This window comes from Geodermatophilus sp. DSM 45219 (assembly GCF_900104025.1).
Classification (GTDB): Bacteria; Actinomycetota; Actinomycetes; order Mycobacteriales; family Geodermatophilaceae; genus Geodermatophilus.
The window spans coordinates 449,984-505,078 of record NZ_FNIQ01000002.1; the positions used below are offsets into that span (position 1 = coordinate 449,984).

The following is a 55,095-nucleotide window of genomic DNA, read 5'->3' on the forward strand; positions in this document are numbered from 1 at the left end:
GCCGCTGCAGGCGTGCGCCCCGCGGCTGGCCGTGGACGACGTCGCCGACCCGATCGGGCTGCGGCACGCCGTGGCCGCCGAGCTGTCCGCCGTCCGCGGACCGCGCGAGGTGGTCGAGGACTTCCTGCTCGCGGTGGACGAGATGACCTCCAACGCCATCAGGCACGGCCTCCCGCCGGTGGGCCTGCGGCTGTGGACGTCCGGCGAGCGGCTGGTGTGCACGGTCAGCGACTCCGGGCCGGGGCTGACCGACCCGTTCGCCGGCTACGGCCCCGCCCACGGCGCCGACCTCTCCCGCGGCGGCATGGGCCTGTGGTTGGCCCGGCAGCTGTGCGACCACGTCGACATCACCAGCGGCCCGGGCGGCGTCACGGTGCGGCTGACCACGGACCTCCGCTGAGCCGCCGCTGAGCGGCCGCTGAGCCGCTGCTGCCACAGTGGCGGCGTGCACCTGCTGCTGGAGTACACGCTGGCCGAGGACTACCTGGAGCGCCGCGCGGCGCTGCGCGAGGACCACCTGGCCCTCGCGCGGGCCGCCCACGAGCGCGGCGAGCTGCTGCTGGCCGGGGCGCTGCCCGACCCCTACGACCGCGCCCTGCTGGTGTGGACGGCGCCGCGCGAGGTGGTCGAGCGCTTCGCCGGGTCCGACCCGTACGTCGTCCACGGCCTGGTGACGGCGTGGACCGTCCGGCCGTGGGACGTCGTGATCGGTTAGCCGCGCTGCCGGCCCCGTCCCGGGTCCCGCCCTGAGCGTGCGAAGGGTGGGGAGGACGGGGTCCTTCTTCAGTCGGGCAGCAGCCGCCGCAGGACGCCCTTCGCCGTCGCGCCGACCCGGTAGGACTGCACCAGCCAGGAGTTGCAGACGATGTTGGCGCCGGCCAGGGCCGGGACGACGAACTGGGTGACCCGCTGCCGGCTCTGCCACTTCACGATCTCGGCCGGCGTGCCGGCGGTGGGCAGCGTGGCGTCCTTGACCTCGACGGTCTCCCCTCGCTGCCGGGCCTCCTCGGCCAGCTTGCCGATGCGGCTGCCGCTGTAGGCGGCGTAGGCGGTCGCGCCCGCGCCGGCCACGGCCAGGCCCGCCTTGAGCGCGCCGACCGTCCCGAAGCCCTGCTGCAGCGCGATCCGGCGGCCGCCGACCTGGGTGAGCCGCAGCCCGGCGAGCAGCGTGGCCGCGATGCCCCCGAACTGGGCGGGCTGGAAGCGGCTCCACGCCGAGCTGGCCACCCGGATGCGGTCGATGCCCTGGGACAGGTCGCTGCCGGACTTGTTGACCCCCGCGATGCCCATCACCGCCCCGCCGAACCAGAGCGCCGACCCCAGGTCGTGCACCGCCTGGGCCACGAAGTGGTTGTCACTGCTGGTGGTCATCTGTTCCTCCGCCGCTCGCGTCTCCGTGTGAGTGGCCGCCCCTACCCCGGTCGGCGGGCGGGTAACGGGACACGCCCGTGACACGCCGGGGAGGAACCGCCGGGGAGAGTGGAGCCGACCGCGGCGGGGTACCCCGTCGGACGGCCCGGGCCCGGACGGACGGACCGGCCGGATCCCCGCGGAACGCTCCTCCTGTCGCCCGCCGTCCACCCGCGCGCAGCGTCCGGTGACCGGTGTCCCGCCGGGTGCCCGCCCGCGCCGGCGGCGGATGGAGGAGGCTGGAGGTCGCGGCCGCGCCTCCCGATGGGAGAGCGGGGCCGGTGGACTGCCGGTGGGAGGGACCCGCCGGCGATGATCAGTGCAGGAGCACGTGCATGCCGCAGGGCACCGTGAAGTGGTTCAACGCCGAGAAGGGGTTCGGGTTCATCGCACCCGACGACGGGGGGCAGGACGTCTTCGTCCACTTCTCCGCGATCGCCGACGAGGGCGGGTTCCGCAGCCTCGACGAGGGCCAGCAGGTGGAGTTCGAGGCGAGTGAGGGGCAGCGCGGGCTGCAGGCCGACTCGGTGCGGCCGGTCGGTGGCGCCCCGCGGCGCCAGGACGCCGGGTACGGCCGGGACCGGGGCCGGGACGACCGGGGGCGGGACGACCGGGGGCGGGACGACCGGGGCCGCGACTCCGGTCGGGACCGCGACCGGGACCGCGGCCGGCCGTCGCGCGGCGGTCGGAGCACCGGCACGGTGAGCTGGTTCGACGCCGACAAGGGCTTCGGCTTCATCCAGCCCGACGACGGCGGTGCCGACGTCTTCGTGCACTTCTCGCAGATCGCCGACCGGGGCGGGTTCCGCAGCCTGGACGAGGGTCAGCGGGTCGAGTTCGACGTCACGCAGGGCCAGCGCGGGCCGCAGGCCGAGGACGTGCGGTCCGCCGAGCGCGGCGGCGGCCGGGACGGCGGCCAGCGGGGTGGCGGGTACGGCGACCGGGACCGGGGTGGCTACCCCGACCGCGGCCGCGGGGGCTACGGCGACCGGGACCGGGGCGACCGTGACCGGGGCGGGTACTCCGACCGCGGCGGGTACGCCGACCGCGACTCCGGCGGGTACCGCGACGGCGGCCGGGACGCCGGGCGCAGCGGCGGTGGTGCGGGTCGCCGTCCCGGCGGCGGCGGCGGCAAGGCCGGCGGCACGGTCAAGTGGTTCAACGCGGAGAAGGGCTTCGGGTTCATCGAGGCCGACGACGGCGGACCCGACGTGTTCGTGCACTTCTCGGCCATCGCCGACCGCGGTGGGTACCGCAGCCTGGACGAGGGCCAGCGGGTCCAGTTCGAGGCCAGCGAGGGGCAGCGGGGCCGGCAGGCCGAGCGCGTCGACCCCGAGTGAACACGGGCCCGCCGGCGCCGCGCCTCTCCCGCGCGGCGCCGGCGGGCAGCGGTCACAGCAGCCGGACGTCGGCCTCCACGGCCTCGAACGCCTTGCGCGCGGCGATGAGCACCGGGTCCCACACCGGGGCGAACGGCGGGGCGTAGGAGAGGTCGAGCGAGAGGATCTCGTCGACGCCCATCTCGTTCCAGATGCAGATGGCCAGCGCGTCGACCCGCTTGGCGGCTGCCTCCCGGCCGACCACCTGGGCGCCGAGCAGCCGGCCGCTGCGCCGCTCGGCGATCATCTTGAGCCGGATCGGCTGGGCGCCCGGGAAGTAGCCGGCCTTGGTGGTCGAGTCGACGACGGCCGTGACGAACTCGTACCCGGCCGCCTCCGCCTCGGCGGTGGACAGCCCGGTGCGGGCCGCCTCCAGGTCGCACATCCGGGTGATCGCGGTGCCGATGACGCCGGGGAAGGTGGCGTAGCCGCCGCCGATGTTGATCCCGGCCACCCGCCCCTGCTTGTTGGCGTGCGTGCCGAGCGCGACGACCATCCGCTGGCCGGAGAGCCGGTGCACGGACTCGACGCAGTCCCCCGCCGCCCAGACGCCCTCGGCCTGGGTGCGCATCCGCGCGTCGACGGCGACGCCGCCGGAGGTGCCGAGCGGGATGCCGGCCTCCTCGGCCAGCCGCACGGCCGGCCGCACCCCGAGGCCCAGCACCACCAGGTCGGCGTGCAGCTCCCGGCCGCTGGCGGTGACCACCGCCCGGACCCGGCCGGCGGCGTCGGTCTCGATCGCCGCGACCGCGTCGGAGAGGACCAGATCGATGCCCTCCTTGCGGACCGCGTCGGCGATGAACTCCCCGACGTCGGGGTCGAAGGTGCCGACCGGGGTCGCCGACATGTCCACGACGGTCACGTCGAGCCCGCGGATCCGGCAGGCCTCGGCGATCTCCAGGCCGATGTAGCCGCCGCCGACCACGACCACCCGGCTCACGTCGCCGTCGAGCGCCGCACGCAGCGCCGCGCCGTCGTCCAGCGTCTGGACGCCGTGCACCCCTGTCGCGTCGATGCCCGGCACGGGCGGTCGCATCGGCACGCTCCCGGTGGCGTACACCAGGTCGTCGAACGGCTCGACACCGCTGCCGCCCTCGGCGAGGTCCCGCCAGTGCACGACGCGGCGGTCCAGGTCGATGCCGACCACCTCCGTCCGGATCCGGACGTCGATGCCCATGGCCCGGTGCTGCTCGGGTGTCCGGGCGATCAGGTCGGCCTCGGACTCCACCGCCCCGCTGATCCAGTACGGGATCCCGCACGCCGAGTACGACGTCGCGCGGCCCCGCTCGAACACCACCACGTCGAGGTCGGGGCTCCGCTTCCTCGCCTGCGAGGCGGCACTCCCTCCTGCCGCGTCCCCACCGATCACGACCAGGCGTCTGCTCACGTCCCGGGACGCTAGGCCGTTCCGGAGGCCGCCGCAGGACCGCTGCCGCAGCCGCCCCCCGGGTCTAGCGTCGGTCCATGACCGTGCCTCCTCCTCCCGGCCCGCAGCCACCGTCGCCCACACCCTCGCCCGTGGACCCCGTGCCGCCGCCCGAGCCGGCCCCCTTCCCCGTGCCCGGGCCCACCGACCCGTCCGCTCCGCCACCGTCCGGACCGCAGCCGGTCTGACGAGGGACCACCCTTCCCCCCACGCCTCGCGTGCTCAGGCGGAGGGCCCCTGAGAGGGTGGCCGCGCCGTGGCCCCACGAGGCCCGGCGGACACGGACGGGGAGGACGGCGGCGTGGACGGCTCCGCAGGGCACGGCAGGACCTGGCGGGACGGGGTGCGCGAGGGCTCGCCCTACGGCGCCGCCGCGTTCGTGCTGGCGGTGTCCTTCGGAGTGGTGGCCACCGACGCCGGCATGCCGGCGGTCGCGGCGATCGTGATGTCGGCGCTGGTGTACTCCGGCTCGGGCCAGTTCGCCGCACTCGGCATCGTCGGCTCCGGCGGGGGCGTCGGAGCGGCCGTGGGAGCCGCGTCCCTGGTCAGCTCCCGGTTCCTGCCGATGGGCTTCGCGCTCGGGCCGTCGCTGCGCGGCAGCCGGCTGCGCCGCGCGCTGGAGGGCCAGGCGACCGTGGACGCGTCCTGGGCGATGGCCGCCCGCGGGGACGGCCGGTTCGACCGCGAGTACCTGTTCGGCCACTCCGCGGTGCAGTACGTCCCGTGGGTGCTGGGCACGGTCGTCGGGGTCTTCGTGCCGGCACTGGACACCCGCGCCCTCGGCCTGGACGCCGTCTTCCCCGCGTTCTTCCTCGCGATCCTGTCCGAGGAGGTCCGCGACCGGCTGCGGCTGGGCGTCGCCCTGGCCGGCGCGGGCACCGCGCTCGCCCTCGTGCCGGTCGCCCCACCGGGCCTGCCGGTCCTGGCCGCGAGCGCCGCGGCACTCGTCGGTCTGCGGACCCCCCGGTGAGCCCGGCGACCTGGTGGCTGCTCATCGGCCTGTGCGTGGCGACGACGGCGCTCACCCGCGGGGTGGGGCCGGCCGCGACCGGGGCGCGGGAGCTCCCGGCGCCCGCGGTCCGGGTCGTCGTCCTGCTCTCCTCGGCGCTGCTGGCCGCCCTCGTCGTCACCTCCGCGCTGGCCGACGGGACCGAGCTGCGCATCGGGGCCGACACCGCGGGCGTGGCGACCGCCGGGGTGCTGCTGTGGCGGCGGGCGCACGTGCTCGTCGCCGTCCTGGCTGCAGCGGTGGTCACCGGGGGCCTGCGCGCGCTGGGCGTGGACTGAGCCCACGCCCCGGCTCAGCCGGTGGGGATGCGCGGCACCGGCCGGACGTCGCGGGCTCCGGAGAGCTCGTGGCCGGCCTCGCAGACCAGGGCCAGGTGCACCGGCTCGCCGCAGTCGCGGTGCCGCAGCTCGAGGGGGACCTCGCCGTCCTCGGCCAGGTACCTGTCGCCCCACGCCATCAGGGCGACCAGCGCCGGGTGCAGGTCGATGCCCTTCTGCGTCAGCCGGTACTCGTGCCGCTGCCGCTCCCCCTGCGCCTGGTACGGGACCCGCCGCAGGATGCCCTCCTCCACCAGCGTGTTCAGCCGGTCCGTGAGCACCGCCCGGGGCGCGCCGAGCACCCGCTGGAAGTCGGCGAACCGGCGCACGCCGAGGAACGCCTCGCGCAGCACCAAGAGGCTCCACTTCTCGCCGACCACGGCCAGCGCGCCCGCGACCGAGCACCGCGACCGGTCCCACTGGGCTTCGCTCACGACTCCAGCATAGCGGGCTGAGTTCGCTTGACGAACCACCCTCGACAGGGGCACAGTTCATCTCACGAACCCAGGAGGTCGGGATGGACATCCCCGTGGACACCAGGCCCGTGCGGCCGGACGACGGCCCGCTGTTCTGCCGGCTGTGGGACCGGCTCTCCCCCGAGACGGTCTACCGGCGCTTCCACGCGCCCCTGCACTCACCGCCGGTCGGTGCCCACCGGCTCGTCGAGGTCGACCACGACCTGCGCGAGGCACTGGTGGCCGTCGTCGGCGGAGAGGTGGTGGGGGTCGCCCGCTACGACCGCTCCCCCGCCGACCCCGGCACGGCCGACGTCGCCGTGGTCGTCGAGGACGCCTGGCAGGGGGTCGGGATCGGCCGCCAGCTGCTCGCCGAGCTGACCGGACTGGCTGCCCGCCGCGGCGTCCGGACCCTCACCGCCGACGTCCAGACCGGCAACGACCGCATGGTCGGTCTGGTCCGGCGGCTGCTCCCGGGCGCCCTCCTCACCCCCGCCCACGGCGTCTACGCCGTGCAGAGCCCCCTGACCGGCGCGCCGGCGCCCGCCGCCGCCTGACCCGAGAGGAACCGCCATGTCCCGCCTGCGCACCGCCATCGCCGAGCGCCGCCGGGTCCGTGCCCGCCTGCGCGCGGACCGCGCCTTCGAGCAGGTGCTCGCCGGCGCCCCGACCGTCGAGTCCGCCCACGAGCTGCGGGCCCTCTCCACCCGCCGCTGACGGGGTCAGCCGGCCGGTGGCCGCAGCTGCCCGTAGATGCGCGCGAGGTCGGGCAGCTGGTGGTGGGCGTTCAGGCCGCTGGGGTTGGGCACCACCCAGGTCGCCGCTCCCCCGACCCGTTCCGGCTGCAGGCCGGTCACCGCCCGCGGCCGGTCGAAGCCCACCCGCCAGGCCGTGATGCCCAGGACGGCGAGCACCCGCGGCCGGTAGCGCGCCACCAGCCCGGCCAGCGCCGCGGCGCCGGCGCGCAGCTCCTGGGTGGACAGCTCGGCCGCGGTCCGGGTGGGCCGGTCGACCACGTTGGTGACGCCGAGGCCGTAGCGCAGCAGCTCGGCATCCTCCTCGGGCGCGAGCTGCCGCGGCGTGAGTCCCGCCCGGTGCAGCGCCGGCCAGAACCGGTTGCCCGGGCGGGCGAAGTGGTGCCCGCGCTCGGCGGACGTCAGCGACGGGTTGATGCCGCAGAACAGGACGTCCAGGCCCGGGGCGACGACGTCGCGCAGCGGCTTGCCCGGCACGCTCCCGAGGGTAGCGAGGGCGCGCAGCGCTCCCCGCCGGGACGGCCGTGGGGCGCCGGCCGGGGCCGGCGCCCCACGGTGAGGGCTCACTCCGTGAAGGCGTCCTCCCCGATGCGGACGACCTCGCCCCGTCCCGCCCGGCCCAGGAAGCCGGCGATGCTCCAGGCCGACGCGTACAGGTCGCCGTCCTCGACCAGCAGCCCGGTCGGCAGGGTCACCTGCGCGGTGCTGCGCTCGCCGTCGGGCTCGATCCGCACGACCTCGCCGACCGGCGTCGGGTCGAAGTCCGGACCGGGCTCCTCCTCCGGCGCCCCCGCGAACAGGTCGGAGACATAGACGGTGCCGCGTCGGTCGACCGCGACACCGGTGGCGCTGGTCAGGTCCTCGATGACGCCGACCTCCTCGCCGTGGGCGTCCAGCTCGTACACCCGCGCCGCACCCGGCACCTCCGCGCCGAGCGTGCTCACGTAGACGTGCCCGTGCGGTCCGCGCGCCAGCCCGGTCGGCACCGGGTCGCAGCCCACGGTGTCGGGGTCGTTCGGCGCGTCGGCGCAGGCCGGGACCTCGTCGGGGCCGATCACCGGCGGCACGAAGAAGGTGCTGACCTCGCCGCTGCGGCGGTCCACGGAGAGGACGGCGTTGGCCCCGGCGTCGGCCACCAGCACCCGGTGGCGCAGCACGAGCACCGCGAACGGGTTGGACAGCGCGTCCACCGGCGCACCGTCGACGAACTGCACCTGGCCGTCGGGGTTCTCCGCCAGCTCGTGCTCCAGGGTGTCCACGACGTGCAGCACCTCGCCCTCGAGGTCGGTGACCAGCAGGCCCGGCCCGCCCTGCCCGACCGCCGGCGGCTCCGCGGGCGCCGGCGCCCCCTCCTCCGGCGGGCCGGACTCGCCCACCGCGATGTACAGCCGGTCGCGCCGGGCGTCGACGCCCTGCGGGTTCACCAGCCCGCTGACCAGCGTCTGCACCTCACCGCTGTCCACGTCGACCGAGGAGACCTCCCCGCTGTCGGACTCGGCGACCACCAGGAGGTCGTCGTCCAGCCCGCTGATCTGCCGGGGCCCGTCCAGGCCGCCGGCCACGACGGGAACGGTGTCCTCCCCGTCGTCGTCCCCTCCTCCCGCGGAGGCGGCGGGAACCGGACCGGTCACCAGGGCGAACGCGGCCGCACCGATCGCGGCTCTCCGGACCATCCTCATGGGAACCCCCTCACAGGTGACTTCCAGGCGACGACCGCAGCACGCTAGGGAGGTCGCGCCCCGCGCGGGCCCGTGCCCGTCCCGTCCCCGGGACGCCGGACGCGCGCCGTCGCACGCCGTGAGCGACCGGCACGACGGGCCCCCGGTACCGGATCGGCACCGGCCGCTCCGGGACGGCGCACACTGGCGGGCATGACCGAGGGCGCCGACGCGGCCTTCCGCCGCTTCGTCGCCACGGAGCGCGACGCCCTGCTCGCCGAGGCCCTGCGGCTGACCGGCGACCCCGACCGGGCCGAGGACGCCGTCCAGCGGGCGCTCGCCCGCACGCGGCTGCACTGGGGACGGCGCGGCGGCAATCCGGCCACCACCGCGGGGGACGCGCTGCACCGGGCGGCCCGCGGGAGCAGCGGCGAGCAGGTCGTCGAGTCGCTCGACGACCGCCCGTACCCGGTACCTCCCCCACCCGGGCGCCGGCGGCTGGACACCGACGCCGCGACCACCGACGCCCTCGCCCGGGCCTCCCGGCTCCGGCGCAGGCGGCGGGCGGGGCTCGCCGTCGCGGCGGCCGCGGCCGTGGCCGCCGGCGTGCTCGTCGTCCCGCAGGCCCTGCAGGACCCGGCGCCGCGGGCCGCGCAGGACGCGCCGGGCCGAACCGGGCGGGAGCAGGCCGCCGAGGTCGCCGTCCTCACCGAGCCCACCCGCGGCTCGCTCGCCGCCGACGCCGCCTTCGTCGAGGCCGCCCGGCGGGTCGACTGGGGCCCGCTGACCCCGCCGCCGGTCGAGGACCGCCGCGTCGTCCTCGCCACCGACACCCCCGACGGCCGGGTCGTCCTGCTGGCCGGCACCGTCGACGAGGACGTCCGCGGCGTCTGGCTCACCGGCCCGGCCGGGGCCGCACCCGGGGACCTCACCCTGCACGTGCCGCAGGACCTCGGCCCGTACCGGCCCGCGTCGCTGCTGGTCGGCGGCCCCGGCCCGGCGACCCTCGTCGTCGTCACCGCCCCGGGCGACGAGGTCGAGGTGTCCCCGCGGCTGCAGGTCGGCCCGCGTGGCACGGTCGGCCGCAGCTACGAGCCGGTCGAGACCCGGGACGGCCTCGCGGTCACCACGGTGACGACGACCGCGGCCGGTGCGGGCACCAGCGTCCGCGTGCTGCGCGACGGCCAGCCGGTCCACCGCGCCGGCGTCCCGGCGCCCGCGCTCCCGGCCGGCCCCACCGAGGTCCCGCCGCTGGACCCGGTGCGCCCCGCGGCCACCCGGCCCGCCGAGCGGCTCGTCGGCGAGGCACTCACCCGGATCGCCGTCCCGCTCGGCGTGGAGCCGGCGGTCCTGGAGCCGCAGCTGCTCTGGTCCGGCGCCCTGCCGATCCCCGAGGTGCCCGGCAGCGTCGCCGTCCTGGTGGGCCGCAGCCCCGGCGGCGGGCTGGTCGTCACCACCCGCGCGGGGCAGCTGGGCCCCGGCGGCGCCGGGCGCACCGTCGGGTGCGGCGTCTCCACCCCACCGGGGACGTCCGACCCGGCCGGCCTGGTCGTCGCGCGGGTCTGCGACCTGTCCTCCCCCGAGACCGAGCCGTCGGACCAGGGCCGCTGGCTCGTGGTCACCGCGCCCGCCCCGGCCACGGCCGCCGCGGTCCTCGACGAGCGCGGAGGCGTGGTCGCCACCGTCCCGCTGCCCGACGGCGGCGGCGCCGCGCTGCTCCCGCGCGGGGCGCGCGACGTGCGCACCCTGGACGCGGCCGGCGCGGCGCTCGCCGAGGTGCCGATCAGCGCCGTCGCCACCGAGCCGTTCGGCGACTACGGCTCCGGCGAGTTGCGCTGAGGGTCAGCGACGGCCCGCACCGCCGTGGGGAACGACGTCGACCGCAGGGACGACGACGCGCGCGAGGCCACCCCGGCCCGCCGGCCTGCGCCCCATGGGAGACCGCAGCCGGCCGGGACCGGCCCGCCGAGTGGGCAGTGGCGGTCGCTGACACGCACGGACACGCCGCGGCGGGCACCACCGACTGCTCCCTCGGCCGGGCCCGAGGTGCTGGCAGCGCGGCGTCAGCGAGCGACGGCGGCGATGGTGGCGGTCAACGGCGTACCGACTGCCGGGGTGGCCGACGGGACGAGGTCGAGCGAGGCGAGCACCCGAGCGGTGTCGACGAAGTCCCGGACCGGCTGGGCCTCCATGTCGTTGCGCCAGGCGATCGCGACCGGGGACGGCGGCAGCCCCTCCACCGGGACGAACGCCAGCCCGGGGCGGTCGTAGTAGCGCTGCGTGGAGGCCTGGGTGAAGGCGACACCCCGCCGGGACAGGATCGCCTCGAAGCACTCGTCCACGCTGACGACCTCGGCTCCGAGCCGGACGGTGTGCGGACCCCGGCTGTCGACGGCGAGCCAGAAGTCCCGCCAGTACTCCGGTGCCCGCCGGCCGACGAAGGGCTGGTCGACGACGTCCTCCACGGTGACGCGGTCGCGCGTGGCCAGCGGCGACTCGCTCGAGGTCACCAGCACCCGCGGCTCGACGAACAGGGTCTCCATCGACAGCCAGCCCTGCACCAGAACCGGCGGGCGGACGAACGCCACGTCGACGCTGCCGGTGGAGAGACCGACGTAGGGGTCGGCGAAGTCGTGCGAGCGCATTTCCAGCTGCACGCGGGGACAGCGGGCCTGGAACGCCGCGAGGATCCTGGGGGTGAGCTCCGCCGCGGCGTTGGCCTGGAAGCCGACGACCAGGGTCCCCCCGCCGCCGTTGGCCGCCGCCCTGCGGGTGGCGGCGGTCAGGCGCTCGACGCCGACCAGCAGGCGGTGCGCCTCCTCGAGCAGCACCACGCCGGCCGGGGTCAACTCCACGCGCCGGCTCGTCCGTTCCAGCAGCTGCGCCCCGAGGGTGTGCTCGAGCTTGCGGATCTGCACGCTGAGCGAGGGTTGGCTGATGTGCAGTCGCGCCGCGGCCCGGCCGAAGTGGAGCTCCTCGGCGACGGCGACGAAGTAGCGGAGGACGCGGAGTTCAGGAGCGTCCGTCACGGACCCACCCTAGGAGCGGTGGCAGCCGTTCGACCAATGCCTCTGGCCTATCGATCGGTGGCCGACAGGTATTGGACGTGAGCTGGATCACACGGATCTGATGGCGCCAGCCGCCGGCACGACTCCGCGGCCACGATGTCCGACCTGCTCAGAGAGGAGCACGCCGATGACCGCTGCGACCCGCGCGCCGTCCGCCCAGGCGTGGGCCGACGCGTTCGCCGAGGCCAGCAACACCGACCCGGAGATCCAGGCCCACGGCAAGTACTTCACGTGTTCGTACCTGCTCGACGCCACCGAGCGCAGGTACGTGGTGGAGGTGCAGTCCGGCCGGGTCGTGAACGTCGCGGTGGACCCCGGTCCGCTCGACGTGGCCTACGACTTCGCCATCCGGGCGAGCGCGGAGACGTGGCGCGGGTTCGGCGAGCCCGTGCCGGCCCCCATGTACCACGGGATCTGGGCGGCCACGTTCCAGCGGGACATGCGCCTGGAGGGCAAGGTGCTCGTCCTCATGCAGAACCTGCGGTGCATCACCCGCCAGATCGAGCTGCTGCGCGTCGTCGGCGCCCCCGTCTGAGGAGGAACACAGCCATGAGCAGGATCTCCCCCGTCACCGGCCACTACGTGACGCTCGAGGTCGACGGCCTAGAGTACAAGGTCTTCTACCTTGAGAACGGCACCGGCCAGCCGCTGGTCTGCCAGCACACCGCGGGCTGCCACAACCACCAGTGGCGCGGCCTGCTGGAGGACGACGAGATCACGGCGGACTACCGCGTCATCGCCTACGACCTGCCCCGCCACGGTAAGTCGGACCCGCCGGAGAACGCCGAGTGGTGGAAGGACGAGTACAAGCTCACTGCCGACCACTACGTCAACTTCATCGTCGCCCTCTGCGACGCGCTGGAACTCGAGGACCCGATCTTCATGGGCTCCTCGTTCGGCGGGAACGTCGCGCTGCAGCTGGCTCTCCGCCACCCGGACCGGTTCGCCGGCGTTCTCTCGGTCGAGGGGGCCGACTACTCCCCGGGCTTCTACCTCGACTGGTGGCAGCACCCCCACGCCAACGCCGCACAGGTGTGCGCGAGCGGGGTCTGGGACCTGATGGCGCCGCAGTCCCCCGAGGCCGACCGCTGGAAGACCTGGTTCTACTACTCACAGGGGTCCGAGGCGTTCAAGGGCGACCTGCACTTCTACTCGGTAGACCACGACCTGCGGGGCCGGCTCGGCGAGATCGACGGCGACCGGTGCCCCGTGGTCATGCTCACCGGCGAGTACGACTACCTCACGACGCCCGAGGACAGCGCCCGCACCGCGGGCGAGATCAGGAACGGCGCGTTCATCGCCATGCCCGAGATCGGGCACTTCCCCATGAGCGAGAACCACGCCACCTTCCGCCGCTACCTCCTCCAGGGACTCGAGGCGCTGCAGGACGTGAAGGCAGCGAAGTCCGGCTGATCACCTCTCCTGGGCCGGTGGGCAGGCGCCTCCCGTCCACCGGCCCAGGCGATCCGGCGTCCACCGCACGCCGGCCGCGTCTGCCGCGACGCTCCCAGCCGGCGTCCAGGCGGCTCGCAGGACCGTCCCGGGCGCAGCGGGGACGGTGGACGCATGGACGTCGACCGCCGCACCGGACTGGACGCCGCCCTCGTGCTCGCCGCCCTGGCGGTCGCGTGGCTGACCCTCACCCCGGCCGGGGGCGACGGCTGGGAGTGGGGCGCCCCGCTCACCGAGCTGCGCTGGTACGCGACCGGGCTGGACTCAGAGACCACCGTGCTGCAGCTGGTGGGCAACCTGCTGCTGCTGGCGCCGCTCGCCGTCCTCGCCGTGCTGCGCTTCCCCCGGCTGGGCACCCCGCCGCGGCTGGCCGCGCTCGCGGTCGGCGCCGGCACCGGGATCGAGCTGCTGCAGTGGGCGCTGCCGCTGGGCCGGGTGGTCTCACCGGTCGACGCGGCGCTCAACGCGACCGGCGCGGTCGCGGCCGGGTTGGTGGTCCTGACCGCCGCCCGGCCGGGCCCGCGGGGACTGGCCGGCGTCGGCGGAGGGTGAGCACGGCGGACGAGGTGCCCGGCCCCGTTCAGCCCCAGGTGCGCGTCGACCAGTCGACCGCCGGCCGCCCGCGCCTGACGGCGAAGACCTCGACCTGCGCCGCGTCCAGGCAGCACCCGCCCGGGCAGTCGACCTCCACCGGCCGCCCGTCCACCCAGCCGACGGCGGCCACCCGGCGGCAGTTCGGGCAGTCCTCCCAGGTCAACCGCTCACTCGGTTCCACGGTGTCGCCTCCCGGTCCCGGTGTGCTGGCGGGGACGGGAGGGGTTCCGGCCACGCTGTTCGAGCCAGGGCCCCTCGGACCCGGACGTCCTCTAGCCCGGTGCGGTGGCCGGAAACCCCGGACTCGCGGACGGCTTGTTCCGGTTCGCCGGTGTTCCGGTCCGCTCAGCGCCAGCGGTACTCCAGCTCCGGCCGGCCGGCGCCGCCGTAGCGGGGCGCCCGGTCGACCAGGCCGGCGTCGGCGAGGTACTCGAGGTAGCGGCGGGCGGTGATCCGCGAGGCGCCGATCAGCTCGGCGGTCTCGGCGGCCGACAGCCCCTCTGCCGAGGCGCGGACGGCGGCGACCACGGCGTCCAGGGTCTCCCGGCCCATCCCCTTGGGCAGCGGCGCCGGCCGGCTCGGGCGCACGCCGCCGAGCACGCGGTCGACGTCGTCCTGGCCGGCGGCGTCCCCGCCGCCGTGCAGCCGCTCGCGGTACTCGGCGTAGGCGGCCAGCCGGTCGCGCAGCGCCGGGTAGGTGAACGGCTTGAGCAGGTAGCCGACGACGCCGTGCGCGGCCGCGGCGCGCACCGTGGCCAGCTCGCGCGCCGAGGTGACGGCGAGGACGTCGACCTGCGCCCCGGCCCCGCGGATGCGCCTGCACAGGTCGATGCCGTGGGCGTCGGGCAGGTTCATGTCCAGCAGCACCAGGTCCACCGGCTGCCGCGACAGCGCGTCGAGGGCCGCGGCGCCGGTGCCGGCGACCGCCGCGGTGGTGAAGCCCGGCGTCCGGTCCACGTAGGCGCGGTGCGCCTCGGCGGCGACCGGCTCGTCCTCGACCACCAGCACCCGGATCACGGGGTCGACCCCACGGGCACCCGGACCGGCAGCGTGACGGTGAACAGCGCGCCGGGACCGGGCCGGACGGTGAGCGTGCCGCCGTGCCGGGTCACGGCCTGGCGGACGAGTGCCAGCCCCAGTCCCCGGCCCAGGCCCGACGGCGCGCCGGTCGTGTCCTTGGTGCTCCAGCCGCGCTCGAACAGCCGCGGCAGGTCCTCCTCCCGCACCCCCGGGCCGGTGTCCTCCACCCGGATCTCCAGCCGCCCGCCGTCGACCTCCGCGGCGAACTGCACCTCCCGCGGCGGGTCGCCGGCGAGTGCGGCGTCGATCGCGTTGTCCAGCAGGTTCCCGACGATCGTCACCAGGTCCCCGCCCGGGATGCCGGTCTCCCCCACCGCGGTGGCCGGGTCGACCTCCAGCAGCACGCCGCGCTCGTGCGCCGTGGCCGCCTTGCCGAGCAGCAGCGCGGCCAGCACCGGGTCGCCGACGGCGTCGACCACCCGGTCGGTGAGCCGCTGGGCCGAGGCGAGCTGGGCGGTGGCGAAGTCGATCGCCTCCTGGGTGCGCCCGAGCTCCACCAGGGAGACGGTGGTGTGCAGCCGGTTGGCCGCCTCGTGCGCCTGCGCGCGCAGCGACTCGGCGAAGGCCCGGATGCTGTCCAGCTCGCCGGTCAGCGCCTGCAGCTCGGTGTGGTCCCGCAGCGTCACCACGGTGCCGGCCGAGCGGCCCCCGGCCCGCGGCGGCGCCTGGTTGACCACCAGCACGCGGGTGCCGGTCACGTGCACCTCGTCGACGGCGGTGCGCTGCTGCCCCAGCGCCGCGGCCAGCCCCGCCGGCAGGCCGAGCTCGCCGACGTGCCGGCCGGTGGGGTCGTCGGTCAGCCCGAGCAGCCGTCGCGCCTCGTCGTTGACCAGCTGCACCCGCTGCTCGTCGTCCACCAGCAGCAGCCCCTCGCGGACGGCGTGCAGCACGGCGTGGTGGTAGTCGACCATCCGCGCCAGCTGCGCCGGGGACAGCCCGTGGGTCTGCCGCCGCAGCCGCCGGGACAGCGCCGCGCTGCCCAGCGCGCCGACGGCGAGCGTCGCCGCGCCCGTCCCGACGATCCCGGGGACGGCGGCGGCGAGGTCCTCGCCGATCTCCTCGACCGTGACGCCGGCGGAGACCAGCGCGACGACGTCCCCGTCGTCGTCCAGCACCGGGCCGGTCGCCCGCACCGACGGTCCCAGGGTGCCGGTGTAGGTCTCGGTGAAGGTGTCGCCGGCCAGCGCCGGGGCCACGGTGCCGATGTAGGGCCGGCCGATCTGCGCGGGGTCGGGGTGGGTGAAGCGGGTGCGGTCGGGCGCCAGGACGGTGATGAACGACGTCCCGGTGTCGGCGCGCACCTCCTCCACGTAGGGCTGCAGGACGGCGGTCGGGTCCGGCCCGGTCACCGCGTCGAGGACCAGCGGCGAGTCGGCGAGGGTCTCCACGATGGCCGTGGTCTCCTCCTCGGCCGAGGCCCGGACCGCCTGGCGGGCGTCGAGGTAGGCCACTCCCGTCGCCGTCAGGACGACGACGGCCACGACCAGCGCCTGGAGCAGCAGCAACCGCCGGGCGAGGCTGGCGTCCCCCCGGCGGCGGTGCGCGAGCAGGGCGGCTACCGTCACGCCCGCGAGTGTGCCGCCTGCCGCGACGGCTGCCTCGGGACCGGTGCACGCAATGAACGAATGCGTGACCACCGTCACCGCAGACCGGAACGTGATGTACGCCGCCCCCGCGGACGACACCCACCCCCTCCCCGGATCCCCAGGAGCAGTCATGGCCTCAGGCACAGTCGCCGAACAGCCGCCGCCCGCCAAGCGGCGGGACCGGACCCACTGGCTCTACATCGCGGTGATCGTCGCCGTGCTCGCCGGCATCGCGGTGGGCTTCGCCTTCCCGGAGTTCGCCGTCTCGCTCAAGTGGCTCGGCACCGCGTTCGTCGGGCTCATCAAGATGCTCATCGCGCCGGTCATCTTCTGCACGATCGTGCTGGGCATCGGCGCCATCCGGCAGGCGGCCAAGGTCGGTCGCATCGGCGGACTCGCGCTGGGCTACTTCATCCTGATGTCCACGATCGCCCTGGCCATCGGCCTGGTCGTGGGCAACATCGTCAACCCCGGCGGCGGGCTGGAGCTGTCCGACGAGCTGCGCGGCGAGGGAGAGGCCCTGGCGGGCACGGCCGAGGAGTCCGGCGGGACGGTCGACTTCCTGCTCGGGCTCATCCCCACCACCCTGCTGTCCGCGCTCACCGACGGCTCGGTGCTGCAGGCGCTGCTGGTCGCGCTGCTGGTCGGCTTCGCCATCCAGGCCATGGGCCGGGCCGGGGAGCCGCTGCTGCGCGGCGTCGGCCACCTGCAGAAGCTGGTCTTCCGCGTGCTGTCGATGATCATGTGGGTCGCGCCGATCGGCGCCTTCGGGGCCATCGCCGCCGTCGTCGGCGAGACCGGCATCGACGCCCTGCGGAGCCTCGCGGTGATCATGCTGGCCTTCTACGCCACCTGCGCGATCTTCGTGCTGGTGTTCCTCGGGGCCATCCTGCGGTTCGTGGCGCGCATCAGCGTGTTCAAGCTGCTGAAGTACCTGGGCCGCGAGTTCCTGCTGATCGTCTCCACCTCGTCGTCGGAGACCGCGCTGCCGCGGCTCATCGCCAAGATGGAGCACGCCGGTGTCAGCCAGCCGGTCGCCGGCATCGTCGTCCCGACCGGGTACTCCTTCAACCTCGACGGCACCGCCATCTACCTGACGATGGCCTCGCTGTTCATCGCCGAGGCGCTGGGCGACCCGCTGTCCCTCGGTGAGCAGATCGGCCTGCTGGCCTTCATGATCATCGCTTCGAAGGGTGCCGCCGGTGTGACCGGCGCCGGGCTGGCCACGCTGGCCGGCGGGCTCTCGGCCCACCGTCCCGACCTGCTCGACGGCGTCGGGCTGATCGTCGGCATCGACCGGTTCATGTCCGAGGCGCGGGCGGTGACCAACTTCGCCGGCAACGCCATCGCCACGGTGCTGGTCGCCACCTGGACCAGGGAGCTGGACCGCGAGCAGCTCGACGCCGTCCTGGCCGGTGACCGTCCGTTCGACGAGGCCACCATGCTCGACGACGACGGCCACGGCGGCGGCTCCAGCGACGACAACGTGCCCGTCTCCGAGGAGGAGCAGCGCAGGCTGGCGGCGGCCCCGGTGCGCTGACCCGCGCAGCACCCGGCACCTGGGGGTGTCCGGCCCGTCCGCGGGCCGGGCACCCCCTCGTCGTCAGTGGTGGGCGGCGTGCCCGTGGTGGTGCACGGCGCCGTGGTCCGGCCGGTCGCCGGTCCGCTCCGCCTCGTCCTCGCGCCGGGTGCGGCGCAGGTCGACGACGGCGAGCACGAGGGCCGCGGCGATGCCGGCCAGGGCGACGGCCAGCCCCGCGGCCGCCGCGACCGGGTAGTCCTCCCCGGTCGCGCCGAGGACGACGTAGAACAGGCCGGGCAGCGCCGCCGTCCCGATGACCGCCCCGAAGCGCTGCGCGGTCTGCAGCCCGCCGCCGGCCGCCCCGGCCATCCGCACCGGCACGTCGCGCAGGGTCATCGTGATGTTCGGCGAGATGACGAACCCGCCCCCGAGACCGCCGAGCAGCAGCGCGGGCGCCACCGCCCACGGGACGGCGTCCACCGGCACGACCAGCACGAGGGCGACCGTCGCGCCCAACCCGGTCAGCACGCCGGCCAGGCCGAGCACCGTGAGCAGCCGGCCGTACCGCTCGACCAGCCGCCCGGCCACCACGGCGGCCGCCGCGGAGCCCAGCGCGAACGGCGTCACGGCCAGGCCCGACGCCAGCGGGCTGAGCCCGAGGCCGGTCTGGAAGAACAGCGCGAACACCAGCCAGATGCCGCTGAAGCCGACGAAGTAGACGGTGCCCAGCGCCGCCCCGAGCCCGTAGCCACGGGTCTGCGTCACCAGCCGCGGGTCGAACACCGGCTCGCCGCCGCGCCGCACGACCCGCTGCTCCCAGGCGAGGAACCCGGCCAGCACCAGCGCGCCGACCGGGAACAGCCACCACAGCCGGGACAGGCCGCCGGCCTCGGCCTGCACCAGCGGGAGCAGCAGGGCCAGGGCACCGGCACCGAGCAGCAGCACCCCGCCGACGTCGATGTGCCCGCGCCCGCCGGTCCCGCTCCGGGGCAGCAGCCGCCAGGCCAGCACGAACGCGACCACGCCGATCGGCACGTTGACGTAGAAGATCCACCGCCAGTCGGCCACCTGCAGCAGCAGCCCGCCGACGACCGGGCCGACCGCCGTCGAGACGCCGACGACGGCCCCGAACATGCCGAAGGCCCGGCCGCGCTCGCCGCCGCGGAACAGCTGCTGGATCAGGCCGGAGTTCTGCGGGGCCAGCACGCCGGCGGCCAGCCCCTGCGCCAGCCGGGCCGCGATGAGCAGCGCCACGGACGGCGCCGCCCCGGCCGCCGCGCTGAACAGCACGAAGCCGGCCAGGCCGACCAGGAACATGCGGCGCCGGCCCAGCGCGTCGCCGAGCCGCCCGGCGGGGACCAGCATGAGCGCGAAGGTGAGCGCGTAGCCCGACACCACCCACTGGACGGCGGCCGCCGACGCCCCGAGGTCGCGCTGCAGGGTCGGCAGCGCCACCGACACGATGCTGACGTCGAGCAGGCTCATGAAGCCCGCGACGAGGGTGACCGACAGCGCCCGCCAGCGCCGCGGGTCGGGCTCGTACTCCTCCTCCTGCCCGCCGGCGGGGCTCGGCGCGGTCCGGTCGACGTCGGGCCGGGCCGTCACGGGCGCCTCCGCGGGGGTCGGGGTGGCGGCGCCCGGTGCGCGCCCGCCGTCCCCCGATGGTCCGCCGGGTGCGGCGCGGGCGCAGGACGGGGCCTCCGGCCCTGGCCGCTGCCTGCGGCCCGCTCCTAGCGTGGCCCTCCCCGACGACTGCGGAGGTGCACGATGACCACGTCCCTCGACGAGACCCGGGTGGCCGCCTTCGGCGAGCAGCTGGTCGGCGCCTACGTCGGCGGCATGGTGACGATGATGGTCGACCTGGCCTCGCGCACCGGGCTGCTCGATGCCCTCGCCGGCGGCCCCGGCACCAGCGCGGAGGTGGCCGCGCGGGCCGGGCTGGCCGAGCGCTACGTCCGCGAGTGCCTCGGCGCGCTGGTCACCGCCGGGGTCGTCGCGTACGACCCGGCCACCCGGCAGTACACGCTCCCCGCCGAGCACGCCGTGCTGCTGACCGGTCCCGGGTCGGTGAACATGGCCCCGATCAGCCGGTTCATCGCCCTGCTGGGGGTGCACGTGCCCGCCGTCGCCGACGCGTTCCGCACCGGCGGCGGGGTGCCCTACGAGGCGTACCGGCCCGGGTTCACCGAGGTCATGGACGGCCTGTCCCGCGGGCTGATGGACGGGCAGCTGCTCGACGGCATCCTCCCGCTGACCGGCGAGCTGCCCGCCCGGCTGGCCGACGGCGTGCGGGTCGCCGAGGTCGGCTGCGGCACCGGGCACGCGCTGAACCTGATGGCCCGGGCGTACCCGCGGTCGTCGTTCACCGGCTACGACCTGGCCGAGGACGCCATCGGCCTCGCCCGGGCGGAGGCCGCGGACTGGGGCCTGACCAACGTCTCCTTCGAGGTGCTCGACGTCGCCCGACTGCCGGGCGAGCCACCGTGCACCGCGGTCTTCGCCTTCGACGCGATCCACGACCAGGCCGACCCGGCCGGCGTCCTGGCGCGGGTGCGCGCGGCGCTGGAGCCCGGCGGGTGGTTCGTGATGATGGACATCAAGGCCGCGTCCGCCCTCGAGGACAATGTCGGCAACCCGCTGGCGCCGTGGCTGTACGCCATCAGCACGCTGCACTGCATGACCGTGTCCCTGGCCCAGGGCGGCGCGGGCCTCGGCACCGTGTGGGGCGAGCAGCTGGCGCGGCAGATGCTCGACGAGGCTGGGTTCGTCGACGTGTCGGTGCACGACGTGCCCGACGACCCGTTCGACTCCGTCTACGTGGCCCGCACGCCGACCTGAGAGAGGACCCCTGCCCCCCACCGCTCGCAGGCTCGCGGCGGGACCCTGCATAGGGCCGCGGCTGCCGGGACCACCCCAACCGCGAGTGCGGCTGCCCCCTTGCTGGCTGCCCGCCGGCGACCGACGCCTACAGGCCCACCGCCGCCCAGGACGCGTTCGTCACCACCCGCGACCGCACCTGCCGGTTTCCCAACTGCGGCCAGCGGGTGGGCTGGACCGACCGCGACCACGTCGTCCCGCACGCCGACGGCGGCCCCACCGACTGCGCCAGGCTGCCAAGTGGTCAGGACGTCCGCTCATGCGCGCCGCATCCCCGACCGCCTCGAAGCGACTAGATGGCGATGGAGCAGTCAGGCGACCTGACCCGTCACTAGCGCACCACATGCCAGATTGGCGGCTTGGAGGTCAGAGGCTAGGGTTTGCCTCGGGCGCTGAACGGGGGAAGTATGAACCTAATCGCACGAACGTTGTCGGCGCGCACAGGTCTACTTGAGGTGCTTGGTCTCGCCATCGTCCTTGCGTTTGGAGTTAATCTTTTAGCCGACGGCGTCGGCGCACACATGAGCACGACGCAAAGTCTCGTTGTTGGTGCCGCTGTAATCCTTCTTCTAATTGCACTCGTTGCAATAGTTCAGCTGCGGCGCTTGGAGGAGACGGTCACATTCCGCGGGTTTGTCGCCTTGTACGACAATGAGGTGCTGGACATTTCGCGCTATTCGTTCGCCGAGGACCTGCATCGTGTACTCCGTGCGGTCACGAGCGAGAACGAAGCCCTCAATAGGCAATGGCGCGATGATCCAGTTATGCTTCGCAAGAGCGCCGAGACTGCCGGTCGGGATAGATTTAATCCCGGGGGAGCTGGTGCTCAACTGCTCCGCGAGGCCATCGAGTTCGTGTACTTGGAGCACCTGTCGATGCATCTATCAGAATACTTCGACAAGAGGGGACTGGAAGACCTGTGCCAAGAACATGAGCGCAAGGACCTCCTGCCTCTGCTGCCTGAAAATCGAGTGCTTGACATGCTGTCCCGCCCGCTCGAAGACCGAATCGCCCTGCTAGAGGGGGATTCTGCAACAGACCGCCATTTCGTGCAGATAACCCGGAGGCGTGCGTCCGACACGACCGGACCGGAGGACGTCCTCATTTGGGCGACTGACGGCACGCACATCTTCACTCGGCTCGACCTCATCCTGCCCAGGGATGTGCGAGTCCTACGAGTCGCTCCCGGACGCATCGCCTTAAACGGAAAGGCGCTAAAAACAGAGCTCGGCGTAAGCTTTGAAGGCTTCGGATATAACCTTGATGGCGAGTTTTTGTCCTTCTACGCGAAGCGGCCTGCTCGTGAGTTTTTCGGTCACGGGGAGTCGCTCGGTCAGGTATTTCAGGTGACACTAACCTTTCACGCCAGGATCACCTGGCGTGGGCTATGGACGGCTCGCGGTTGGCGACTGCACAGATGGGCGGAATCTTTCGCGCAGAGTGAAAAAACGAAGGCGGATGCGGCTAGTTTCCTCGAGTCGATCAATTGGGAAACCGCAAGGACCATGATATTGAGCGGATCGCTGGGGAAATGGAGGGCGGAGCCAGGTGAAGCCATAACCCCTGGCACCGGGTCATTTGCCGAGTCTCAGCCCGGCGCACCGGAGGAGTCGCCCCAGCCTCCATCGAGTCAGCGTCTCGGGACAGAGCCCCAGCAAGCTGAGGTGGACTGGCCAGAGGGGGCCGAGGGCAACGGCCGCCTGCCGGGTCTCAACTTGAAGTAGCAACTTAACTCAAAGTAGCAATATAAACTCGAGTCTTCCCTCTGACCCGTTCTGCGGCGGCGCTGCAGGTTCGTGCCCCGCCCAACCCTTCACCAGCTTATCCCGGCTGATGCCGGCGTAGATCGCAGGACGCAGCGGCGTCGACATGCGGGGTCATACTAGAATCAGTGGGCAACCTGTGCTGCCTGTGCAGCTCCCACCACCGGCTCAAGATCTTCGCCCGCGGCTGGCGGTTCGTCATGGACGACGACGGCACGCTGCGCGTGACCACCCCGTCCGGGATCACCCGCACCACCCGGCCACCGGGGATGCGACCACCGGCACCGGAGCCGACAGAGACCACGGGCTCCCCACCGCCGACGCCCACCCCGGACGACGAGCCGCCCCCGTTCTGATCGCGACCACCCGGCACACCGCCGTCCGACCGGCGGCGGCGTCGCCTCGGTCAGCCGGCCGAGGGCTCGGTCAGCGGGAGACGCACCTGGAACCGCGTGTCGCCCGGCCGGGAGGTCACCCGCAGGTCCCCGCCGTGCCGGCCGACGACCACTCGGTAGGAGACGTCGAGGCCGAGCCCCGTGCCCTGGCCGACCGGCTTGGTGGTGAAGAACGGCTCGAACACCCGGTGCCGCAGCTCCTCGGGGATCCCCGGGCCGGTGTCGGCGACCTCCACCAGCGCCCGGTCGCCGTCCCGGGCGGTGCGCAGGGTGAGCGTGCCCTCCCCCGCCATCGCGTCCAGGGCGTTGACGACCAGGTTGGTCCACACCTGGTTGAGCTCGCCGGGGTAGCCCGGCACCGGCGGCAGCGAGCGGTCGTAGTCCTTGACCACCCGCACACCGGGCGGGGTCTTCGCGCCGAGCATCACCAGCGTCGCGTCCAGCCCGGCGTGCAGGTCGGTCGGCTGGTGCGGGGCGCGGTCGAGTTGGGAGTACTGGCGGGCCGCGTCCACCAGGCCGGAGATGCGACCGGTGCTGTCGGCGACCTCGGCCAGCAGCGACTCGGTCTCCACCGCGTAGGCCAGCCAGCGCAGCGCGGGCTCCAGCGCGGCCGGCTCGACGGCGTCGGCGACCCGCTGCAGGTCCGCCGGTCCGAGCCCCGCGCCGACGAAGACCCCGGCCAGCTCGTAGGCCGCGCCGACGCCCCGGTCGTCGAGCCAGTCGCCGAGCTCGTCCTCCCGGTCGGACCGCTCCATCGCCGACAGCTCCGGGGCGGTGCCGACCCGGGCGACCAGCTCCTCCTGCAGCCCGGTCAGGGCGCGCAGCACCGCGCCGTCGAGCCGGCCCTCCGACAGCAGCGCCAGCTTGTGCCGCATCCCGGCGAACCGGTCGCGCAGGGCCGCGGCTGCCCGGGACGCCGCGGCGGCGGGGTTGTTCAGCTCGTGGGTGAGCCCGGCGGTCAGCTTGCCGAGCGCGAGCAGCCGTTCCCGCTGGCCGACCAGCTCCGCGGTGTTGCGCTGGCCGACGAACAGTCCCTCCAGCAGGTGCACCGCCATCGGGTACCAGCGGGCGAAGACCTCGGCGAACTGCGCGGCGGGCAGCTGCAGGAAACGGCAGTCGGTCACCGCGTGCACCGACGTCGGGTAGCGCTGCGGGATCCGGTCGCCCATGTAGAACTGCACCGCGCCGGAGTACACGCCGCGGTCCGCCGTCCGCACGGTCTCGACCTCGCTGCCGCCCACCAGCCGCGACATCCGCATCGTGCCCTCGAGCAGGACGGTGAAGCACTCCGCGGGCTCGCCCTCGACCGAGACCGCCGCGCCGGCCGGGTAGCCGACGACGTCGCCGTGCTCGGCCACCCAGGCCAGCTGGTCGTCGTCGAGGTCGGCGAAGAGGAACAGCTCGCGCAGCTCGGCCGGCGTCAGCCGCTCGGCTGCGGTCGTCACCGTTCCTCCTCGCTGACGCTCGTCGGAACGGCGCCGAGTCGTGCCCTGCCCTCGGATGACCTCGCGAGCTCGGTCATCTCTCCTCCAGGTACCGGTGCACCAGCGTGACCGCCATCGCGCCCTCGCCGACGGCCGAGGCGACCCGCTTCACCGAGTCCGCGCGCACGTCCCCGGCGACGAACACCCCCGGCAGGCTGGTCTCCAGCAGGTACGGGTCGCGGTCGGGCTCCCAGCCCGCGGGACGGCGTCCCTCGCGCAGCAGCGCCGGGCCGGTCGGGATGAACCCGCGCTCGTCGCGGACCACCGCACCGTCCAGCCAGCCGGTGCGCGGCGCCCCGCCGATGAAGACGAACAGGTGGCTGGCCGGCAGCGTCTCCTGCTCGCCGGTCCGGGTGTCCTCGACCGTGAGCGCCTCCAGGTGCCCGTCGCCCTGCGCGTGCACCACGGTCGTGCAGGTGCGCACCCCGATCGCCTCGATGCCGGCGATCTGCTCGATCAGGTAGGCCGACATCGACGCCTCCAGCGAGGACCCGCGGACCAGCAGGCTCACCGAGCGGGCGTACCGGGAGAAGAAGACCGCCGCCTGGCCGGCCGAGTTGGCCCCGCCGACGATGTACACGTCGCTGTCGGCGCACTCGGCGGCCTCGGTCACCGCCGAGCCGTAGTAGACGCCGCGGCCGGTCAGGTCGTCGACGCCGTCCACGCCGAGGCTGCGGTAGGAGACGCCGGTCGCCAGGACGACGGCGTGCGCCGCGATCCGCCGGCCGTCGTCGAGGAGCAGCACCCGCTTGGGCCCGTGCGCCTCCAGCGCCACCACGTCGCGGGCCAGCAGCAGCTCGGCGCCGAACTTCACCGCCTGCCGGCGGGCGCGGTCGGCGAGCTGCCCGCCGGAGACGCCGTCGGGGAAGCCGAGGTAGTTCTCGATCCGGCTGCTCTGCCCGGCCTGCCCGCCGGTGGCCTCGCGCTCGACCAGCACGGTGCGCAGCCCCTCGGACGCGCCGTACACCGCCGCACCCAGCCCGGCCGGCCCGCCGCCGACGACCACCAGGTCGTAGAACTCCTCGCGGGCCTCCACCGCCAGGCCGGCGACGGCGGCGAGCTCGGCCTCCGTCGGGCGGCGCAGCACCTGCGCGTCGGCGGTCACCACCACCGGGACGTCGTCCGGGCCGGCGCCCGCGGCGGCGAGGATCCGCCGCCCGTCGGGCTCGTCGACGTTGAACCACCGGTAGGGGACGGCGTTGCGGGCCAGCAGGTCGCGGGCGCGGAAGGACGGCGCCGACCAGCGGTGGCCGACCAGCTTGACGCCGTGCACCTCCGGGTCGGGGGTGTCCCGCCAGGCCTCGAGCATCGCGTCGACGACCGGGTAGAGCTTCTCCTCCGGCGGGTCCCACGGCTTGAGCAGGTAGGAGTCCACGTCGACGACGTTGATCGCCGCGATGGCGGCGTCGGTGTCGGCGTAGGCGGTGAGCAGCGCCCGGCGGGCCCGCGGCACCAGGTCCATCGCCCGCTCGAGGAACTCCACACCGTTCATCTCCGGCATGCGGTGGTCGGCCAGCAGCACCGCCACCGGGTCGCCGCGCAGCTTCAGTTCGCGCAGCGCCTCGAGCGCCTCGGCACCGGAGCCGGCGCGCAGCACGCGGTGGGTCTCGCCGTAGCGGCGACGCAGGTCGCGCGCGACGGCGCGGGACACCGCCGGGTCGTCGTCCACGGTGAGCAGGACCGGTCTGCCCATGGGGTCTCCTGTCCGGCCGGCCCGGGAGGCCGGGGGCCCCGGGCGGCTGTGGCACGGACGGCGTCATCGCCGCTGCAGGGCTCGTCGAGTCCCTGCCCCCCACGCTAGCCCGCAGCGCCGCCGAGGCGACAGCCTCGCCGGGCGGCGGGGTCCGGAGGCCGTGATCGTGACGAACAGCGGCCGCCGCGAGGGCGGCCGCGCCAGCTCCGCCCGGGATGGCCGGACCAGGCACACGGGCAGTCGAGCACGAGGCCGGGTGCCGTCGCAGCGATGAGCCTGCCGGCGCCCACGGGTCTACCTCCTGACCGAGACGACCACTCATCAGGAGCAGGGCATGGGCCTCATCCACATCGAGCTGTTCGCGACCCTCGACCTCGTCGGGCAGGCGCCCGGCGGCCCCGACGAGGACCCGGAGGGGTTCCCGTTCGGCGGCTGGCAGGCGCCCCTGCTGGACGAGGTCGCCGGGGCGCAGGTCGGTGCCGCGTACGAGGGCACCGACGCCCTCCTGCTCGGCCGGCGGACGTACGACATCTTCGCCGCCTACTGGCCGCACCAGGAGGGCGGCCAGGACGACGACATCGCCACGCTGTTCAACCGCGTCCCGAAGTACGTGGCCTCCCGCGGCAGGCCCGACCTCTCGTGGGCCGGGTCCACGCAGCTCGGCCCGGACCTGGCCGGCGCGGTCGGCGAGATCCGGGACCGGCACGAGCACGTGAAGGTCGTCGGGAGCCTCGACCTGGTGCAGACCCTGCTGCGCGAGAAGCTCTTCGACCGTCTGGACCTCTGGGTGCACCCGATCGTGCTCGGCGTCGGGAAGAAGGTGTTCGACGGCGGCGCGGTGCCCACGAACGTCACCCTCCTCGAACCGCCGGTCGCCAGCCCGAAGGGCACCGTGTACCTGCGCTACGGGCTCGCCGATGGCACGCCCGGGACGGGGGACATGAGCGCGCCCGATCGCGGTGCCGGGCGCGACGACTGACGCCGCCCTGCGCCAGGTGGGTTCGTGTCGGCGGTGGATCCGCCAGGTCGCGACCGTGTGGCAGGCCCGTCGCCCGGGCTGGGGCACCAGCGACCGGCCACGGACGCCACGGCTCCACGAGCGCCTCGGCTCCCGGAAACCGGTTGCGTGGGCGTTCACGTACTCGCTCGACGGATAGCGCTGCGGTCCCCAGCCGTCCCCGAGAGGCCGCTCAGGGACGGATGCCCACCTCGGACGGGGGGATGGACGCCGCCCGGGCACGCCGCGTCCTGCCCCCGGTCAGTGGGTCGCCCGCCCGACCGGGTCGGGTGACGAACCCAGCCACCGCGGGAACTCGCCGGTCCGCACGAGGTCGTACGCGATCTCCCTGACCTTGGTGCCGGTGTGCCTCGCCGCCCGAGCCAGGGCCTGCGTCGCCTGCTCGACATTGAGCCCGTAGCGCTCCATGAGGATGCCCTTGGCCTGCTCGACGACCGCCCGCGATTCCACTCTGCGCTCGAGGTGCTCGATCAGGTCGCGAGCTTCCTCGTAGGCGTACATGTTCGTGGCGACCACGGCGGCCTGGCGAGCGAATCGGGTGGCCACCGACCGGCTGTGCTCGTCGAAGGCGTCGGGCTTGCGGGCGTAGACGTTCACCGCCCCGGCGATGCCCTCGTTGATCGGCAGCGGGACCGCCAGCGAGCTGAGGACACCGCGCTCGACGGCGTGCCGGACGTAGTCGGGCCACCGGGTCTCGGCCTGCGCGTCGGCGATCTCGACCAGCTCGCCGGTGCCGGCAGCGTGCAGGCAGGGTCCGTAGCCGCGGCCGTACTGGCTCTCGTCGCAGTCACGGGCCAGCTCGCCGGTGAACGCCACCGTGCTGGGCCTGTCGTTGATCAGCAGGGACACCGACGCCTCCGGGTCGCCGGGCATGACCTCCTTGGCCAGGTCGGCCACCGTCTGCAGCAGGGACCGCATGGAGTGCTCGCGGAGCGTGAGACGGCCCAACCGCTCCAGGGCCTCCACGGGGTCGAGGGGTTTCGACGGCTCGGTGCTCGACATGGCGTCGACCTCCGGTCATCCAGCGGACGACCTCGGCTCCAGGACCCCGCGAGCCGGGGCCGGTGCTCGGGTACGCCGCCGGAGGGACGCACGAGGAGCGCGGCCTGCCCGACGCCCGGGCCCACGCTACCGCCGCCAGCAGGCGGCGCGACTTAACGGGCGCGCGGACGGCGGCCGGTGCCGGGCTGAGCGGACCCTCGGACGACTCCCGTCGCCGAGCGTCCGGACGCGCGGTGCCGAGCAGGTGAGGGCCCCTGCACCCAGCGGCTCGCCCGAGTGCCGCTGCAGGAGGTGTTCAGACCCGGCGGACCGGCTCGGGGAAGGTCTCGCGCACCGCGGCCATGTCCAGCTCGCGGATCGTGGCGATGAGCAGCTCGACGGAGTCCGCCGGCAGCCAGCCCGGCTCGGCGAACACCGGCACGCCGTCGCGGAAGACCATGAGGCTCGGCGCCCGCTGCACGCCGACGGCGGCTGCCAGCGCCGGCTGGGCCTGCAGGTCGACGCGGGTGAAGCGCAGGTCGGGGTGCCGTGCGGCCGCGGCGTCGAAGACCTCGGCGAACGCGCGGCTGGAGCCCGACGCGGCGTCGCGGAAGTCGACGAGCACGATGCCGTCGGCCTGCGTCACCGCGGCGAAGTCCTCCCCGGTGAGGCTCGTCGTCCCCATGCTGACCTCCGTCCCCTCGACCGAGTGTGCCCCGCCTGCCGCGCGACGGCTTCCGGGGAGCGGGCCCCGTCCCTACCGTGACCGTCGTGGACGCTGCTGCTGCGATCGACCCCTCGGTGCCGCCCAGCGGAACCGGCTGCGTGGAGTGCGACGCCACCGGAGGCTGGTGGTTCCACCTGCGGCGCTGCGCCGCGTGCGGGCACGTCGGCTGCTGTGACAGCTCGCCGTCGCGGCACGCCCGCCGGCACGCCGCCGAGACCGGGCACCCGGTCATCCGCAGCTTCGAGCCCGGGGAGCGCTGGTTCTGGAACTTCACCCGGGACGAGGTCGTCGCCGGCCCCGAGCTCGCGCCGCCCGCGCACCACCCGCTCGACCAGCCGGCGCCGGGGCCGCGCGGCCGGGTGCCCGTGGACTGGCAGTCCCGGCTGCACTGAGTCCGTCGGCTCAGCCGACCTGCTCGGCCGCCACTGGTGGAGCCGGCGGACGCGGCGAGGGGATGGACCGGACCGGCTTGGCGGGCCGACGTCGGAGCGCCCACTCCGTCACCGCCAGGTTGAGCACCCAGCCGGCGAGCATCAGCAGCACCCGGGGGTGTCCGCTCGGCTGACCGACCAGCAGCATCCAGGGCAGGTGGGTCAGGACCTGGGTGCCGGCACCCAGACCGATCGCGTAGCCGCGGGCCATCCAGGCGCGGTGACCCGCTGCGTCCCGACGCCGGATCGCGGCGACCCCGAGCACGATGCAGCCGGCCATCGCGACCCCGAAGACGAGCCGGATCGGCGTCAGCAGCACGTCGTCGACGGGCGGGCGCGCGAAGGACAGCGTCATCCAGACGCCCGACAGCGCGGCGGCCAGACCGCACAGGACGAGCAGCCGCCCGGCAACGCGGTGCCAGCCGGGCCGCCGGCGACGGAAGCCCGGAGCGAACTGGAAGGCCCCGAGCAGGCAGTAGACGGTGGCGCCGACGACGTGCACCAGGACGGAGACCGGTGAGGCGAGGAACCGGGCGTTGTCAGCCGTGACCTCCGCCCCGCCGGTGAGCTCGGTGACCCGGGCCGCTCCGGCGAGCACCGGGACGACGCTCAGCAGGACCAGCCCGACGGGGACCAGCCACTGCCGGGGAGTGCTCGAGGAGGTCACGGGCGTCGCCCCTTCGTGGCGCTGGGCGTACGGCGTACACCTCGATGCCGCGACCGTAGGTGTACGGTGTACACGTGTCAAGCCCCGCGCCGCGACCGCGGCTCAACCGGGACCGGGTGCTGCACGCCGCCGTTGCGCTCGCCGACGAGAACGGCATCGAGGCGCTGAGCATGCGGTCGCTGGCGCAGCGGATCGGCGTGGTCCCCATGGCGCTGTACAAGCACGTGGCGAGCAAGGAGGAACTGCTCGACGGCATGGTCGACGTCATCGTCGGCGGCATCGACCTCCCGACACCCGGCGCCGACTGGAAGGCCGCGGTGCGGGAGCGCGTGCTCTCCGCCCGGGCCTCGCTGCTGCGGCACCCCTGGGCGTCGCAGGTCATCGAGTCGCGCACCTCGGCCTCACCGGTGGTGCTCGACCACATGGAGTCGCTCGTCGGCCTGTTCCGGGCGGGCGGCTTCTCGGTCGATCTCACCCACCACGTGATGCACGCCCTCGGCACCCGGATGTGGGGCTTCACCCAGGAGGTCTTCCCCACGCCGGCCCGACCTGCGGACCCCGACGCCCGAGCGGCGGCGCTCGGCCGGTTCGCTGCGCGCTACCCCCACATCGTCGAGATGGCCACGGCCGGGTCCCACGACGAGGGGTCGGCGGTCGGCGGTGGCTGCGACGACCAGTTCGAGTTCGAGTTCGCACTCGACCTGCTGCTCGACGGCTTCGAGCGGCTCCACCGGCAGGGCTGGACCCGCGCGGGCCGCACCGGGGAGCGGAGGTCTCAGCGCGCGGTGAGGTAGGCGACGACGAGGTCGCCGAGCATCCGGCGCTGCTGGTCGCGCCGCTCGGGGTCGAGCATGTCCCGGCCGAAGAGGGCGCGCCACGTGTACCGGTTCGCCGTCCGGTAGATGCAGAAGCCGCTGATCACCTGGTGCACGTCGAGCGCCTCGACGTCGCCCCGGAAGACGCCGGCCTCCCGTCCGCGGGCGAGGATGCGCCCGAGCACGTCGAGCGCGCGGGTGTTCAGGTTCTGCAGCCGCTCGGAGCGGGCGATGTGCTCGGCGCGGTGGATGTTCTCGATGCTGACCAGCCGGATGAAGTCCGGGTGCGCCTCGTGGTGGTCGAAGGTCAGCCCGGCCAGCGCGCGGATGGCGTCGACCGGGTCCAGGTGCTCGACGTCGAGCCGCTGCTCCAGGCCGCGGATCCGGCTGTACGACCGCTCCAGGACGGCGACGTAGAGCTGCTCCTTGCCGCCGAAGTAGTAGTAGATCATCCGCTTGGTCGTGCTGGTCTTGGCGGCGATCTCGTCGACCCGCGCCCCGGCGTAGCCCCGGTCGGCGAACTCCTTGGTGGCCACGTCGAGGATCTCGGCGCGGGTGCGCTCGGCGTCCCGCTGCCGCGGCGGATCGGGCACGGCTGCCACCGGGTCGACGGGCTCGTCGGGCAGCGGCTGGGCGGCGGAGGACACGGCTGCGCACCCCTTCACGTCGGTGGACTGGTCCCGAGCCTAGGACGGCCGCCGGTGCTGCCCGGCGCCCGGCAGGTCGACCGCTCCCCGTGCGCGCCGATCGGCTCGGCCTCGCCGCGACGACGGCGGCTGCCTCCGCCAGCCCCCGCCGATGACCTCCGGGCCCGGGCGGGGCTCGGGCTGTGGCGGCGGTGGTGCCCGGTGAGCAACGGGACGCCGTCCGCCTCGGCCGCCTCGACCAGTCGGGTGGCGGCCTCGACCGTGTCGCCGAGGGGCTCCTCCACCAGGGTCGGCACCCGCGGCGACGCACTCCAGGCCGCCCTCGACGTGGCGCCGGCCGATGGGGCCGGCACCGGCCAGGGCGATCCGCACACCGCCGGATGTCCCGGTCACGTCGCCTCCTGACGTCAGGAGAGCCGGTGGCCGGGCCGACAGGGGTCGGCCCGGCCACCGGGTGGAGCTGTCTCAGAGCGAGGCGCGGATGCGCTCGTACTCCTCGCGCGGCACCACCGGGGCGTCGTCGCGGCCCAGGTCGTCCATGTGCACCCGATGGGTCTCCCGGGCCGACCAGGCGGCCGTCGCCGCGATGATCCCGATGCCGAAGGTGAAGCTGCCGACGATGAGCGGCACGTTGGACTCGGGCGGGGCGACGATCGCGTAGAGAGTGGGCAGGAACGCGGTGATCATGGTGCCCAGGTTCTGCGAGACCGCGAAGGCCGTGACGCGGGTGCGGGTCGGGAAGAGCTCCTGGTAGAACGCCGGGAAGACCGCGTTGTAGCCCTGGTAGACCACACCCCACATCAGGATCGCCAGGACGAAGGCCAGCGTCACGTTGTCCTGGCTGATCGCGTACAGGTAGGCGAAGGACAGCGCCGTCGAGCCGAGAGCGCCGACGATGATGCAGGGCCGCCGGCCGATGCGGTCGGACAGGTTCCCGACGAACGGGATCAGCAGCACGGCGACCGCGTTGCCCACCACGGAGATCCACAGGTAGGTGCCGGTGTCGAAGCCGACGCCGTACGTCTCGTTGGTGGCGTAGGTGGCACCGAACACGGTGGTCGCCACCGGGACAGCGTTCATCAGCGCCATGCAGATCACGCGGAGCATGTCGCTACCGCTCTCCCGGACCGCCTGGACGATCGGGGCCTTGGGCACCTCGCCGTGCGCGGCCTCCTCCTGGAAGGCGGGGGTCTCGTCGACACGGCGCCGGATGACGTAGCCGGCGACGACCACGAGGGCGGACAGCAGGAACGGGATGCGCCAGCCCCACGACAGGAACTGGTCCTCGGGGAGCACGGCCGCCAGCGGCAGGAACACCGCGGCGGCGAGGATCTGCCCGGCCTGCACGCCCTGCAGGGTGTAGCTGGCGTAGTAGCCGCGCCGCCCGAACGGCGCGTGCTCGACGATCATCGCGCTGGCGCCGGAGATCTCGCCGCCGACGGCGAAGCCCTGGATCAGCCGTAGCACCACGAGCAGCGCCGGGGCCAGGATGCCCACCTGCTGGTACGTGGGCAGCAGCGCCACGAGGAACGTGGACACGCCCATGAGGAGCATGCACAGCACCAGCACGTTCTTGCGCCCGTGCGTGTCACCCCAGTGGCCCAGCACGAACGCGCCGATCGGCCGGGCCACGTAGCCCACCCCGAAGGTGGCCAGCGAGATGATGATGCCGATCTGCGGATCGGTCTCCGCGAAGAAGATCGTCGGGAACACCAGGGCGGCGGCCTGGGCGTAGATGAAGAAGTCGTAGTACTCCAGCGCGCTGCCCATCCAGCCACTGGCCGCGGCCTTCTTGGGCGTCTTCCTGAACTCGCTGGGCTCGTGCGAGCCGGGGGGCTCGACCACTGCGTCGCGCATCGGGTCCTCCTACAACAGGGGTGCGCCGGCGGGCGCGGGGACGGCGGTGCTCGGTGCGGAGAGCGAGCGCGGTGACCGGCACCACGTCCGCAATGAACTAATTGGTACATTAGGGTGGCGTGGAGCACAAGCCCCGGTTCGCGGGCGGTCGTGGACCACGGGGAGAGGCTGGCGCGGGGCCGTCGGATGTGGTCTGCTGCACAACAACTCACCAGTTGGTACATAAGGGGGCGGATCCGTGACGGGCGATGGGCAGGGTTTCCTGGTCGGTCTGGTCGGCAGCGGCATCGGCCCCTCGCTGTCCCCACCGCTGCACGAGCGCGAGGCCGACGAGCTGGGTCTGCGCTACCTCTACCGGCGGCTGGACCTCGACCGGCTGCGGAAGCCGGCGTCGGCGATCGGCGAGATCCTCGCCGCCGCCCGGCTGGCCGGCTACGACGGGCTCAACGTCACGCACCCCTGCAAGCAGCTGGTCCTCGAGCACCTCGACGACCTCTCCCCCGACGCGGCCGCCCTCGGTGCGGTGAACACCGTCGTCCTGCGGGACGGCCGGGCCGTCGGGCACAACACCGACTGGTCGGGCTTCGCGCGGGCCTTCGACCGGGGCCTGCCCGAGGCCGCCCTCCGGCAGGTGGTGCTGCTGGGCGCCGGGGGCGCCGGTGCCGCCGTGGGGCACGCGCTGCTCACCCTCGGCACCGGCCGGCTGACCGTCCTGGACGTGGACGGGCAGCGCGCGGGCGAGCTCGCCACGTCGCTGGGCGAGCGCTTCGGCGCCGCCCGCGCGGAGGGCGGCGACCTGGGCGTCCTGCCCGCGGCGCTGGCCCGCGCCGACGGGCTGGTGCACGCCACCCCCACCGGCATGGCCGCCCACCCGGGCCTGCCGCTGGACGCCGAACTGCTGCGCCCGGACCTGTGGGTGGCCGACATCGTCTACCGGCCGCTGGAGACCGCACTGGTGCGCACCGCCCGCGAGCTGGGCTGCCGGGTGCTCGACGGCGGCGGCATGGCGGTGTTCCAGGCCGTGGACGCCTTCCGGCTGTTCACCGGCGTCGAGCCGGACGCCGACCGGATGCTGGCCCACTTCACGACGCTGGTCTCCGACGTCCGTGTCGACTGAAGCGCTGCGCCGGGCGATCGCGACCGTGTGCCTCTCCGGCACCCTCGAGGACAAGATCGCCGCTGCCGCGGCCGCCGGGTTCGACGGCATCGAGGTCTTCGAGCCCGACCTGGTCGCCTCCCCCTGGTCACCGGCCGAGCTGGCCGCCCGCTGCGCGGACCTGGGCCTGGCGATCGAGCTCTACCAGCCCTTCCGCGACCTGGACTCCACCGACCCCGGCCGGTACGCCCGCAACCTGCGCCGGCTGGCCCGCAAGTCCGACGTGATGGCCGCGCTCGGCGTGGACACCGTGCTGGTCTGCTCCTCGGTCGCCCCGGACGCCGTCGCCGACCCCGACCTGCTCGCCGAGCAGCTCGGCACCGCCGCCGCCCAGGCGGCCGGGCGCGGTCAGAAGATCGCCTACGAGGCCCTGGCCTGGGGCCGGCACGTCTCGACCTGGGAGGCCAGCTGGGACGCCGTCCGCCGCGCGGACTCCCCCGCCCTCGGGCTGTGCCTGGACAGCTTCCACGTGCTCTCCCGCGGCGGGGACCCGGCCGGTTTCGCCGCCGTCCCCGGGGAGAAGCTGTTCTTCCTGCAGCTGGCCGACGCCCCGCGGCTGGCCATGGACGTGCTGCAGTGGAGCCGCCACCACCGCCTCTTCCCCGGTCAGGGCGCCTTCGACCTGCCCGGGTTCGTCGCCGCCGTGCTCGCCGCGGGCTACGCCGGGCCGCTGTCGCTGGAGGTCTTCAACGACGTCTACCGGCAGGCCGACCCGGCCCGCACGGCGGTCGACGCGATGCGCTCGCTGCAGTGGCTGGAGGAGTCCCTCGCCCTGCGCGCGCCGGAGACCGGGCTGACCTCGCCGCCGGCCGCGCCCGCGCTGTCGGGCTGGTCGTTCACCGAGCTCGCCGTCGACGGCGTCTCCGGGCCCGAGGTCGCCGGCGTCCTGGCCGCGCTCGGGTTCACGCACACCGGGCAGCACCGCTCCAAGCCGGTGCAGCTGTGGGAGCAGGGCCCCGACCCCGAGCACCGGGCGCGGGTGCTGCTGAACGCCTCCGTCGTCCGCCCGGCCGGGGCCGGGGTCGCCTCGGTCGCCGCGCTGGGCCTGGAGAGCGCCGACCCCGGGCGCTCGGCCGCGCGCGCGGAGGCGATGAGCGCGCCGGTGCTCCCGCGCACCCGGGGCGCGGCCGAGGCCGAGCTGTCGGCGGTCGAGGCCCCCGACGGCACGCAGGTCTTCTTCACCCGCACCGTCCCCGACGGCTGGCCGGCCGACTTCCTGCCCACCGGGGAGCCACCGGGACCGGGCGCGGGCATCACCGGCGTCGACCACGTGGGACTCACCCAGCCGTTCGACTCCTTCGACGAGGCCGGGTTGTTCTACCGGGCGGTGCTGGGGCTGGAGGCGCAGGAGGTCACCGAGCTGGCCGCGCCGTTCGGGCTGGTGCGCACCCGCGCGGTCACCGATCCGGCCCGCGCCGTCCGGCTGGCGCTCAGTGCCGCCACCCTGCGCCGGGGCGACTGGGCGCCGGGCGTGCCGGAGCCGCAGTACGTCGCCTTCGCCACCGACGACCTGGTCGCCACCGCGGCGCGGCTGCGCGCGGCCGGGGCACCGCTGCTGCCGATGCCGGCCAACCACGCCGACGACCTCGAGGCCCGCTTCGACCTGCCGGCCGAGGTGCTGGCCGCGGTCCGCGAGCACGGCCTGATGTACGAGGAGGACGACCGCGGCGGCTACCTGCACCTGGCCACCGAGGTGCTCGGCGACCGGGTGTTCGTCGAGGTCGTGCAGCGCCTCGGCGGCTACGACGGCTACGGCACCGCCGACGCGCCGGTGCGGATGGCCGCGCACCGCCGGCGCCGCCAGGCGGTCCACCCGCGCTGACCGCCCTCGGCCGGCCCCACGAGCTGCATCGCGGACGGCTACTGCTCAGCCGGAGCGCAGGTGGGTGTCCAGGAAGCGCAGGATCCGGCCCCAGGCGTCCTCGGCCGAGGGGTGGTGGTAGCTGAACCCGGCCACCCGCTCCAGGACGGCGAACGGCCCGCTGTCGTGCCGGTTCATGAACGAGTGCCCCGCACCGGGGTACTCGTGGACGTCGTGCGGCACGCCGTGCTCGGTGAGGACCCGCTCCAGCCGCCGCGCCGCGCCTCGGAAGGCCGGGTCCTTCCGCCCGTAGCTGGCCACCACCGGGCAGGCACCGGCCAGCACCTCCCGCGCGTTCTTCGGCACCAGCCCGTAGTTGGGCGCCGAGACGTCGAAGCCGCGGGTGGCACCCAGCAGCGCGAAGCCGCCGCCCATGCAGAACCCGAGGACGCCGACCCGCCCCGTGCAGTCCGGCCGGCCGGCCAGCCAGCCGCGGGCGGCCTCCAGGTCCCCGAACGCCGGACCGTCCTGGCGCAGCATGTCGCCGAAGGTGCGCTTCAGGCAGCGGACGGCGCCCCCCGCGCTGAACAGGTCGGGCGCGACGGCGAGGTAGCCGGCCGCGGCCAGGCGGTCGGCCTGCTCGCGGGTGTCGTCGGTCAGCCCGAAGGCCTCGTGCACGACCACCACGCCCGGCCACGGCCCCTCCCCCACGGGCGGGACGGCGAGGTGCGCGCGCAGCTCGGGCGCGCTGGCGCCGCCGGGGATGGTCGTCTCGGGCACGGGATCCCCCGTCGTCGGCCGGGTCGGAGCACCGGACGCTACCCAGCGGGCCCGCACCCGGCAGCGCGAGCCGCGGACACACCGGGCGTCGTGCAGCGAGGGCTTCCCGGGGACTGCCGGGCACGGGAAGGTCGGGGCTCCCGCCAGTCCTGGAGGCCGATGATGAGCAACCCGACGCGGATGGACCCCACCTTCTACCGGAGCGCCGCCGAGGCGATCGCCGCCCCGACCGAACAGCTGGCCTACGTGGTCGCGTTCGACCGCGCCGGGGAGAGGCCCGACGCGCTCACCGTCGTCGACACCGACGCGGACTCACCCACCTACGGGCAGCTGGTCGGCTGGGCCGAGCTGCCCACCGTCGGCGACGAGCTGCACCACTTCGGCTGGAACGCCTGCTCCAGCGCGCTGGCGCACGAGGGCCACGACATGGGGCACGACGGGCTGCAGCGCCGCTTCCTGCTGCTGCCCGGCCTGCGCAGCTCCCGCATCCACGTCTACGACACCCAGCCCGACCCCCGGTCGCCCCGGCTGCACAAGACGATCGAGGCCGAGGAGCTGGCGGAGAAGGCCGGCTACTCACGGCCGCACACGCTGCACTGCGGGCCGGACGGCGTCTTCCTCACCTGCCTCGGCGGCACCGCCGACGGCGAGGGCCCCGGCGGGATCGCCCTGCTCGACCACGCCACCTTCGACGTCCTGCGGGCGTGGGAGACCGACCGCGGCCCGCAGTACCTGGCCTACGACGCCTGGTGGCACCTGAACCAGAACACCCTGGTCTCCAGCGAGTGGGGCACCCCGGCGATGGTGGAGGACGGGCTGGTGCCCGAACTGCTGCTGGGCAACCGGTACGGCCACCGGCTGCACTTCTGGGACCTCGCCGAGGGCCGGCACGTGCAGGAGGTCGACCTCGGCCCCGAGCACCAGATGGTGCTGGAGCTGCGGCCCTCCCACGACCCGGACGCCACGTGGGGGTTCGTCGGGGTCGTCGTCTCGACCGCCGACCTGTCGGCGTCGGTGTGGCGCTGGTCCCGCGACGGCGAGGAGTGGACGGCCGAGAAGGTGATCACGATCCCCGCCGAGCCCGCCGACCCGGACGACCTGCCGCCGGCGCTCAAGCCCTTCTCGGCGGTGCCCCCGCTGGTCACCGACATCGACCTGTCGGTCGACGACCGGATGCTCTACGTGTCCTGCTGGGGCACCGGCGAGCTCAAGCAGTACGACGTCTCCGACCCGTCGGCGCCGCGGGAGGTGGGCTCGGTCCACCTCGGCGGCATCGTCCGGAGGACCGCGCACCCCGCGGCGCCGGGCGAGCCGCTGGCCGGCGGACCGCAGATGGTGGAGGTCAGCCGCGACGGGCGGCGGATCTACGTCACCAACTCGCTGTACGGCGCCTGGGACGACCAGTTCTTCCCCGACGGGTGCGGATCCTGGATGGCGAAGATCGACACCGATCCGCAGGCCGGCGGGCTCACCCTCGACGAGCGGTTCTTCCCGCACGGCCAGGACTGGCGGGGCCTGCGGCCGCACCAGGTGCGGCTGCAGGGCGGGGACGCCTCCTCCGATTCGTACTGCTACCGCTGACGGGCTGGAACGGCCGCCCTGGAGGGGGCCGTTCAGCCGGTGAAGGCGAGGGTCTCCGCGAGCCGGGTGGGCGTCACCGTCTTCAGCCGGGCGACGGCGTCGGCCAGCGGCACCAGCTCGATCTCGGTGCCGCGCAGGGCGACCATCCGGCCGACCTCGCCGGCGTGTGCGGCGATGGTGGCGTGCAGGCCGAAACGGGTGGCCAGCACGCGGTCGAAGGACGTCGGGGTGCCGCCGCGCTGGACGTGCCCGAGCACCGTCGTCCGCACCTCCTTGCCGGTGCGCGCCTCCAGCTCCTCGCCGAGCTGCTGCGCGACGCCGGTGAACCGCTTGTGCCCGTACTCGTCCACGCCGCCGTCGCGGATCAGCATCGTGCCGGGGACCGGCTGGGCACCCTCGGCGACCACGCCGATCACGTGCGAGTCACCGCGGGCGAACCGGTCCTCGACGATCTTCGCCACCTCCGCGACGTCGAAGGGCTCCTCGGGCACCAGCGTGAGGTGGGCGCCGGCGGCCAGGCCCGCGTGCAGCGCGATCCAGCCGGCGTGCCTGCCCATGACCTCCACCAGCAGCACCCGCTGGTGGGACTCGGCCGTGGTGTGCAGCCGGTCGATCATCTCGGTGGCGATGCTGACCGCGGTGTCGAAGCCGAAGGTCAGGTCGGTGCGGTCGATGTCGTTGTCGATGGTCTTCGGGATGCCGACCACCGGGACCCCGGCCTCCGACAGCAGGTGCGCCGCGGTGAGCGTGCCCTCGCCGCCGATCGGGATGAGCACGTCGACGCCGTGGGCGGCCAGCACGTCCGTCATCACGTCGAGACCGGCGTGCAGCTTCTCCGGCGCCACCCGGGCCGAGCCCAGCGTCGTCCCGCCGCGGGTGAGCAGGCCGTCGACGGCGGCGACGTCCAGCGGCGTCGTCCGGTCCTCCAGCAGGCCGCGCCAGCCGTCGCGGAAGCCGATCACCGAGCTGCCGTACTGGGTCGCCGCGGTGCGGACGACCGAACGGATGACGGCGTTGAGGCCGGGGCAGTCGCCCCCGCCGGTCAGGATCCCGATGCGCACCGGGCAGCTCCTCTGGTCGTGGCGGAGCGCCCGACGATACGTCATGACGACATGATGACGGCGCGACACGTCGGCGGCCGCGTCGCCGGCCGAGGCCGCGGAGGCCACGACCCGGCGGCGGAACCCTCAGAGGTGGCCGTCCTCCACGGCGAAGAGGACCGAGATGCCGGCCAGGTCCAGCACCTTGCGGAACCGCGGCGAGGCCGACCGCAGGACCGCCGGCCGGCCGTCGCGGGCCGCGGACTGCGCCCAGCGCACCAGCAGCGAGAGCCCGGTCGAGTCGATGTAGCCCACCGCGGCCACCTCCACCGCGACCAGCTCGCGCTCGTCCAGGCCGTCCGCGCGCATCCGCCGCACCAGGGGCTCGTCGACGTCCCCGGACAGGTGCAGCACCGGGCCGGCGTCCTCCCGCACCACCCGGAACGCACCGCTCGGCGGCTCGTACCCGGGGCTCAGGCGCACGCCGACCACTCTGACCGGCCGCCGCCGCCGCGACAAGCGATCACTGGACCGGCGCATCCGGAGGGGGGAGCTGCACGCGACGGGCCTCCTCCACCGAGGCCACGCCGTCGACCCGCAGGACCGACAGCGGCCGCCCGGGAGGCAGCTGCCCGGTGATCACGCCCACCTCGTGGAGCACCTGCTCCACCAGCAGGCCGAGCTCGCGCAGCGACGCCGCCACCTCCCCCACCCGGCCCAGGTGGGCGTCGTCGACGGTGACGATCACGGCGGTCACCCGCGCACGGTAGCCCCGCACCGCGCGGGGCGGGGCGCGTCGTCACCGCGGCGCGAGCGGCAGCCCCGAGCCGACGTCGACCGACGGGAGGTCCAGTCGCCGGGCGGCCCGGTCCAGCGCCCACCACAGGTCCCGCCCCCGCAGGCCGGTCTCCTCGGCCCACAGCGCGGCCAGGCCGGCGACGTGCGGCGTGGCCATGCTGGTCCCGCTGATCGTGTCGTAGCGCGTCGGCATCGGCCAGGACGAGTAGACGTCGACCCCGGGCGCGGCCAGGTCGACCTGCCCGCCCGGGACGGCGGTGCTGCGGGCGGAGAACCAGGCGACCGCGAGGTGGGCGTCCAGCGCACCGACCGCGAGGACGTCGGGGCTGTTCGCCGGCGCGCCCACGAAGCCGACCTCGCCCGAGCCGCGGTCGGCGTTGTTGCCCGCCGCCGCGACGATGAGCGACCCCTGGTCGAGCGCGCGGCGACCGGCGGCCGTGTAGGCGGGACTGGGCTCCGGGGTGTCGGCGCCCAGTGACATCGAGATGACCTGGCACTGGTTGCGCACCGCCCAGGCGATGCCGGCGAGGATCTCCGCGTCGGTGCCCGAGCCCTCGTCGCTGAGCACCTTGCCGACGAAGACCTCGGTCTCCGGTGCGACGCCGTAGCCGCGGGCGCCCGGCAGGGTGCGCGGTCCGCAGGCCGTGCCCACGCAGTGCGTGCCGTGCCCGTGCCCGTCCTGCGCGGACTGGCCCGCGACGAAGGAGGTCGCGGTGAGCGCCCGTCCGGCGAGGTCGGGGTGGGCGAGGTCGACACCGGTGTCGAGCACGGCGACCCGAATCCCCCGCCCGGTGCGCGGCGAGGACACGGCCTCGGTGGCCAGCAGGCCCCAGGTGTGCTCCGGGGTGTCCGCGAACACGGGTGCGCCGGGCGAGGGGGCCTCGCCGGCCTCCAGCAGCCGCGCGGTGAGGTCGGCGACGCCGTCCCGGTACCCGGCGAGGTAGCCCTCGGGGACCTCCGGCAGCACGTGGTGCACCAGCTCGGGGGTCACGGCGAGCACCGACGGGTCGCCGGCGAGCTGCTGCGGGTCGACGCCGGCCACCGCGAGGCCGAGCCCGGGGAAGACGACGGCGTCCGCCTGCCGCAGCGCCCTCGCGTCGGCGTCCGGGCCCTCGACGTCGCGCGAGTCGGCGACCTCGGTGACCCCCGCGAGCCGGCGCAGCGTGGCCGCGGCGTCCGCCTCGGGGTCGGCGAACACCACCACGGAGCGGCCGGTCGTCGGGGCCGGCACGGGCACGCCGGGGCGGCCCCGTCCCGGACCGCCTCCGGCCGTCGGTCGTCCGATCACGGCTGCCTCCTCGTCCGGCCCGGACCTCCCGGTGCCGGAAGCCATCGTCACCCGGCGCACTGCCGCCCGCACGCTGGGCAACCGATGCCGTGAGCACCGCGCGGGCGGCCTCCCTGCAGGGTCCCGCCGCGAGCTCGCGAGTGGCGGGGGGCAGGGAGGTCCTCGTCAGTGGCCGCGGAACGCCTCCGCCAGCCACCACGACGGCTCCTCGGACGCCACCTTCGCGTCCACCAGCAGCGGCGCGTCCCGCGGACCGCCGACCCACGCGGCCACCCCGGCCAGGTCGCCGGGCGCCCGCACGGTGACCGCCGCGAAGCCGTGGCCGCGGGCGATCGCGGCGAAGTCGGTCTCCGGGAAGCGGACGGTGTCCAGCGGGTGGCCGTCCGGGCCGAAGTGGTGCACCTCGGCGCCGTAGGCCGCGTCGTCGTAGACCACGACCACCATGGGCAGGCCGAGCCGGACGACGGTCTCCAGCTCCGCGGCGCCCATCAGCGCGCCGCCGTCCCCGAGCGCGGCGACCGTCAACCGGTCCGGGCGGGCCAGCGCCGCGCCGATCGCGGTGGCCAGCCCCAGCCCGACCGACTGGAAGGCCTGGGTGAAGCAGGAGCCCTGCTCGTCCGGGACGTCGAGGAACGCGCTCGGCCAGCCCATGAAGTTGCCCGAGTCGACGGCGACCACGCGCTCGGCCGGCAGCAGGTCGTCCAGCCCGATCGTCAGCGTGCGCGGGTCGATCCGGCCCGGGACGGCCGCCGCGGTGAACGGCACGTCGCGCCAGCGCACCCGCTCGGCGATCGCCGTCCGCACCTCGCCGGTCCGGTAGCCGGGGGCGGCCTCCTCCCCCAGCGCGGCCGCCACGGCCTCCGCCGTCGCCCGCACGTCGCCGACCACCCCCACGGCGACCTCGCGGTGCGCGCCGATCGCGGCCGGGTCGTCGTCGACCTGGGCGACCACCGCGCCCTCGGCGACCAGCCGGCCGTGCCGCATCGTCCACATGTTGAGCGCGCAGCCCCAGCCCACCACCAGGTCGGCACCGCCGATCAGCTCGGCGGCCAGCGGGGAGGCGAAGCCGCCGGAGACGCCCAGCGACCACGGGCTGCCGGCGAACAGGCCCCGCGCCACCGCGGAGGTGGCCAGCAGCGCGCCGCACCGCCCGGCCAGCGCCTCCAGTGCTCCCCGCGCCCCGGGTCCCCGGGCTCCGCGGCCGGCCACGAACACCGGGCGCCGGGCCGACCGCAGCGCGGCCACCAGCCGGTCGACGTCCCCCGCCCCGGGTGGCCCGGGGGCGGGCAGCTCCGGCGGCGCGGAGGGCACGGGCAGCTGCTGCGCCTGCACGTCCAGCGGCAGGTTGAGCAGCACGGTGCGCCGACCGTGGACGGCGGTGCCCACGGCGGTCGCCACCTGCTCCAGCGCCCCGGCGGCCGAGGTGACCCGCATCGGGACCGCGCCCACCGCGGCGGCCAGCGCGGCCTGGTCGACGGCGAAGTTCGACAGCGGCGAGCTCGCCTCGGCGGCCAGCACGACCAGCGGCGTGCGGCTCTTGGCCGCCTCGGTGACGCCGGTCAGCGCGTTGGTGAGCCCGCAGCCCTGGTGCAGGGTCAGCACGGTGGGCCGGCCGGTCATCCGCGCGTGCGCGTCGGCCATCGTCGCGGCACCGCCCTCGTGCCGGGCGGCGACGAAGCGGGCCCCGGCGGCGACCATCGCGTTGGTGACGACGAAGTTGCCCGACCCGACGACGCCGAAGGCGGTGTCGACGCCGCAGCCCACCAGGGCCGCGCCGACCGCCTCGGCGACGGTGGTGCTCCGACCGGTCACCCCCGCTCGACCAGGGCCAGCACCCGCGCCGGGGAACCCGACCCGGAGACGATCGGCAGCGGCGCGGCCACCAGCAGCACCCCCGTCGGCGGCAGCTGCGCCAGGTTCTGCAGCTGGGTGAGCCCGTACTTGCCGCTGCCCATGAGCGCCGCGTGGCAGGGGAACGGCGGGTCGAAGGAGTGCGCGGCGCCGGCGTCGGTGCCGACGGTCTCCACGCCCAGGCCCACCACCGGGGCCTCCTCGGCCAGCCAGCGGGCGCACTCCGGGGAGATGCCCGGCGTGTGCGGGCCGGTCTCGTCGGCGTTGAGGAAGTCCTGCTGCGACTCGCCGCGGGCGTCCCAGCCGGTGCGGTACAGCAGCCAGCCGCCCTCGGGCAGCAACCCGTGCTCACCCTCCCAGGCCCGGACGTGCTCGACCTCGAGCAGGAAGTCCGGATCGGCGGCGGCCTCGGCGGAGAAGTCCAGCACGACGGCCGGGGCCACCAGCCGGGCCGCCGGCACCGAGGCGACGTCGTCCCCGTCGGCGCCGGTCACCCAGTGGTTGGGGGCGTCGAAGTGCGTGCCGGTGTGCTCGCCGGTGCGGAAGTTGTTCCAGTACCAGGCGGGCCCGCGGTCGTCGTACCGGCTGAGCTCCTCCAGCTCGAAGCGCGCGGTCTGCGCGAACTGCGGCGGGAGCGCGATGACCGGGGTCTGCGCCGACAGGGGGGCGGTGAGGTCGACGACCTCGATGCTCCCGCCGGCCAGCGCGGCGGCGAACGCGGACAGGGTCGACATCGGCGGGTCCTCCACGGGCTCGGGGTGCGGCGCGCAGAGCATGCCGCACGCCCGGGTCAGGAGGCCTGTGCGGGTCCGCCGTCCTGGGGGTGGCAGCGGACGGCGACGATCGCGACGTCGTCCTCCGGCCGGCGCCCGACGATCCGCTCGATCAGCGCGTCGCACAGCCGGTCCACCGGGACCGGGCCCAGCTCGCGCACCGCGGCGACCAGCCGGTCGGTGCCCTCGTCGATGCCGGTGCGGCCCTGCTCGACGAGCCCGTCGGTGTAGAACAGCAGCGTGTCGCCGGCGGACACCTCGGCCACCGCGTCGGTGCGCGGGCGGGTCGACTCCGCGCCCAGCAGCGTCTGCGGCGCCGCCTCCAGCGTCTCCACCCGGCCGTCGCCGTGCAGCAGCAGCGGCGCCAGGTGCCCGGCCGAGGACCACCGCAGCACCCGCCGCCCGGTGCCGGCCAGCTCCGGCGGCTGCTCCAGGCGGGCGATGAGCGCGGTCGCCAGGGTGCCGATGCGCAGGCCGGTGAGCGCCGCGTCGACCCGGGTGAGCACCCGCGCCGGCTCCTCCTGCCGGTCGTAGGCGATGCCGCGCAGGATGCTGCGCACCTGCCCCATCGCCGCGGCGGCGTCGACGTTGTGGCCGACGACGTCCCCGATGACCAGCAGCGTCGCGCCGTCGGGCTGCTGGAAGGCGTCGTACCAGTCCCCGCCGACGTGCAGCGTGCTCGACGCCGGCAGGTAGCGGACCGCGATCTCCAGGTCGTCGGGCTGCGGCGGCGGGGTGAGCAGGCTGCGCTGGAGCGTCTCGGCGACGGCCAGCTGCCGGCCGTACAGCCGGGCGTTGTCGATGGCCAGCGAGGCCCGGCGGGCCACCTCGACGGCGGTGGCGATCTCCATCTCCCCGTGCGGCGGCCGGGCCGAGGTGTTCACCAGCGCGAGGACGCCGAAAGTCTCCGCCCGCGCACGCAGCGGGACGACGGTGATCGAGGTGGAGTCCAGCCGCTCCCACGCGGCCCGCACCTCCTCGTCGTCGCCCAACGCGGGCTCGACCAGGGCCGGGTCGATCACCGGCAGGTGGATCGGCTCGCCGGTGAGCAGCGCGGTCGCCATCGGGTTGTCCTCGTTCGCCGCCCGGACCCTCCGGCTGAGGTAGAGGTCCAGGTCGCCCAGCCGGGTCGGGTCGCGGTGCGCCCGTCCCTCGTCGGCGGGGGCGCCGTCGTCGCCCAGCACGGTCACCAGGGCCCAGTCGCACAACCGGGGGACGACGAGGTCGACCAGCGTGGCCACCGACTCGGCCGGGTCCAGGGTGCTGGTCATGGCCTCGCTGACCTCGGCGAGGAAGCGCATCCGGTCGTACTCGGCCGCCTCCGCCGCCGGGTCGGCCGCGCCGTCGGGCACCGGGCCGACGCTGCGCCGCAACGAGACGTGCAGCTGGTCGTCCACCCGCTCCGCGGTCGCGTCGAGCCAGCACCCCGCGGGCGGGTAGAAGCCCCGCCAGGTCACCCGCTCGCCCAGGCTCCGGGCGTGCAGCAGGAAGCTGTGGAAGATGGTGCCGGCGAACTCGGGCAGCGCGATCCAGATGTTGCGGCCGGTCAGTTCCTCGCGCCGGCGGCCCAGCAGGTCGGCGGTCGCCTGGTCGACCGCGACCAGCGTCCAGTCGCCGTCGAAGACCGCGAGCGCGGGCGGCCGGCCGCTCGCCGCCTGCGGCCGGGGGACGACCGCCGAGGGCACCGTCGCATCCCTCACGTCGTCCCCCGCCTCCCCGTCGTCTGCAACCGCCGTTGACGGAGGGAGGGTACGCCGGGGGCGGCCGGCCTCAGCCGAGGCGCTCCTCCAGGTGCACGGTCACGTCGTCGCCGGCCTCCTTGCCGATGGCCCGGCGCACGTCGGCGGCCACCGGCAGCTTGTGCGTGCCGTCGCCCAGGGCCATGAAGGAGCTGCGGAAGGGGTGGCCGTCGATGGTGCCGCGCACCTTGACCAGGCCGCGGGTGCCGAAGAACTCCGCCGAGCCGGGCATCTGCACGTAGGTCCAGCCGCCGGGGGCGGCGGTGCTGCGCTGCAGCGGAGCGGTGAACGCGGTGTCCAGCGGGCCGGTGCGCGACGGACGGGGAGTCGTGGTCATGCCCGTCCGACCGCCGGCCGCCGCCGGACTCATCGCTCAGCCGACGGGCAACCCGGCGAGCCCCGCGGCCAGGCCGAGCAGCGCGCAGACGCCGAGGGTGCGCAGCACCGACCAGCGCAGCCGGAACAGCAGGACGGCGGCGACCGCCGCGATGGCCAGCGGGACCGGCCGGAGGGTGCCGAGGTCGGGCAGCTCGAGGTGCAGCGGCCCCCGGTCGACGTCGAGGGTCCGGGAGAACAGCGTGTGGACGGCGAAGTAGACGCCCAGGTTCGCGATCACCCCGACCACTGCCGCGGTGATCCCGGTGAGCGCCGCCGACAGCGACCGGTTGCCGCGCAGCCGTTCCATGTAGGGCGCCCCGAGCAGCACGAACAGGAAGCTCGGCACGAAGGTCACCCAGGTGACCAGCAGCGAGGCCAGGACGGCGGCGGCCCACGGGTCGAGCGCCCCCGGGTCGCGGTACGCGCCGAGGAACGCGACGAACTGCACGACCATGATCAGCGGCCCGGGGGTGGTCTCGGCCAGCGCCAGCCCGCGCACCATCTCCCGCGGGCCCAGCCAGCCGTACGTCTCCACCGCCTGCTGGGCCACGTAGGCCAGCACCGCGTAGGCGCCGCCGAAGGTCACCACCGCCGCGCCGGAGAAGAACAGCCCCTGCTGCGTGAAGACGCTGCCCAGCCCGGTCAGCAGCGCCACCGCGGCCACCGGCACGCCCCACACCAGCAGCCCGGCGGCCAGCACCCGCAGCGTGCGCCTGGTCGTCGGCGCCTCGGTGTGCAGGACGTCGTCGCTGACCACCGGCGGCGGCCCGTCGTCCCCCGCCCCGGCGGCGGCCTCCTGCGGCAGCGCCGCCCGCCGCCACCGGCCGAGCGCCCACCCGGCCACCCCGGCCAGGGCCACGACCACCGGGAACGGGACGCCGAACAGCGCCAGCGCGAGGAACGCCGCGACCGCGATGGCGACCAGCGCGCCGCTGCCCAGCGCCCGCCTCGCGACCCGCTGCACCGCCTGCGCGACGATCGCCAGCACCGCCGGGGCGAGGCCGGCGAAGACCGCGAGGACGGCGGTGGTGTCGCCGAACGCCACGTAGACCGCCGAGAGCACCAGCAGCGCGAGGACCCCGGGGAGCACGAACAGGCCGCCGGCGACCAGCCCGCCGCGGGTGCCGTGCAGCAGCCACCCGACGTAGGTGGCCAGCTGCTGCGCCTCGGGGCCGGGCAGCAGCATGCAGTAGTTCATCGCGTGCAGGAACCGGCGCTGGCCGATCCACCGCCGCTCGTCGACGAGCGTGCGCTGCATGACGGCGATCTGCCCGGCCGGGCCGCCGAAGGTCTGCAGCGAGATGAGGAACCAGGCCCGCACGGCGGTGCGGAACGGGACGACGGTCTGCCCCTGGGCAGGCGGATCGCGGTCCACGGCTGGCCCCTCCCTCAGGAGACGCGGACCGCGGAGACGTCGAACTCGATCTGGATGCGGTCGCTGACCAGCACGCCGCCGGTGTCGAGCGGGGTGTTCCAGGTCAGGCCCCAGTCGCTGCGCTTGATGGCGAGCGCGCCCTCGAAGCCGACCCGGGTGTTGCCGAACGGGTCCTTCGCCGAGCCGGTCAACGTGAAGTCCACCGACACCGGACGCGTGGCGTCCCGGATGGTCAGGTCGCCGGTGACCGCGTAGGTCTCCGCGTCGACCTGCTCGACGTCGGTGGAGACGAACAGGATCTCCGGGTACGTCTCGGCGTCGAGGAAGTCCGCCGAGCGCAGGTGGGCGTCACGGTCGGCGGTGCCGGTGTCGATGCTCGCCGTCCGGATCCGCAGCGTCACCCAGCTGGCCGCCGGGTCGGCCACGTCGAGGCGCGCCGTCCCGGAGAAGTCGGTGAACGACCCGCGCACGGTGGTCACCATGGCGTGCCGGGCGCGGATCCCGATGCGCGTGTGAGCGGCGTCGACCTCGTAGTCCCCGGTGACGTCGACGAGCGCGCTGGTGCCTGCGTCGAAGTCGGTGGGGTCCGCGTCAGGTGCCCGGTGCTTGCCCACGGTGGCCCTCCCTCCCCCTGTACGCACCCCATCCTGGCGGATCGTGTGCGGCACGGACACGCCAGGGTCCCGCAGCGGGCGGTTGCGCAGGCCGCGACCGTCGGGGCCGTGCGGCCGGGTGCCTCAGCGGCCGCGCCAGACCGGGGGGCGCTTCTCGGCGAAGGCGGCCGCGCCCTCCCGCGCGTCCTCGCCGGCGAACACCGGCGCGACCAGCTCGGCCTGCCGCGCCCAGCCCTCCGCGGTGGTCCAGTCGGCGCTGCCGCGGGCCACCGCCTTGGTCACGGCCAGGGCGAGCGGCCCGTTCGCGGCGACCCGGGCGGCCAGCTCCAGCGCCCCGTCGAGTGCCCCGCCCTCGGGTGTGAGCCGGTTGACCAGCCCGACGTCGGCGGCGCGCCGTGCGTCGATCGGGTCGCCGGTCAGCAGCATCTCCATCGCGACGTTGGCCGGTACCCGCCGCGGCAGCAGCAGGGCGCCACCGCCGGCGGCGACCAGCGCGCGCGTGACCTCGGGCACCCCGAAGCGGGCGGTCTCGGCGGCCACCACGAGGTCGCAGGCGAGCACCAGCTCGATGCCGCCGGCCAGCGCCCAGCCCTCGACGGCGGCGACCATCGGCTTGCGCGGCGGGGTCTGGGTGATGCCGCACAGCCCACGGCCCTCGATGGCGGGGGTCTCGCCGCGCAGGAAGGCCTTGAGGTCTGTTACGGGCACAGGACTCATCCTGCCTGGTCCACGGCCGAGACGCCAGGGGTGCAGCTCCCCTGCCGATGGCCGCCACACAGTCACGCTCCGCCGGGTAGGATGGTCGGTGCCGAGTGCTCCTCGGTTGGTGATGGTGGCAGGAATTGCGTTCTAGCTGGGACGCAAGAAAGGGACCCTGGTGGCCGGCGGCGGCTACCAGGGTCTCTTTGCGTTGCTGGTTAGATACCATGCGCAATCGAAGATATCGGCCGCTTTCTTAGCTTGCCAAAGTAGTGGGTCTCGGTGATTGCGCGCTCGAAGAACTCCTCAAAGGTTGGCATCGGGTCGTCATTGTTGTGGCTGCGGTTGTAGATCGGCCTGTGCTGCTTGATCAGGCCCATTCCCCGGTACAGCGCGGTGGCTCTCCCTCGAACGGTTTCGGTCTCCAGAGTCAGCTCTTCTCGCCACCAGGGCTTAAGCCATCGGTGTTGATCTAATCGCTGCTTCAAGTGTCGACTGGTGCCTACGTAGATCACCCTGTCCGCCTGGTTTCGGTACAGGTAGACCGTGTATTCCGGTAGTTCGGCGCCGGATAGGTGCTCGATGTTCTCGGTGGCCTCCATCAGTTCCTGCCCTTCCGCACGGGACCGGTGGCGGGTCGCATTACGGGCAGTGCGTCGATCTCTCGGATGTCGAAGAGCGTGTTGTACCCGTTGTCTGCCTTGTACCTGTGAAGCTTCCCTGCATTGACGGCCCGGTCGAGGGTCACAGGGGTCACACCGATGCGCTTGGCGGCGTCTTTCTTGGCGATCAGGTACTTCGTGTCGGGCATGTCGGGCTTCTTGCTGGTCATGGTGGGTGTGTCCTTCGTGGGGTGGTTGAGTTGACTACGGTCTAGCTTACCAGTATGGAGCACCGTGATCCAACAGGTTGCGGCGTCGCTCCTGGAGGAAGTTCACCGAGGCGGCTTGGCACAGTTGAATCATCGTGTGCTATGGTATTCCCAGCAGCAACGAAATCCATCACCCAGAATGGACAGAGACAATGGCCAACACCAACACCGCCACCGCCGAGCTTCGTCCCTACACCGTTTACGTCCTGTACGTGGATGGAATCAGCGTTCCGTCTTACGTCGGCCGAACGGTTATGACGGTGACCAAGCGCCTCAATGCACACCGAAACGAGGCCCGAAAGGGATCGCCTTATCCGGTTCATGAGTGGATGCGGCGAATGAAGGAGGCGGGGAAGACTGTTCAGGCACTTCCGGTCTACACCGCTCTGAGCCGCACCGAAGCCGATGCCGTTGAGTGCTTCATCATCGCCGAGTACCGGGCGATGCACGTCCCGATTGCGAATGTCGCCGACGGTGGCTCCGGAACCGCTGGCGTCATCCCCTCGGCCGAGTCGCTCAAGAAGCGCAGCGAGGCACAGAAGGGACGGAAGCGGCCTCCTCGGAACGCTGAATGGTGTGCCCGTATCTCCGCGTCCAAGCTCGGCACCACCCACACCGAGGAGACCCGCCGCCTGATCTCCGAGCGCACCAAGGCAGGCATCGCCGCCGCCAGGGCTCGCAAGGCCGCCGAGGCTGCCGGCCCCGACGCCGAGGCCGCCTGATGAGCGCCGACTACGCCAGCAAGTTCCGAGACCTCGACAACTTCATGGATCGGGTCGGAGACATTCTCGCCCACCTGGCCATCATGGATTCTCGGCTCACCACCCGCGCATTTCGCATCAGCGACAAGCACCGCCGAGGCGAGGACCGACGAAGAATGGCGGGACAGAAGGCCGATGCCAGGTTCGACGTAGCGGAGATCCAGCAGTACCCCGACGTGGTTCTCGGGGTCATCTGAGCCACACCGTTCCACCTCATCCTAGGGCACCACCTCATCCCAGAGGAGCACACCATGACCGCCACCATCCCTACCCCGAGAACCGACCAGGCCCCTACCGACACCGACGACCGGATCGATCAGGTCCGTGACGAACTGGCCGACCTGTACGACCGGTTGGGCCGTCTGTCCCGGTGGGTCGATGAGTACATCAACAGGGCCGGTGCCGACATTCAGCGTTGCGACGAGATCATTGCTGGGTACGACCAGATGATCGAGGACAGTCAGCCGGCCGAGAAGGATGAGCCTGCCGGTGTTCCCAGTCGCTGGTTCAAGCGCCTCTCGCCCAACTCCAACGGTGTCCGCGTCTGGTTCTCCCACCCCGGTGGTCAGCGATGATGGAGGTCATTGTCACCGTTCTGGCGTTCGTCGTCGTCGGCTGCTGGGTGTTGCGTCTGCTGCTGATGGTGTTTAATGGGCTGACCAATCCGGTCCTGGTCCGCATCCACGCCCGAGCCGAGGGAATCTCCTACCGAGCAGCCCGCCAGCACATGCGTCGCCGTCGCCACACCTGTCGCCTTTAACTCAGCCGATTCACAGGAGACTCACATGAAAGCTCGTCCCGGTGCCACACCAATGATCGTTCTCGGGCTGGTCTTCTGGGTCTTCGGAGGAGTGTTCGCCGCCTACGGTCCGGAGGGGAATGTCCTCGGCGTCATTCTGGGCCTGGTCGGTGTTGTCGCCTTTGTTGTCGCTGTAGCTATCCGTGTCTGTCGGCCTCGGCTCACGAAGGGCGACAAGTCAACCGCAGTCTGAGCAGGCAAAACGGCTGTACGCCTCTCTGCCGCGTTTTTAGCAGGGGGTTGGGGTGATTCCCTAGGCCACAAACAAGAATGAGCCCGCCATCCAGCCGATTCAGGCCAGGTGGCGGGCTCTTCTGCGTATTGGTCAGCGAACAGTGAATGAGGCCGCTTTCGCCACATCGACCTCGGGTGCATCGGCCACCCGCGCCCACAGATCCGCACCGTCGGCGGGTAGCACGACGGCACTGTTCGGGTCGGCGTCGGGACCGGCCACGAGGACTCGCCACACTGTGATGATCCGGTACTCCGTAGAGCGCGCCTCCCAGTCCGCCATCGCCTCGATGAACGTCTCGTGGGCGCTGACCGAGACGCCATCAGGCCCTACGACCTGATAGTCACCGGTCCGCTGTGCGGGCATCCAGGACGAGCCGGACAGCACCGTGGTACGAGGAGCCAGCAGCGCAACGTCCACGCCGTCCACGTCAGTGGGGTTCCCGTCCGCGAGCATGACGCTCACCGGAACCTCGACATACTTCTTGGTCACCCTGCTGAATTCGATTGTGGTCATGGGAACTCCAGTTTTCTGGTCCGCGCGGTGGCGGTGAAGGAACGGGTACGTGCGGAGACGAACAGCTCTCGGGTCCGGGCCGAGTACCACTGCACAGTGATGTCTCGGTAGCCACTGGGATTGACCCCAGGCAGGGCGCTGACGGTGACCAGGCTCGGCTCCCCCAGCAGCGTGACCTCGGCCTGGGCGTTGCCCGCTTCCGCCAGTACCGCTGCTGACGCCGACTCGCCACCGATGAGCACCTCACCCGTCGGGGCACCGGCCTCAGAGGTGGCCGTGGAGCCCGCCGTTGCCCCCAGGACCGTCGCGGAGACGACCAGGGTGCCCGGCTGTGTCTGCGCCGTTGCTCTCGCTGTGGAGCCACTGGCGGAGGCGTCACCACTCGCCTGACCGGGGCTGGCCGAGACGGTGGCGGTAGCGGTGACACCGACGACAACTGCGGAGGACTCGACGCTGGTTGTACCCGGCTGAGGGGTCACGGTGACCGAGGCCGGCGTCCCTGCGATGAGGACGGCACCGGCGGCCGTGCCAGCCTGACCAGAGGCGGAAGCCAGTGCTCGAGAACCTGCCACGGTGGCCGGAACGATGAGCGTGCCCGGGATCGCAGAGCCGGTGACGAGCGCCCGAGTACCGGCAACCGTCGCGCCAGCGGTGATGACACCGGCCTGCGCCGTGGTAGATCCGGTGGCCGTGGTGCCCAGGACCGTCGCCGGTTGCGGGATGAACACCACGCCGGGCTGTGCCGAGGCCGTGACCGCAGCGGTGGTACCCGTGACCGTGGCCGGTGTGGTGACGACCGCAGGCTGCTGGAATAGCCGGAAGACGAACCCACCGCCGGTGGTGGCGACGGTGGTGACCGCGTTGAACGTCGGCGCAGTAGTGGCCCCGGTCGGCGTCTGCTGAGAGGTGTGGACGGCAAGTGTGGCGTTGCCATTGCCGACCACCTGGGAATCGACGCGCTCGGTCATGGTCCACTGCGCACCGCCGGACTCCACCACCAGGTTGGCTCCGGTGTTGAACGACGTGTTGGTAGTCAGGCCCATGACGGTCAGCGCGTGCTCACCGGTGGTCCAGACGAGCGTGTCGAAACCGGTGGCGTTGAAGGCCGTGCTGCTGCCGGTGGCGTCGGAGGCAGCAGTGCGCTGCCACGCCACTTCCTGGCCAGTGTCCGGCCGCCACACCTGGGCCACCGCTCCGATGGTGGAGACCGTGCCAGACACCGACAGTGTGGGAGCCGTGGTGCCCGTTTCCCACTTCTTGGTGAGGACCGTGACACGAACCTGGCCTGAACTGGCCGCCGAAGTGGTACCGAATCCGACGTTCTGTGAGACGACTGTGGTCCAGTTGCTGGCGTTGTTCGTAATCGTCGGCGTGACACCGAGCGGCTTGCTGACAGCGAAAATGAAGACTTGGTCGCCTACCGCCGGAGCCGTGGCACCCGAAGGCATCGCTGGAGTGACCGATGTGGCACTTGTGGAGACCAGTCCGGTCCCCAGTATGAACAGCGCCATGCTCGCCCTCCTAGCGTCGTTGAGTGGTTACTTCGCCGGAGGATCGGGAAGCCGGCGGGCCAGGTTGTAGCTGGGTCCGTCATCCAGGAAGCCGAAGAACCCCCAGGCTACGGCGTTGGTTCGCAGCGCGTTCGACATCTCGGTCTGCGCCGCGTCGATAATCGCCGGATCTGTGTGTGAGACGCAGAAGTGGAACGCCGGGTAGTTGTTGCCGTCCACCAGCGTAGGGTGGCCGGTACCCACATGCGTGTAGGTGTAGGTCACCAAGCCGGGTCCGTAGCGGTCGAGCTGAACATTCTCGAAACCACCGCGAGACGCCGACTTGGTCCACTGCGTGACCATGTTGTTCCGGCGGGTCGTGGACGTGAAGACCACATCGCCGTAGAGGTAGAGCGCCACCTCAAACTCCAATCTGTAGCCTGAGATGGCCTGCCACCTCGTTAGCCGGTCGATCAGGCAGCGGTGAGCTGGGCCAGACCGGTTGCCGGAAGCTGGTAGGTGAACGCCGCACCGGTGCTCGACACGTCCGCGCCGAAGTCCACCAGGGCCAGCAGCGGAGATGTGCCGGCCGTCCCGGTGTCCTTGTAGAAGACCAGATAGTGGGCGGTAATCGTGGAGTTGGCCCACGCCGGGTCAGCCGCATCCAGGGTGACCGTGTTGGTGGCCGCGTCGTAGTTGTTGGTCTTGCTGGTGAGGGTGACGCCGCCAGCGGTGTAGCCGGTGCCGGTGACCTGAGCCGCCGAGACAGCCGAGAAGAACTCATGCGTGTCCTGGTTCGGCGTGTAGGCGGAGGTGAGCAGGGCGGCCTTGATGGTGTCACCGGGGAAGTTGATCCCGCCGCTGACGAGCTGCCGAAGGCCGAGACCATAAACGAACGTGGAGACTGGCATGGGAGGGGTCCTTCCGTCGGTGATTGGGTTGCTTCCCCGACAGACGATTGTCCGTGGGGACGTTACATTCAGTTTAGCCGGGGACTGGCAATAGCCGATAGATGTAGGTACGCTCTATTGTTCGTCCAGGAATCAGCCGATAGCCGCCCAGAACGGAATTCCCTGATTAGTCCCATCGTGAACACGAGTGGGCGACAGGTCAGGGCGCGGTGCCCCAGACGAGCGTGGAGCCCTGATAGGCCCGCAGAACGGCCGTGGAGCCCACACGAATCGCCGTGGGAGTGGCTGCACCTACGCGGATACGGGACGTCGGGGCTGGTGCGGCGACCGTGACACGATCAAACTCCGAGAAGCTCGCCGTCCCGGTGTCACGCGCCGCCTCCAGGAGAATTCGGCAGTCGGCCGGATTCGCCGTCACCCACGCAGGGGCGGCCACCGTTCGCCGAGCCGTCGCGGTGCCTGGCTGGCCGGCATTGTCCGGCGCAGTCTCGAAGATGAGGTTGGAGCCGCTTCGCCGGACGCGCCACCATGCGTGTGTCGTGGCGGAGTAGTTGACGGTGGTGTGCGCGCTCTCCC

At 73.7% G+C, this 55,095-nt stretch carries 59 protein-coding genes and 4 pseudogenes (2 of these 63 only partly in view); 26 read left to right on the plus strand and 37 right to left on the minus strand.

The window, feature by feature from the left end:
* Window positions 1-400, plus strand: partial view of a sensor histidine kinase gene (locus tag BLR12_RS07125; RefSeq protein ID WP_091375477.1) — the final stretch only. The gene continues 563 nt to the left of window position 1, outside the view; the window shows 400 of its 963 coding nt (coding positions 564-963); its start codon lies beyond the left edge, outside the window; the stop codon is at window positions 398-400.
* A gap of 45 nt (window positions 401-445) precedes the next feature.
* Complete coding sequence (locus tag BLR12_RS07130) at window positions 446-715, plus strand: YciI-like protein (protein WP_091375480.1); 270 nt, start codon at window positions 446-448, stop codon at window positions 713-715.
* A 68-nt stretch (window positions 716-783) separates the two neighbouring features.
* Here BLR12_RS07130 and BLR12_RS07135 read toward each other — a convergent pair whose 3' ends face one another.
* Window positions 784-1,371, minus strand: coding sequence for a hypothetical protein (locus BLR12_RS07135; RefSeq protein ID WP_091375483.1), 588 nt, complete (start codon window positions 1,369-1,371; stop codon window positions 784-786).
* A gap of 374 nt (window positions 1,372-1,745) precedes the next feature.
* Here BLR12_RS07135 and BLR12_RS24820 point away from each other — a divergent pair.
* The 3 pseudogenes from BLR12_RS24820 to BLR12_RS25135 all read left to right on the plus strand — a co-directional run.
* Window positions 1,746-1,949, plus strand: a pseudogene (locus tag BLR12_RS24820) (cold-shock protein); the annotation flags it as partial.
* A 162-nt stretch (window positions 1,950-2,111) separates the two neighbouring features.
* Window positions 2,112-2,294 (plus strand): annotated as a pseudogene (locus tag BLR12_RS24825) (cold-shock protein); the annotation flags it as partial.
* A 252-nt stretch (window positions 2,295-2,546) separates the two neighbouring features.
* A pseudogene (locus BLR12_RS25135) lies at window positions 2,547-2,750 on the plus strand (cold-shock protein); the annotation flags it as partial.
* Window positions 2,751-2,802: 52 nt separating this feature from the next.
* Here BLR12_RS25135 and BLR12_RS07145 read toward each other — a convergent pair.
* Complete coding sequence (locus tag BLR12_RS07145) at window positions 2,803-4,176, minus strand: FAD-dependent oxidoreductase (RefSeq protein WP_176832394.1); 1,374 nt, start codon at window positions 4,174-4,176, stop codon at window positions 2,803-2,805.
* Between the two features lie 340 nt (window positions 4,177-4,516).
* Here BLR12_RS07145 and BLR12_RS07150 point away from each other — a divergent pair, with 340 nt between their 5' ends.
* Both BLR12_RS07150 and BLR12_RS07155 read left to right on the plus strand, forming a co-directional pair.
* Window positions 4,517-5,185, plus strand: coding sequence for an AzlC family ABC transporter permease (locus tag BLR12_RS07150; RefSeq protein ID WP_255363349.1), 669 nt, complete (start codon window positions 4,517-4,519; stop codon window positions 5,183-5,185).
* Complete coding sequence (locus BLR12_RS07155; protein ID WP_091375492.1) at window positions 5,182-5,502, plus strand: AzlD domain-containing protein; 321 nt, start codon at window positions 5,182-5,184, stop codon at window positions 5,500-5,502. The genes BLR12_RS07150 and BLR12_RS07155 overlap by 4 nt, the downstream gene beginning before the upstream one ends.
* A gap of 14 nt (window positions 5,503-5,516) precedes the next feature.
* Here the strand turns inward: BLR12_RS07155 and BLR12_RS07160 are convergent, their stop codons facing one another.
* The gene (locus BLR12_RS07160; RefSeq protein ID WP_091375496.1) at window positions 5,517-5,975 is read right to left on the minus strand and encodes a winged helix-turn-helix transcriptional regulator; all 459 of its coding nucleotides are present in this window, start codon (window positions 5,973-5,975) and stop codon (window positions 5,517-5,519) included.
* Between the two features lie 83 nt (window positions 5,976-6,058).
* On the opposite strand from BLR12_RS07160, the gene BLR12_RS07165 reads away from it, so the two are divergent.
* Both BLR12_RS07165 and BLR12_RS24380 read left to right on the plus strand, forming a co-directional pair.
* Window positions 6,059-6,553, plus strand: a complete 495-nt coding sequence (locus tag BLR12_RS07165) for a GNAT family N-acetyltransferase (RefSeq protein ID WP_091375499.1) — start codon at window positions 6,059-6,061, stop codon at window positions 6,551-6,553.
* 16 nt (window positions 6,554-6,569) lie between these two features.
* Entirely contained in the window at window positions 6,570-6,713 is a 144-nt protein-coding gene (locus BLR12_RS24380) for a hypothetical protein (RefSeq protein ID WP_176832395.1), read from the plus strand.
* Between the two features lie 5 nt (window positions 6,714-6,718).
* Here the strand turns inward: BLR12_RS24380 and mug are convergent, their stop codons facing one another.
* Together mug and BLR12_RS07175 are read right to left on the minus strand one after the other, a co-directional pair.
* A complete protein-coding gene (mug, locus tag BLR12_RS07170) occupies window positions 6,719-7,228 on the minus strand; it encodes a G/U mismatch-specific DNA glycosylase (protein ID WP_176832396.1) in 510 nt (169 codons plus the stop codon).
* Between the two features lie 86 nt (window positions 7,229-7,314).
* Window positions 7,315-8,424, minus strand: coding sequence for a ScyD/ScyE family protein (locus BLR12_RS07175; RefSeq protein ID WP_091375502.1), 1,110 nt, complete (start codon window positions 8,422-8,424; stop codon window positions 7,315-7,317).
* Between the two features lie 198 nt (window positions 8,425-8,622).
* Here BLR12_RS07175 and BLR12_RS07180 point away from each other — a divergent pair, with 198 nt between their 5' ends.
* Window positions 8,623-10,248, plus strand: a complete 1,626-nt coding sequence (locus BLR12_RS07180; RefSeq protein WP_091375504.1) for a SigE family RNA polymerase sigma factor — start codon at window positions 8,623-8,625, stop codon at window positions 10,246-10,248.
* Window positions 10,249-10,472: 224 nt separating this feature from the next.
* On the opposite strand, the gene BLR12_RS07185 is transcribed toward BLR12_RS07180, so the two are convergent.
* Window positions 10,473-11,438: a LysR family transcriptional regulator gene (locus tag BLR12_RS07185; RefSeq protein WP_091375507.1), complete on the minus strand. Its 966-nt coding sequence runs from the start codon at window positions 11,436-11,438 to the stop codon at window positions 10,473-10,475.
* Window positions 11,439-11,604: 166 nt separating this feature from the next.
* On the opposite strand from BLR12_RS07185, the gene BLR12_RS07190 reads away from it, so the two are divergent.
* The 3 genes from BLR12_RS07190 (at window position 11,605) to BLR12_RS07200 (ending at window position 13,481) form a co-directional block, all read left to right on the plus strand.
* Window positions 11,605-12,012: a hypothetical protein gene (locus BLR12_RS07190; RefSeq protein ID WP_091375510.1), complete on the plus strand. Its 408-nt coding sequence runs from the start codon at window positions 11,605-11,607 to the stop codon at window positions 12,010-12,012.
* A 14-nt stretch (window positions 12,013-12,026) separates the two neighbouring features.
* Window positions 12,027-12,890 carry an alpha/beta fold hydrolase gene (locus BLR12_RS07195; protein ID WP_091375513.1) on the plus strand — a complete coding sequence of 288 codons (864 nt, stop codon included), beginning with the start codon at window positions 12,027-12,029 and terminating at the stop codon, window positions 12,888-12,890.
* A 153-nt stretch (window positions 12,891-13,043) separates the two neighbouring features.
* Window positions 13,044-13,481, plus strand: coding sequence for a VanZ family protein (locus BLR12_RS07200; RefSeq protein ID WP_091375516.1), 438 nt, complete (start codon window positions 13,044-13,046; stop codon window positions 13,479-13,481).
* 28 nt (window positions 13,482-13,509) lie between these two features.
* Here the strand turns inward: BLR12_RS07200 and BLR12_RS23960 are convergent, their stop codons facing one another.
* The 3 genes from BLR12_RS23960 to BLR12_RS07210 all read right to left on the minus strand — a co-directional run bounded on the left by BLR12_RS23960 (window position 13,510) and on the right by BLR12_RS07210 (window position 16,168).
* Window positions 13,510-13,704, minus strand: coding sequence for a hypothetical protein (locus BLR12_RS23960; RefSeq protein ID WP_143018723.1), 195 nt, complete (start codon window positions 13,702-13,704; stop codon window positions 13,510-13,512).
* Between the two features lie 164 nt (window positions 13,705-13,868).
* On the minus strand, window positions 13,869-14,540 hold the full coding sequence (locus BLR12_RS07205) for a response regulator (protein WP_091375519.1): 672 nt from the start codon (window positions 14,538-14,540) through the stop codon (window positions 13,869-13,871).
* Window positions 14,537-16,168 (minus strand): sensor histidine kinase, encoded by a 1,632-nt coding sequence (locus tag BLR12_RS07210; protein WP_091375522.1) that lies wholly within the window; start codon window positions 16,166-16,168, stop codon window positions 14,537-14,539. The genes BLR12_RS07205 and BLR12_RS07210 overlap by 4 nt, the downstream gene beginning before the upstream one ends.
* A 151-nt stretch (window positions 16,169-16,319) precedes the next feature.
* Here BLR12_RS07210 and BLR12_RS07215 point away from each other — a divergent pair, with 151 nt between their 5' ends.
* The gene (locus BLR12_RS07215) at window positions 16,320-17,729 is read left to right on the plus strand and encodes a cation:dicarboxylate symporter family transporter (protein ID WP_091375524.1); all 1,410 of its coding nucleotides are present in this window, start codon (window positions 16,320-16,322) and stop codon (window positions 17,727-17,729) included.
* 63 nt (window positions 17,730-17,792) lie between these two features.
* On the opposite strand, the gene BLR12_RS07220 is transcribed toward BLR12_RS07215, so the two are convergent.
* Complete coding sequence (locus BLR12_RS07220) at window positions 17,793-19,316, minus strand: MFS transporter (protein WP_255363350.1); 1,524 nt, start codon at window positions 19,314-19,316, stop codon at window positions 17,793-17,795.
* 162 nt (window positions 19,317-19,478) lie between these two features.
* Here BLR12_RS07220 and BLR12_RS07225 point away from each other — a divergent pair, with 162 nt between their 5' ends.
* The 3 genes and pseudogenes from BLR12_RS07225 to BLR12_RS07230 form a co-directional block, all read left to right on the plus strand.
* A complete protein-coding gene (locus BLR12_RS07225) occupies window positions 19,479-20,549 on the plus strand; it encodes a methyltransferase domain-containing protein (RefSeq protein WP_091375526.1) in 1,071 nt (356 codons plus the stop codon).
* Window positions 20,550-21,043: 494 nt separating this feature from the next.
* Complete coding sequence (locus BLR12_RS23970) at window positions 21,044-22,312, plus strand: hypothetical protein (RefSeq protein WP_143018724.1); 1,269 nt, start codon at window positions 21,044-21,046, stop codon at window positions 22,310-22,312.
* A gap of 173 nt (window positions 22,313-22,485) precedes the next feature.
* Window positions 22,486-22,707: pseudogene (locus BLR12_RS07230) on the plus strand (HNH endonuclease); the annotation flags it as partial.
* Between the two features lie 50 nt (window positions 22,708-22,757).
* Here BLR12_RS07230 and BLR12_RS07235 read toward each other — a convergent pair.
* Together BLR12_RS07235 and BLR12_RS07240 are read right to left on the minus strand one after the other, a co-directional pair.
* On the minus strand, window positions 22,758-24,191 hold the full coding sequence (locus BLR12_RS07235; RefSeq protein ID WP_091375531.1) for an ATP-binding protein: 1,434 nt from the start codon (window positions 24,189-24,191) through the stop codon (window positions 22,758-22,760).
* A gap of 73 nt (window positions 24,192-24,264) precedes the next feature.
* Window positions 24,265-25,923, minus strand: a complete 1,659-nt coding sequence (locus BLR12_RS07240) for an FAD-dependent oxidoreductase (RefSeq protein WP_091375534.1) — start codon at window positions 25,921-25,923, stop codon at window positions 24,265-24,267.
* Window positions 25,924-26,257: 334 nt separating this feature from the next.
* Between BLR12_RS07240 and BLR12_RS07245 the strand changes: the two genes are divergently transcribed.
* The gene (locus BLR12_RS07245) at window positions 26,258-26,902 is read left to right on the plus strand and encodes a dihydrofolate reductase family protein (protein WP_091375537.1); all 645 of its coding nucleotides are present in this window, start codon (window positions 26,258-26,260) and stop codon (window positions 26,900-26,902) included.
* 279 nt (window positions 26,903-27,181) lie between these two features.
* On the opposite strand, the gene BLR12_RS07250 is transcribed toward BLR12_RS07245, so the two are convergent.
* Together BLR12_RS07250 and BLR12_RS07255 are read right to left on the minus strand one after the other, a co-directional pair.
* A complete protein-coding gene (locus BLR12_RS07250) occupies window positions 27,182-27,943 on the minus strand; it encodes a GAF and ANTAR domain-containing protein (protein ID WP_091375540.1) in 762 nt (253 codons plus the stop codon).
* Window positions 27,944-28,238: 295 nt separating this feature from the next.
* A complete protein-coding gene (locus tag BLR12_RS07255) occupies window positions 28,239-28,607 on the minus strand; it encodes a thioredoxin family protein (RefSeq protein WP_091375542.1) in 369 nt (122 codons plus the stop codon).
* An 86-nt stretch (window positions 28,608-28,693) separates the two neighbouring features.
* On the opposite strand from BLR12_RS07255, the gene BLR12_RS07260 reads away from it, so the two are divergent.
* Window positions 28,694-29,041: a UBP-type zinc finger domain-containing protein gene (locus tag BLR12_RS07260; protein ID WP_091376557.1), complete on the plus strand. Its 348-nt coding sequence runs from the start codon at window positions 28,694-28,696 to the stop codon at window positions 29,039-29,041.
* Between the two features lie 10 nt (window positions 29,042-29,051).
* Here BLR12_RS07260 and BLR12_RS07265 read toward each other — a convergent pair whose 3' ends face one another.
* Window positions 29,052-29,747 (minus strand): DUF2306 domain-containing protein, encoded by a 696-nt coding sequence (locus BLR12_RS07265; protein WP_091375544.1) that lies wholly within the window; start codon window positions 29,745-29,747, stop codon window positions 29,052-29,054.
* Window positions 29,748-29,821: 74 nt separating this feature from the next.
* Between BLR12_RS07265 and BLR12_RS07270 the strand changes: the two genes are divergently transcribed.
* The gene (locus BLR12_RS07270) at window positions 29,822-30,541 is read left to right on the plus strand and encodes a TetR/AcrR family transcriptional regulator (protein WP_218120573.1); all 720 of its coding nucleotides are present in this window, start codon (window positions 29,822-29,824) and stop codon (window positions 30,539-30,541) included.
* Here BLR12_RS07270 and BLR12_RS07275 read toward each other — a convergent pair.
* On the minus strand, window positions 30,523-31,209 hold the full coding sequence (locus BLR12_RS07275; protein ID WP_218120574.1) for a TetR/AcrR family transcriptional regulator: 687 nt from the start codon (window positions 31,207-31,209) through the stop codon (window positions 30,523-30,525). The genes BLR12_RS07270 and BLR12_RS07275 overlap by 19 nt on opposite strands.
* 465 nt (window positions 31,210-31,674) lie before the next feature.
* On the minus strand, window positions 31,675-33,066 hold the full coding sequence (locus tag BLR12_RS07280) for an MFS transporter (RefSeq protein ID WP_091375549.1): 1,392 nt from the start codon (window positions 33,064-33,066) through the stop codon (window positions 31,675-31,677).
* A gap of 238 nt (window positions 33,067-33,304) precedes the next feature.
* On the opposite strand from BLR12_RS07280, the gene BLR12_RS07285 reads away from it, so the two are divergent.
* Entirely contained in the window at window positions 33,305-34,183 is an 879-nt protein-coding gene (locus tag BLR12_RS07285) for a shikimate dehydrogenase (RefSeq protein WP_091375551.1), read from the plus strand.
* Window positions 34,173-36,044, plus strand: coding sequence for a sugar phosphate isomerase/epimerase and 4-hydroxyphenylpyruvate domain-containing protein (locus BLR12_RS25510; protein ID WP_304440642.1), 1,872 nt, complete (start codon window positions 34,173-34,175; stop codon window positions 36,042-36,044). Before BLR12_RS07285 ends, BLR12_RS25510 begins: the two co-directional genes overlap by 11 nt.
* A gap of 45 nt (window positions 36,045-36,089) precedes the next feature.
* On the opposite strand, the gene BLR12_RS07295 is transcribed toward BLR12_RS25510, so the two are convergent.
* Window positions 36,090-36,803 carry a dienelactone hydrolase family protein gene (locus BLR12_RS07295; protein WP_091375553.1) on the minus strand — a complete coding sequence of 238 codons (714 nt, stop codon included), beginning with the start codon at window positions 36,801-36,803 and terminating at the stop codon, window positions 36,090-36,092.
* Window positions 36,804-36,965: 162 nt separating this feature from the next.
* Here BLR12_RS07295 and BLR12_RS07300 point away from each other — a divergent pair, with 162 nt between their 5' ends.
* The gene (locus tag BLR12_RS07300) at window positions 36,966-38,384 is read left to right on the plus strand and encodes a selenium-binding family protein (protein WP_091376564.1); all 1,419 of its coding nucleotides are present in this window, start codon (window positions 36,966-36,968) and stop codon (window positions 38,382-38,384) included.
* A 32-nt stretch (window positions 38,385-38,416) separates the two neighbouring features.
* On the opposite strand, the gene BLR12_RS07305 is transcribed toward BLR12_RS07300, so the two are convergent.
* The 13 genes from BLR12_RS07305 to BLR12_RS23980 all read right to left on the minus strand — a co-directional run bounded on the left by BLR12_RS07305 (window position 38,417) and on the right by BLR12_RS23980 (window position 49,771).
* Window positions 38,417-39,445, minus strand: coding sequence for an ATP-dependent 6-phosphofructokinase (locus BLR12_RS07305; protein ID WP_091375558.1), 1,029 nt, complete (start codon window positions 39,443-39,445; stop codon window positions 38,417-38,419).
* Between the two features lie 126 nt (window positions 39,446-39,571).
* Entirely contained in the window at window positions 39,572-39,907 is a 336-nt protein-coding gene (locus BLR12_RS07310) for an STAS domain-containing protein (protein WP_176832397.1), read from the minus strand.
* Window positions 39,908-39,947: 40 nt separating this feature from the next.
* Entirely contained in the window at window positions 39,948-40,181 is a 234-nt protein-coding gene (locus BLR12_RS07315; RefSeq protein ID WP_143018725.1) for a ketohydroxyglutarate aldolase, read from the minus strand.
* Window positions 40,182-40,223: 42 nt separating this feature from the next.
* Window positions 40,224-41,459 carry a S8 family serine peptidase gene (locus tag BLR12_RS07320; RefSeq protein WP_255363351.1) on the minus strand — a complete coding sequence of 412 codons (1,236 nt, stop codon included), beginning with the start codon at window positions 41,457-41,459 and terminating at the stop codon, window positions 40,224-40,226.
* A gap of 216 nt (window positions 41,460-41,675) precedes the next feature.
* Window positions 41,676-43,322, minus strand: coding sequence for a thiamine pyrophosphate-binding protein (locus tag BLR12_RS07325; protein ID WP_091375567.1), 1,647 nt, complete (start codon window positions 43,320-43,322; stop codon window positions 41,676-41,678).
* Entirely contained in the window at window positions 43,319-44,095 is a 777-nt protein-coding gene (locus BLR12_RS07330; protein WP_091376571.1) for a cyclase family protein, read from the minus strand. Before BLR12_RS07330 ends, BLR12_RS07325 begins: the two co-directional genes overlap by 4 nt.
* A gap of 56 nt (window positions 44,096-44,151) precedes the next feature.
* Window positions 44,152-45,834, minus strand: a complete 1,683-nt coding sequence (locus BLR12_RS07335) for a PP2C family protein-serine/threonine phosphatase (RefSeq protein ID WP_255363352.1) — start codon at window positions 45,832-45,834, stop codon at window positions 44,152-44,154.
* A 70-nt stretch (window positions 45,835-45,904) separates the two neighbouring features.
* Window positions 45,905-46,210, minus strand: coding sequence for a DUF1905 domain-containing protein (locus BLR12_RS07340; RefSeq protein ID WP_176832398.1), 306 nt, complete (start codon window positions 46,208-46,210; stop codon window positions 45,905-45,907).
* A 36-nt stretch (window positions 46,211-46,246) separates the two neighbouring features.
* Window positions 46,247-47,626, minus strand: coding sequence for a chromate efflux transporter (chrA, locus tag BLR12_RS07345; protein ID WP_255363353.1), 1,380 nt, complete (start codon window positions 47,624-47,626; stop codon window positions 46,247-46,249).
* Window positions 47,627-47,640: 14 nt separating this feature from the next.
* On the minus strand, window positions 47,641-48,240 hold the full coding sequence (locus BLR12_RS07350; RefSeq protein ID WP_091375576.1) for a YceI family protein: 600 nt from the start codon (window positions 48,238-48,240) through the stop codon (window positions 47,641-47,643).
* A 123-nt stretch (window positions 48,241-48,363) separates the two neighbouring features.
* Complete coding sequence (locus BLR12_RS07355; protein WP_255363354.1) at window positions 48,364-48,948, minus strand: crotonase/enoyl-CoA hydratase family protein; 585 nt, start codon at window positions 48,946-48,948, stop codon at window positions 48,364-48,366.
* A gap of 209 nt (window positions 48,949-49,157) precedes the next feature.
* Entirely contained in the window at window positions 49,158-49,541 is a 384-nt protein-coding gene (locus BLR12_RS07360) for a GIY-YIG nuclease family protein (RefSeq protein WP_091375579.1), read from the minus strand.
* Window positions 49,541-49,771 carry a MerR family transcriptional regulator gene (locus BLR12_RS23980; protein WP_143018726.1) on the minus strand — a complete coding sequence of 77 codons (231 nt, stop codon included), beginning with the start codon at window positions 49,769-49,771 and terminating at the stop codon, window positions 49,541-49,543. The genes BLR12_RS07360 and BLR12_RS23980 overlap by 1 nt, the downstream gene beginning before the upstream one ends.
* A 191-nt stretch (window positions 49,772-49,962) precedes the next feature.
* Between BLR12_RS23980 and BLR12_RS07365 the strand changes: the two genes are divergently transcribed.
* From BLR12_RS07365 to BLR12_RS07375, 3 genes are read left to right on the plus strand one after another with little or no spacing between them, the layout of a single operon-like run.
* On the plus strand, window positions 49,963-50,532 hold the full coding sequence (locus BLR12_RS07365; protein ID WP_091375581.1) for a GIY-YIG nuclease family protein: 570 nt from the start codon (window positions 49,963-49,965) through the stop codon (window positions 50,530-50,532).
* A complete protein-coding gene (locus BLR12_RS07370; RefSeq protein ID WP_091375584.1) occupies window positions 50,532-50,768 on the plus strand; it encodes a hypothetical protein in 237 nt (78 codons plus the stop codon). Before BLR12_RS07365 ends, BLR12_RS07370 begins: the two co-directional genes overlap by 1 nt.
* A 54-nt stretch (window positions 50,769-50,822) precedes the next feature.
* Window positions 50,823-51,146 (plus strand): hypothetical protein, encoded by a 324-nt coding sequence (locus tag BLR12_RS07375; protein WP_091375587.1) that lies wholly within the window; start codon window positions 50,823-50,825, stop codon window positions 51,144-51,146.
* On the opposite strand, the gene BLR12_RS23985 is transcribed toward BLR12_RS07375, so the two are convergent.
* The 6 genes from BLR12_RS23985 to BLR12_RS07410 form a co-directional block, all read right to left on the minus strand.
* Window positions 51,137-51,316 (minus strand): hypothetical protein, encoded by a 180-nt coding sequence (locus BLR12_RS23985; RefSeq protein WP_143018727.1) that lies wholly within the window; start codon window positions 51,314-51,316, stop codon window positions 51,137-51,139. The genes BLR12_RS07375 and BLR12_RS23985 overlap by 10 nt on opposite strands.
* Window positions 51,317-51,695: 379 nt before the next feature.
* Window positions 51,696-52,118, minus strand: a complete 423-nt coding sequence (locus BLR12_RS07390) for a hypothetical protein (protein ID WP_091375595.1) — start codon at window positions 52,116-52,118, stop codon at window positions 51,696-51,698.
* The gene (locus BLR12_RS07395) at window positions 52,115-53,629 is read right to left on the minus strand and encodes a hypothetical protein (protein WP_143018728.1); all 1,515 of its coding nucleotides are present in this window, start codon (window positions 53,627-53,629) and stop codon (window positions 52,115-52,117) included. Before BLR12_RS07395 ends, BLR12_RS07390 begins: the two co-directional genes overlap by 4 nt.
* 27 nt (window positions 53,630-53,656) lie before the next feature.
* Window positions 53,657-54,028, minus strand: a complete 372-nt coding sequence (locus BLR12_RS07400) for a hypothetical protein (RefSeq protein ID WP_091375602.1) — start codon at window positions 54,026-54,028, stop codon at window positions 53,657-53,659.
* 53 nt (window positions 54,029-54,081) lie between these two features.
* Window positions 54,082-54,519: a hypothetical protein gene (locus BLR12_RS07405; RefSeq protein WP_091375606.1), complete on the minus strand. Its 438-nt coding sequence runs from the start codon at window positions 54,517-54,519 to the stop codon at window positions 54,082-54,084.
* Window positions 54,520-54,718: 199 nt separating this feature from the next.
* Window positions 54,719-55,095 carry the 3' portion of a hypothetical protein gene (locus BLR12_RS07410; protein ID WP_091375609.1) on the minus strand. It continues 349 nt past the right edge of the window, so the window shows 377 of its 726 coding nt (coding positions 350-726); the start codon falls outside the window, past its right edge — the gene reads right to left on this strand; it ends in the stop codon at window positions 54,719-54,721.

Bases quoted from the DNA above. Each gene is read 5' to 3' on its own strand.
- BLR12_RS07135 (WP_091375483.1), bottom strand. From the start codon at position 1,371: ATGACCACCAGCAGTGACAACCACTTCGTGGCCCAGGCGGTGCACGAC.
- BLR12_RS07165 (WP_091375499.1), top strand. From the start codon at position 6,059: ATGGACATCCCCGTGGACACCAGGCCCGTGCGGCCGGACGACGGCCCG.
- BLR12_RS24380 (WP_176832395.1), top strand. From the start codon at position 6,570: ATGTCCCGCCTGCGCACCGCCATCGCCGAGCGCCGCCGGGTCCGTGCC.
- BLR12_RS07175 (WP_091375502.1), bottom strand. From the start codon at position 8,424: ATGGTCCGGAGAGCCGCGATCGGTGCGGCCGCGTTCGCCCTGGTGACC.
- BLR12_RS07180 (WP_091375504.1), top strand. From the start codon at position 8,623: ATGACCGAGGGCGCCGACGCGGCCTTCCGCCGCTTCGTCGCCACGGAG.
- BLR12_RS07190 (WP_091375510.1), top strand. From the start codon at position 11,605: ATGACCGCTGCGACCCGCGCGCCGTCCGCCCAGGCGTGGGCCGACGCG.
- BLR12_RS07195 (WP_091375513.1), top strand. From the start codon at position 12,027: ATGAGCAGGATCTCCCCCGTCACCGGCCACTACGTGACGCTCGAGGTC.
- BLR12_RS07200 (WP_091375516.1), top strand. From the start codon at position 13,044: ATGGACGTCGACCGCCGCACCGGACTGGACGCCGCCCTCGTGCTCGCC.
- BLR12_RS07215 (WP_091375524.1), top strand. From the start codon at position 16,320: ATGGCCTCAGGCACAGTCGCCGAACAGCCGCCGCCCGCCAAGCGGCGG.
- BLR12_RS07225 (WP_091375526.1), top strand. From the start codon at position 19,479: ATGACCACGTCCCTCGACGAGACCCGGGTGGCCGCCTTCGGCGAGCAG.
- BLR12_RS07240 (WP_091375534.1), bottom strand. From the start codon at position 25,923: ATGGGCAGACCGGTCCTGCTCACCGTGGACGACGACCCGGCGGTGTCC.
- BLR12_RS07245 (WP_091375537.1), top strand. From the start codon at position 26,258: ATGGGCCTCATCCACATCGAGCTGTTCGCGACCCTCGACCTCGTCGGG.
- BLR12_RS07250 (WP_091375540.1), bottom strand. From the start codon at position 27,943: ATGTCGAGCACCGAGCCGTCGAAACCCCTCGACCCCGTGGAGGCCCTG.
- BLR12_RS07255 (WP_091375542.1), bottom strand. From the start codon at position 28,607: ATGGGGACGACGAGCCTCACCGGGGAGGACTTCGCCGCGGTGACGCAG.
- BLR12_RS07280 (WP_091375549.1), bottom strand. From the start codon at position 33,066: ATGCGCGACGCAGTGGTCGAGCCCCCCGGCTCGCACGAGCCCAGCGAG.
- BLR12_RS07300 (WP_091376564.1), top strand. From the start codon at position 36,966: ATGAGCAACCCGACGCGGATGGACCCCACCTTCTACCGGAGCGCCGCC.
- BLR12_RS07330 (WP_091376571.1), bottom strand. From the start codon at position 44,095: ATGTCGACCCTGTCCGCGTTCGCCGCCGCGCTGGCCGGCGGGAGCATC.
- BLR12_RS07340 (WP_176832398.1), bottom strand. From the start codon at position 46,210: ATGACCACGACTCCCCGTCCGTCGCGCACCGGCCCGCTGGACACCGCG.
- BLR12_RS07360 (WP_091375579.1), bottom strand. From the start codon at position 49,541: ATGGAGGCCACCGAGAACATCGAGCACCTATCCGGCGCCGAACTACCG.
- BLR12_RS23980 (WP_143018726.1), bottom strand. From the start codon at position 49,771: ATGACCAGCAAGAAGCCCGACATGCCCGACACGAAGTACCTGATCGCC.
- BLR12_RS07365 (WP_091375581.1), top strand. From the start codon at position 49,963: ATGGCCAACACCAACACCGCCACCGCCGAGCTTCGTCCCTACACCGTT.
- BLR12_RS07370 (WP_091375584.1), top strand. From the start codon at position 50,532: ATGAGCGCCGACTACGCCAGCAAGTTCCGAGACCTCGACAACTTCATG.
- BLR12_RS07375 (WP_091375587.1), top strand. From the start codon at position 50,823: ATGACCGCCACCATCCCTACCCCGAGAACCGACCAGGCCCCTACCGAC.
- BLR12_RS07390 (WP_091375595.1), bottom strand. From the start codon at position 52,118: ATGACCACAATCGAATTCAGCAGGGTGACCAAGAAGTATGTCGAGGTT.
- BLR12_RS07395 (WP_143018728.1), bottom strand. From the start codon at position 53,629: ATGGCGCTGTTCATACTGGGGACCGGACTGGTCTCCACAAGTGCCACA.
- BLR12_RS07405 (WP_091375606.1), bottom strand. From the start codon at position 54,519: ATGCCAGTCTCCACGTTCGTTTATGGTCTCGGCCTTCGGCAGCTCGTC.